We start from the raw sequence: 47,210 nt of genomic DNA, 5'->3' as shown, positions 1-47,210 counted from the left end.
CGGTCTTGGGGGACTTCAATCCGAACGCTCCCATAGCTGCTGTTTAATGTCTTGGATTTGTACCCATTGCGAGCGTTCTCATTGGCGGAGCGTTGGGATTTTTCGTAGCCTAAATGGCTGTCCATTTCCGCCTCCATCATTTCCTTGATGGTTCCGCCCAGCAGGTCTTTTAGTGCGTCTTGGATGTCGGATGTGCTCTCAATGTCATACTCTTGAAAGAGTTGCTGAATGATCGCTCTTTTCCCATCGGTCATTTTGACTTTGTGAACTTCTTTTTGTTGTTTTGCCATAATCAAAGGCCTCCTGTGATTAGATTTTATCATAGAAGACCTGTTTCTTCGAGTGTGAAGTTTTTTACAGAGTTTCTTTCACACACTCGGGAAATCTTATGCCTCGACCCTACAATATTTAATCGTTGATTTTCCAGTGTCCGAATCGTTTGCTGCCAACGCGCTCTACGCGACCAGTCTCACGAAGCTGTTTTACTTCACGTTCAATTGTCCTTTTTGCTACGTTCAGTCTTTCTGCCATTTTAGCCATTGTTATTTTGGGATTATCTATGAGCAACTCCAGAATCCTACCCGCTATACCGACATCCAAACCGACATCTAAACCGACATCATGTCGGTTTTGAGATTTTGGATGAGCAATAAGTGCACCTTGGAGTGCCTTGAAATGTACTCGAAGTCCATTTCCTCGTAGTTCATAAAACGGAAGGTCTGCCCCCAGCTCTTTACAGGCCTCGCAGATTTTTTCGATACCGCGTCCCCAATGTTCAATGTATCCGGCACGATAGAATACATTTGCAATATCTGGATTATACGGTACGGAGTCATGAGGCTCCATCAATGTCTCTACCGTCCATCCATCTGGAAGAATGCACTGATTGCTTATGATAAATGCCTCATCCTCAATGCGAATCTGAACGGGAGTCCCAAACATATAACAGGTGTGGGCAATCGCGTTATATACTGCCTCACGGATGGCATCTCTTGCATAAGGGTATGTTTCCACCCGACGATCATGTATATATGACACATTAGCTTTCAGATACTTCAGATAAATCAGGTCGATTACTTGATCTGCATTCTTTATCAACGAATTTTCAAGATCATCATGATATTGCAGATCCGCTCCATCTCCGAACTTAGCGATTTTTATATAACTACCATTTTGTACAACGCTGGGATCGTGGTAAAAGAGCAACACTGCTGATCTTTTTAGTTTGCCGTTGGACATCAGATGCAACTTGCTTAAAAGCTCTGTGTTAGAAAGATCAAGATCCTCCTGAACCATTCGTTTGCTTCTTAGGGCTTCTCTACGAAAGATTTTGAAGCTCTCCTCGTCGAGATCATCTACTGTAATGTCCTCGACTGTTACATCCTCCCAACGAACCCCCGTCTTTCGCATAATAAACTGCGATAGCGCAATTCCGGTTAGTTGTTGTTTTGTGGCTCCGCTGCGATAATGGAATTCTCCATGATAGCTGATAGGGAAAGTGCTAGGCTCTACTTTGATTTCGAGATACTCCACACCATCTTTTGTGTGTTTGTTGACATCCGCAACGATTCCAAGACCGGACTGGATTTTATTCGGAATATCCTCCATCAGCTTTTTGATGTTCTTTACACCGACGATGTTTCCGGAATCATTCACACCGATGTACATCGTGCCGCCCTGTGCATTGGCAAACCCACAGAGCCATTTCAGATACTCGTCCCGCCAAGACTCTTTATATTCTACATTTTGACTTTCGGGCATATATCGATTCCTCCAAAGCATATTGTGCTTCTGTATTGTTGGATCCATTCTAACAATTGAGATCACATATCTTCACTATACAAATTGAGGGGGGCATACCATACTCTATTCTTTTATATAACATAATAGAGCTCCATGCTCAAATTTTTCAAAGGTGAATAAGGATTATTGATCTTCCGCATTATACACATCATTCAAAAATCCATACCTACCTTTTTCTTTGTTTCTAGAGAATTGAATAACATGGACAGCATTTTCCTCACTGTCAGTGGGAATGAAGGGCATACGTTTTGTTTGCTCAACAATGATGACCTGTCGTTCGTGGGCATTAGAGATGAGATAATTTATGAAATTCTGTTTTATGGTATCGTTTTGTTCTTTATGTTCCGCTTCAGAGAGCTGCGTCAAGGAGGAATCGACTGCATAGAAGCCGGGAGCACTCCTTCCAAGATCAATGAGGTATGAACTCATCGCCATTGTTGTGATTGTGTTCAGTAGTCCGCAGAAGCCTCCACCCATTGAGACGGATTTTTTAAGCCCCTCAATCTCAATGTCGAAGTTCTCCATATTAAGTCTTGCTGAACTCGCTCCTCCAATATGGGCGGCTTTCAAAATCTGCCGAAGTTTCTTTTCAAAGCCTTTGATGAGATCGTAGTCATAATCCTCGAACACATTATACTTCGAGGGGCGCGATACTTCTTCTGTTTCCTTGTTGAACAACTCACTACTGTACTGTATTTCGTCTTGACGGACAAAATCGAGCTCTCCTGAAAGCCGTATCAGTTTTAGATGTTGTTCAAGTTTTTCTTCAAAAGAACTTAATTGAGGCTGTAATTGCTTAGTAATCAGGGTATCAATAGCATCTTTCTTTTCTTCTAATGCCCTGATTGTGGTAATGATCGTTTTTTGTTGATGATTGACGCCTTGCTGAGCAACATTTAGTTCGGATAGATGATGTTTAATTTTTTCAAGTTCAGCTGCAGATGCTTCAATAAAAGATGTGCTCTGTACACGTTCTGCATATTCACCGCAGATAGGGCACTTAACTTTTTTTCGGATAGGTGAGATACTCGCTGCGCCATCAACAATAAACTCGATTCGCCTGATATCAGCTTGATACTGTTGGTGTAGGACAGAGAGATTATGTTCTACAGTTTTTGATTCGGAGAGTTTACCATTCCATGCATAGATTTCCGACATAATCTGCTGACTTTCTTTTGCAGCAGAATCCATCCGTGTCTGCAGGTCAGAAATCTCTTTTCGAATACGCTCGACGCTCGTACGAGGATCTGTGATATTTGAGGATGAGAGAGCAACTTCTAGTTTTTCTCGTCTGGCAGTGAGTTCCTTTACTTTTTCTTGAATGTATCCAATCACAGCCTTCTTTTTTGCTTCGCTGATTTTAGGATCTTCTGTTGCAATAAGGGAATTGGCATCTTTCCCGGTTAATAAATACAACAACACTGATGCCGATGCTGTGTGACCTATGGTATTGGGCGAAAGTAATGCTGAACTTTCTCTTGCGACATCTCCTTGCCGAATGAAAAACAGATGGAGCATGCTTCTCCATGTTAAATCTTGGGTTTTAGTGCCTGTTTCTGCCGAACGAATAACATGCGGTTCATCAATTCCAAGCAAATGAAGATAGACAGCGTTGATATTCTTCTTGGCGTTATGACTTACGCTGTATGTACCATGCTCAACTGTTGGATCTGTGCCGCTGACGAGAATTTTTGAATCACCTATTTTGCGCTTCAGAATAACGCTTCCTGTGCCTGTTGCCAAATGGAGCGTGACATACTCATAGCCGTATTGGTTATCAACAATTTTTGAAGGTCGGTTTTTCTTCGGGGAGAATCCGAATACATAATCCAAGCATTCCATGATGAGGCTTTTTCCTGTATTGGAAGGTCCCAATATAAAATTCAAACCAGGTTTGAAATCAATGACGGTGTCTTTATGCCATCCACCGGACACGATCAGTTTTTCAATATAAAATCTATTCATGTCCGACCTCCTTTAGTGATTGAACAGTAAGTTTGTTTATTTCTTTCAACATCGCCTTGGCATTTGCTCTATTAAACTTACTAAGTACAGCATGAGTTGCAATAATGTATTCTTTTGCATAGTCATTGTCAAATTGCTTACAGACTGCCATTCCAAGCTCTGTAATAGCGTATCTGTATCCGGTTGGGGTGGGGAATAGGCGAACATATCCATCCAGTACAAGGTTTTTTAAAGCAGAATCCACCATATGCTTTCTTGCTGGATATTCACTAAATCTGTAATCGCCATATCCGTGCAGGTTTTCATCCAGCAGACCAAAGTCCGATGCGTAAACAGAGATGAAATCTAATGCACTGACTTGTGGTTCATCTAATTTTGAAGGAAACAACTCTTTCAGCATGAGAAGAATACGGAGAGAAATTTCAAAGACTGAGCCAAGGGCGGATTCACTCATTACTTCTTTCTTCTCCTTATCCATGTCAGTTTACCGTCGTTCACAAGATGATGGCACACACCTTTTTTGATCCTTCCCCCGATCCAATATGGAGATGCGCTGAGAACATAGTTTGTCATCGGTGTGGTGACTGCCTGCTCCATTACTGCAAGCATACGCTCATAACCATTCGGGTGTGTTCGTTTTGCTGTGTCTGTCACGCCGACAAGAGTTTCGGATTTCAAGATGTCAAATTGATCGGTTAGACTGCCACTGCCCAACTCTAATACTCCGCGCCGTATGCTTTCAGCCGCATAAAAATCGATACGGCGACCATTTAAATCCTCCTCATAATCTGGAAATGATGGGAGGTCATTCGCCGAAAACACATTCATGCCCTCGGCATCGCCGTATGCCAAAAACAACTCATCAATATATGTTTCCTCATTTTGAGTCGCTTCCTTAGGAACCGGTACATTAGCCGGACGGGGGAGCGACTTTATTTTTTCTTGGATGTCATTGATCAGCGTCAGATCTAAATCAGATTTTTGAGAGGGGGGAGATGAGGCAATATTGTTGATGATGTCTAAGATTATAGACTCTAACAGGTCTGCACATGCTGTGGCTGGATCATCACTTGAAATGTTATGGCTACGTAACCAGGCTGAGATCTCATCATAAGAGTCTGAGTCAGATATCCGATCCCATATCCAATTCGAGAATTTTTCCTTATTACGGTGGTCATAGAGATATTGTGCATCCTTTACTTGAATGAGGCGGATTCCTTTGATGTATCGATACTTTGTGTCATTCTGTCTCTTCAGTAGTTTACAGGCGTCCATTGCAGCATCTTGTATGAAATTCCCGATCAGCTCAGTGAAATAGTCATACTCCGATTTTCCATATGAAATATAGGCTGAAAGACCTCCAGCATATTCAGAAAAAGTCATGACTATATTCCTCCTGTTTGAAGATTTCCTTTCTGTCCGAGAGCGTCCGGGAGTGTCCGTCCAGTCCGATTTTTAAATAAGCTATTTTGCTAAACTGCTGTTAGTAAGTTGATTTTGTAGAAGTCCTCATCAAGCACAGCATATGAAATCTCTCTGTGAAGATAGTGCATAGAACTATTATAACACATTTCCAAGACAGTCCTTGCACCTTTGTCGTTTTATCAGGGAGAGCAGAGGAAATCTAGTACATCTGAATTATAACACGAGCAAGAGTTTCTTTTCTCGCTTTTGTGAGAAAAACCAGAAAAAATTCTAATCAACAAGCGGTGACCAAATCGGATGTATGTGTCCGCTTCTATGTAGAGAAAGATTTTTAAGGTGGTGGTAGGAAAAATCAAATTCGGTTTCCCTAGGTAAGTCAATCTGTTGTCCAAGATGGCCATAGGACGGCGGGATGCGAATAGGGATGCTGACAGGTAACGAGCTTGTCAGTATCTCTATGCTCCCACCGTGCTTCTTTATGCCCATTTTCGGATAGAAGCCCGTGCGTAGTTTTGTATCCCGCCGTTCGGCAAGAACGAAAGGAACGCAAAACTATGAAAATCCAGCTCGACGGCATCATCAAAGACTACTCCGCGCAGGAGGTCAAGGTACTCCAACAGCAGGGGCATCGCTTTCAGATCAGCAGAAAGCTCGGCGTGCATGTCCCCGTCCCGATTCAGATCCACGAAAACGGAAGATTCCGCGATACGGGCATGGACGAACTCGTCCGGCGAAAGGCTACCGGAGAAAAGTTCCTCAAGGCGTCGGAGCGGGCAATTTATGCACCTGTCGATGCCGAGCAATACTCTGCTGTCATGCGACCGATCTGGCGGGAGGACAAGCGGGAAAAGCGTGGGCAGCACTGTATCTATGAAGGAAAGCCCTGTTGCGCCAACCGCAGCTGTGACGGATGCTTACATCCCGTGTATCGGACAATCTCCTTGGAGCGTGCGGTAGAACTCAACGATCCCGAACTTCCTGTCCACGAAGATGCCGCCGACACCGTCAGCTGCAGAGAGCGCAATCGTAGACTGTACGAGGTCCTCAGTGAACTCGATCCCATCGACTATGAAATTCTTGTCCGCAAGGCGGCGGGAGAGTCGGAGCGTACCATTGCCGCCGCTGTCGGCTTCAAATCTAAGGAAAGCATTCGTAAGCGCATGAATAAGTTCATGCCCGGGCTTCAGGCACAGCTCAAAGATTTTATGTAAAAATCGGTGACCAAAACATACGGCGGTGTCCTCTTCTTTATAGGAAAGTGAAAATCCCCGCAGTCAATCGAAAGGAAGTGATCTCCATGCGGGAGGAAAATGAAGCAATAGCCGAGCTTATCGGCGTTCTTCACCGACTGGTCGATGTCTTGGAGGAATTCGTGCAGAGTTCCGAAGGAGAGGAATCGTTACCAACGGAGAAGACAGAAGCACCGACCCTTGAGGAGGTACGCGCCGTACTTGCGAAACTCTCTGTCGAAGGACACAGTGCCGCAGTCAAGTCATTGATCGCAAAGTTCGGCGCGGACAAACTCAGCGACATCGCACCGGAGCAGTATGCGGCACTCTTGAAGGAGGCTGAGCGCATTGGCACGTAAGCACGCCGTCCTCTCTGCATCCTCTGCCGCACGATGGATTGCCTGTCCGCCGTCGGCACGGCTCAATGCGGAGAAATCCGACACGCCAAGCGAGTATGCCGCACAAGGAACAGATGCGCATATGCTCTGTGAGTACAAACTTTGCAAGGCTCTGGGTGAGCGGGTACGCGATCCGACCAAGAATCTCGCCTACTATGACACTGAGATGGAAGAGTGCGCTGAGGCATACTGCCAGTTTGTGATGGAACTGGTCGGTCAGTTCCGTGACGAGAGCAAGGACACGATGGTGTCGGTGGAACAGCGTGTGGATTTCTCGGACTTTGTGCCGGATGGCTTCGGTACAGCCGACACGCTCATCATTTCGGGTAAGACCGTCTGCATCGTGGACTACAAACACGGCAAGGGCATCGAGGTCAGTGCCGACCATAATCCACAGATGATGTGCTACGCGCTCGGCTGCGTCCAGATGTTCGATGGCCTGTACGACATAGACGAGGTACGGATGGTGATCTTCCAACCGCGTCTTGCCAACATCTCGGAGTTCAGCATCTCGAAATCCGACCTTCTGGCATGGGCGGCAGATACACTCGTACCTGCGGCAAAGCTGGCACACGCAGGAGAAGGTGAGTTCTGTGCCGGAGCGCACTGCCAGTTTTGCAAAATCAAGGCGACCTGTCGCAAACGGGCAGAGTACAATCTGGAACTCGCTCGTTACGATTTCGAGATGCCGCCGACACTGGAGGACGCAGAGGTGGAGGCGGTGCTTGCAAAAGCCGACACGCTCGCCGCATGGGTCAGCGACATCAAGGAGTACGCCCTGCAGCGGGCAATCCAAGGAAAACAGTGGGCGGACTGGAAACTGGTCGAAGGCCGCTCGAATCGGAAATACACCGACGAGGCGGCTGTCGCCAAAACCGTCAAAGAAGCAGGCTTTGAGCCGTATGAGCAAAAACTGCTTGGGATTACGGCGATGACTGGTCTGCTCGGAAAAAGTAAGTTTGAGGAACTGCTCGGCGCTTTCGTTATCAAACCACAGGGGAAACCAACCCTCGCTCCCATGAGCGACAAGCGGCCGGTAATGAATACCGCAGCAGAAGATTTTAAGGAAAGTTGAGGAAAACACATCATGGCAAAAGTTATCAATCCGACAAAAGTAATCACGGGAGTCAAGACACGTTGGAGCTATGCCAACGTCTGGCAGGCAAAGTCCATCAACGGCGGTGCACCGAAGTTCAGCGTATCACTCATCATTCCGAAGAGTGATACCAAAACGGTGACGGCAGTCAAGAACGCCATTCAGGCGGCGTACGAGGAAGGGCAGTCGAAACTCAAGGGAAACAGCAAGTCCGTGCCCGCGCTCTCTGCAATCAAGAACCCGCTCCGTGACGGCGATGCGGAACGCCCAGACGATGAGGTGTACAAGGATTGCTACTTCATCAACGCAAACTCTGCGACCGCGCCCGGCATCGTGGATGCTGCCCGCAATCCGATCATCGAGCACTCGGAGGTCTACTCCGGCGTTTACGGACGAGCAAGCATCAACTTCTACGCATTCAACTCGAACGGCAACAAGGGCATCGCTTGCGGACTGAACAACCTGCAGAAGATTTCCGACGGTGAGCCGCTCGGGGGCAAGACCCGCGCCGAGGATGACTTCGCAGACGAAGACGAGGATTTTCTCAGCTAAATAAGAGTTGACCGACACGGGCAGCGGGGATTCTTCCTCGCTGCCTTTGTCACGGAAGGAGAAGTGACATGGAATCATTGTCCGTTGATCTTGAAACTCGGAGCAGTGTGGATATTAGCAAGAGCGGCGTTTACCGTTACGTCGAGGCAGAGGATTTTGAGATCCTGCTTTTTGGCTATGCCGTGGATGGAGGTACGGTGCAGGTCGTTGACCTCGCTAATGGGGAGCGGATTCCGAAGGAGATTCTGGATGCTCTGACCGATGAGAGCATCATCAAGTGGGCGTTCAACGCCAATTTTGAGCGGGTGTGCCTGTCGCGATACTTGTCGAACTTGGGGATGACCCTCGATCCGTTCCATGATAATCATCCACTTTCTACGGTGTGTGCCCGCTTTCTGAATCCCCGCAGCTGGCGTTGCACAATGATCTGGTCTGCGTACATGGGACTGCCGCTCTCACTTGCCGCCGTGGGCAGGGTGTTGCGACTGGAAGAGCAGAAAATGGCCGAGGGCAAGTCTCTGATTCGCTATTTTTCTACGCCTCCGTTCCACAAACCCACGGGAGAGAGGTGGGAACTGTTCAAGTCCTATAACCGGCGCGATGTCGAAGTGGAGATAGCAATACAGAAACGTCTGTCCAAATATCCTGTGCCGCAGTCGGTATGGGATGAATATGTGCTCGACCAGGAGATCAATGATCGCGGGATACGTCTGGATATGCCGCTCGTAGATAACGCTGTTAGGATTGACTTGCTCACTAAGGAGCAGCTAACGGACAAGCTGAAAGCCTTGACCGGGCTTGAAAATCCGAACAGCGTGGCGCAGATGAAAGAATGGCTCAGAGACTACGGTGTCGAAACGGAGTCGCTGGATAAGAAGTCTGTGACAGCTTTGCTCAAGACCGTCCAGTCTCCTGTCTCCGATGTACTGGCGCTTCGTCAGCAGCTTGCGAAATCCTCAGTGAAGAAATATCAGGCGATGCAGAATACCGTTTGTGCGGATGGCAGAGCACGAGGAATGTTTCAGTTCTATGGGGCGAACCGTACCGGGCGGTTTTCGGGACGCATCGTGCAGCTGCAAAATCTTCCGCAGAATCATTTCTCCGACATCAAGTGCGCCCGTGATCTCGTGTGGCAGGGGAACTATGCAGCACTCGAAATGCTCTATGACTCCGTGCCGGATGTGCTTTCTCAGCTTATCCGTACAGCCTTTATCCCAAAGGCGGGCAGGAAATTCATCGTTGCGGACTTTGCTGCCATCGAGGCACGGGTGCTGTCATGGCTTGCCAAGGAACGATGGCGCATGGATGTTTTCGAGGGCAACGGCGACATTTACTGCGCTACGGCGGGCAGGATGTTCCAGTGCAACGTAGTGAAACACGGCGAGAACGGGCATCTACGGCAAAAAGGGAAGCAGGCAGAACTGGCGTGTGGCTACGGCGGATCTGTTGGCGCACTCAAGGCATTCGGTGCATTGGAGTCCGGGATGAAGGAAGAGGAACTAAAGCCGCTCGTGGATGCTTGGCGTTCGGCAAGCCCGAACATCGTGGATTTCTGGTGGGCGGTGGATCGTGCGGCAAAGGACTGCATCAAGGAGCGCAGCACAAAAGTCACGCACGGAATCCGGTTCATCTATCAGGGCGGTATGATGTTCATCGAACTTCCGAGCGGCAGACGGCTTTCCTACGTAAAACCGCGCATCGGAGAAAATCAGTTCGGCGGCGAATCCATTACCTACATGGGGCTGGATCTCTCAAAAAAGTGGGCGCGGATCGAATCCTACGGCCCGAAGCTCGTGGAGAATATCACACAGGCCATCAGCCGTGATATTCTCTGCTGCGCCATGCAGACGCTGCGAACGATGGATATTGTCGCGCACGTCCATGATGAACTCATTATCGAATGCGATGAGCGGATCTCCCTTCCTGTCATTTGTGAGCAGATGGCACGAACCCCGCCTTGGGCGGAAGGGCTTCTGCTCCGCGCTGACGGCTTCGAGTGCCAATTCTATCAGAAAGACTAATTTCCATCCTCCCAGAAAATTGGGAGGATTTTTGGTGACCAAAACCTCTCGGTTCGTCCTCTTACTGATGAGAGGAACTAATCTGTTTTCAAAGGGAGGAAATCTTATGTTCTATGTCAAGGAAAACATCAATGACGCTCTGGAGGTCACGGTGGAAATCAATGACGAGAATGTCTTTTGCCATTGTCCGCGCTGCGGAGCAGAAGTGCCTGTCGACCTCAACGAGTTTTTCGGCGATGCGGAGTTTGACCTCTTCGGTACGGCGATTTGCTGCACGGAATGCAGCCGAAAGATGCGGTGTGAGAAATGATCGAGCGCAGGAACCACGAGGGCTATGCCGACCCTACGGCATACGCCGCTCTGACTAAGGTAAGCCGGGAGGGCAGATTTGTTTATATCTGCTCTCCTTATCGGGACAATCCGCGCGTCAACGTCATGCGGGCGCGGCAGTACTGCAAGTTCGCTGTCAGCAGGGGGCGCATTCCGATTGCCCCGCATCTGTATTTCCCGCAGTTTATGTCAGAGACAAACGAGCGTGGGAGAGTGATGTCCATGAACCTCGAACTTTTGCGGTTGTGCGGCGAAGTCTGGGTGTTCGGCGAAAAGATCACCGAGGGCATGGAAACGGAGATTGCTCATGCCAAGAGGCTGCGGAAGAACATCCGCTATTTCACAACCAAATGCGAGGAGGTATCAGGATGAGAGACTTGGCGATTGCCTACGGAAACAGCCGTCAGGCAAAGAATTGGGTGAATAAAACCATTCGGTACGAGGATTTGAAGGAGCGGCTCAAGGTCACCATCCGTACAGCGGAATCTGCGGAAGAATACGCAAAGATGTCAAAGGCACAGAGAGATGTGGCAAAAGACCACGGCGGATTTGTCGGCGGTGCGCTGAAAGGCGGTCGCCGCAAGGTTGATGCCGTGGAACTGCGCTCGATGATCGCTCTGGACGGCGACCGTATTGACAAAGCGTTCCTCGATGACTATGAAACGAATGCGTCGTACACTTCATGCCTTTACACCACGCATTCCAGTACGGAGGCGAATCCTCGCGTAAGACTGGTATTCCCGCTGCTGCGGGATGTCACCTCGGAGGAGTTCGTGGCAGTATCCAGGTATCTGGCGCAGATGCTGGGCATTGACTTTTTCGATGAATGCTCCTATCGGCCGAATCAGCTGATGTACTGGCCGTCGTCTCCGCAGAACGGCGTATTTGTCTTCAAAGAAGTGGAAAAGGAATGGCTCGACCCGGATGCGATCCTGTCGGCGCACTCGGAATGGACGGATCCGATGAGGCTTCCCACATCCTCTCGTGAGAGCAAGGCGAATCAGGTCACGCAGCAGAAGGTGCAGGATCCTCTTGAAAAAGAAGGCACAGTCGGAATCTTCAACCGGGTATTCTTTCCTGTCACCCGTGCTCTTGAAACCTTTCTTGCCGGCGTATACGAGCCGACCGAGAGCGAAAGCCGCTGGCATCTCATCGCTTCCAGCAGCATTGCGGGCGTGGAGATCAAGGATGAAAAGTTTGTCTATTCCCACCATGCGAAAGACCTGGCATATCTGAAACTCTGTAATGCCTTCGATATCGTCCGCGTCCACAAGTTCGGTGATCTGGATGATAAGGCATCCTTCCGCGCCATGTGCGATTTTGCCATGCAGCAGGATGAGGTCAAGATTGTGGCGGCAAACGAGCGACTGAGTGAGGCAGAAAAAGACTTTGCGGAATCTGTCGATGACGAGTGGAAGAAACGTCTGCAGCGCAATAAGAACGGTGTACTGGAAAACAGCCTCCATAATATCCGGCTCATCATGGAGAACGATCCGTACATGAAGAACATCGTGTTCAACCAGCTGGCGGACGGCATGGAGATTCGCGGCGCGGTTCCGTGGAAACATCCTGCGCGGTTCTGGCGGGATGCGGACGATGCACAGCTCATCTGCTATATTGACGCAAGCTACGGATCCTTTTCACAGAGAAATTATGACATTGCCGTGACCAAGGCCGCAGATGACCGCTCCTACCATCCGATCAAGGAGTATTTCGACGGTCTGCCGGTGTGGGACGAGATGCCGAGAGTGGACACCGTCCTGATTGATTATCTGGGGGCGCAGGACAACGCCTACGTCCGCGCTGTGACCAGAAAGGCACTTTGCGCGGCATATATGCGTATCTATCATCCCGGCATCAAATTCGACTACATCACAGTGCTCAACGGAAATCAGGGCATCGGGAAATCCACGCTGATCGCCAAACTCGGCATGGAGTGGTTCGCCGACAGCTTGACGCTTTCCGACATGAACGACAAGACGGCAGCGGAGAAGCTGCAGGGCTACTGGATTCACGAGATCGGTGAGATGGCAGGTATGCGTAAAGCAGAGCTTGAGAAGGTGAAGGCGTTTGTATCGAGGCAGGATGATAAGTACCGCGCCTCTTTCGGCAGACGGGTCACACCTCATCCGAGACAGTGCATCTTTTTCGGCACGACCAACAGCGAGAACGGGTATCTTCGCGACATTACGGGAAACCGCAGGTTCTGGAACGTCAAGGTTACGGGTGACGGCAGAATGAAGCCTTGGGATCTTGGCCAAGAGATGGTGGATCAAATCTGGGCGGAGGTCATCGTTCTTTCCAATGCCGGAGAGGAACTGTTTCTCGACCACACCTTGGAGGACTATGCCAGAAAGGAACAGTCCGAAGCGATGGAGCAGGATGACCGCGAAGGGCTTGTCGCACGTTATCTCGATATGCTTCTGCCGGAGACATGGGACACGATGGACGTGCATCAGAGAAGGGATTATGTGCAAGACCCGGACGGTCTCCTGAATGCCAAAGGAACGATGCACCGGGAGACCGTTTCCAACATCGAGATATGGTGCGAATGCTTCGGCAAAGCGAAGGAGGACATCAAACCTGCGGACAGTTATGCCATATCTGCCATCATGGCAAGGCTTCCCGACTGGTCGCGTCCTGAAACGAGGCGGCGCATTCCAATATACGGTCTTCAGCGGCTTTATAAAAAGATGTGACAAGACGGCGTGACAAGGTGGTTCGTGTGACAACGCAGGTAAAAGTTGTCACACTTCCATCGTCGTATTTCTTGGCATTTATGACGATTTGTGACGGACAAGACAGTAAATTCTATATAAGAGAAAAACAGTAAATGTATACCCATAAGGGGAAACCGCACACATATTCGCGCGTATAGGATTTTTAGTCACTGTCGTCACAGGGGAGAACGATGAGAGAAAAAGACATTGAGCAGGAACTTGCAGCGAGAACCAAGGCGATGGGAGGCATCGCTCCAAAGTTCACCTCACCGGGATTCGATGGAATGCCCGACCGACTAGTGCTTCTGCCGCATGGCAGGATGGGATTTGTGGAACTCAAAGCACCGGAAAGAAAGCCGAGACCACTTCAGATGGCACGGCACAGGCTGCTTCGGCGACTTGGATTCAAGGTGTATGTGATTGACGAGATAAATCAAATTGACAGCGTATTGGAGGAAATCGACCATGAATGAACTTACGGTATTGGAACATAACAGCATCCGTGTCATGACCACGGAGCAGCTTGCCGAGGCGTATGGATGCGCTCCGAAGCAAATTCAGCAGAACTTCAGCAACAACCGTGTGCGGTTTATTGCGGGAAAGCACTTCTTTGTTCTGGAAGGGCAGGATTTACAGACCTTCCGCTTGCAGGTCGAAAATATCGAACTGCAAATTTCCCCGAAAACACGTCATCTGCATCTCTGGACAAAGAGAGGTGCGGCTCGCCATAGCAAGATGCTGGGGACGGAGCGGGCATGGGATGTTTTTGATGAACTGGAAGAAAGCTACTTCAATCCCATGAAGAATATGACGCCTGAGGAATTCCTCCTCTACAGTGCACAACGAATGGTGGAGCAGGCAAAAGCAATCAAGGCCGCAAATGCCCGTATCGACAAGGTGGACGAGCGGCTTCTCGAGGTCGAGTCCAAGCAGATGACTATCGATGAGCACCACTACACCATCATCGGCTATGCAAACCTCAGGGGAATCCGGGGAGTGGGTCGGGATGCCGCCGCAAGGCTTGGACGCAGAGCCTCGGCAATGTCCAGAAAGCAGGGCTATCACATCGGCAAGGAGTACGATGCCAAATATGGCATGGTGAATACCTACCATGTGGATGTGCTGCAGGAAGTGTTTCGGTAATGAATTCCGCTGAGATTGGAGGTGATGCTCTATGAAGTTCATACCGCATGATTACCAGCAGTACGCCATCGACTTTATCGAAAGCCACCCGACTGCTGCTGTACTCCTCGATATGGGACTTGGAAAGACCGTGATTACCCTCACAGCTCTCAACAACCTTCTCTTCGACTGCTTTGAGATTTCCCGTGTCCTCGTTATCGCTCCGCTCCGTGTAGCGCGGAATACATGGCCGCAGGAGATCGGAAAGTGGGAGCATTTGAAGCATCTCCGCTATTCCGTAGTAGTCGGAACGAAGAAAGAACGCCTTCATGCACTTCGGCAGCGAGCCTCCCTCTACATCATCAACCGTGAGAATGTGCCGTGGCTCGTGGAGAAAACCAACTTCAACTACGATGCCATTGTGATAGACGAACTCTCCTCGTTCAAGAATTGGAGCAGCAAGCGATTCAAGGCACTCATGAAGGTTCGCCCCTTGGCAAAGAGAGTCATCGGACTGACGGGAACGCCATCCGGCAACGGATTGATGGATCTCTTTGCAGAGTTCAAGGTACTCGACATGGGACAGCGTTTGGGGCGGTTCATCACGAAGTATCGGCAAGATTACTTCAAACCGGATAAGCGAAACGGACAGGTGGTCTTCTCCTACGTTCCCTTGCCCGGAGCCGAGGAGCGGATCTACGAGAAAATCTCCGATATCACCATCTCTATGAAAGCCGCCGACCATCTGAGGATGCCCGAGCTGATCGAGAGCGAATATAGCGTTCGCATGGATGAGGCCGAGAAGAAGATGTACGACTCAATGTGTGAGCAGTTGGTTTTGCAGATGAAGGGCGATGAGGTGACGGCGGCAAATGCCGGTGTCCTGTCCGGGAAACTCGCGCAGATGGCAAACGGCGCAGTCTACGCCGACGATGGAGCTACGCTGCATATACATGACCGCAAGCTCGATGCCTTGGAGGACATCATCGAGAGCATGAACGGCAAACCGCTCCTCGTGGCGTATTGGTTCCGGCATGACGCAGAGCGCATTGAGGAGCGTCTGGCATGCGTCCGACTGGATACGGATGACGCAATCGCCCGTTGGAATCGCGGAGAAATCTCCGTCGCTCTCATCCATCCTGCAAGTGCAGGACACGGTCTTAACCTTCAGAGCGGCGGTTCGACCATGGTGTGGTTCGGCATTACATGGAGTTTGGAACTCTACCAACAGACCGTGGCACGGCTCTATCGGCAGGGACAGAACGCAAACACCGTGGTGGTGCAGCATATCATCGCCGAGGGCACGATTGACGAGAGAATCCTCCGTGCCTTGAAACGGAAGGACAAGACACAGACGGCACTGATTGAAGCCGTCAAAGCGGAGGTGGCATCATGAACTATGAGATTCTGGCAAACGCCATCGTCGAACAGGCGGCGAAAGACTATCGGTGGGCGAGGGCGGCTCTCGGAAAAGACGTAGAGAACATTGCAGCGGTAGTGATGCGCTCTGAGACAGAGCGGTTCTTCCGTTCTGCATGGTTCGGACAGCTGACTAGTCTGGACGGAGAGTGGCTGCTTGAAAAGTTGGAGGGGGAATTTGCATGACAGCGAAAGAGTATCTCAGTCAGGCATGGAACATTGACCGACGCATCAATGATAAGGTCGCCCATGTGTCGCGGCTGCGTGACATGGCAACAAATGTGAGCACCGTCATCAGCGACATGCCGAAGAGTCCGAGTCCGAACAATCAGCGGATGGAAACCATCATCGCGCGGCTGACCGACACGGAAGATGAGATCAATGCAGACATCGACCGTCTGATCAGTCTGAAACTCGAGATCATGAATACGATCTGGCAAGTTGAGGATGAAAACGCTCAGATGGTGCTTGAGCGTCGTTACCACAGCTTCAAATCGTGGGAAGATATTGCAGCGGATATGAGCGTCAGCGTTCGGTGGATACACAAGATTCATGGCAAGGCACTGGATGAAGTTGAAAAAATTTTAGAAAAAAAACAGCAGAGTTCATCCGAGTTCACATAAGTTCACAAAGGTTCACGTTGCGTTCATAGGGTTGACAGTGATATGATAGACTCAGCAAGAATAGTATATGGAATCAGCCTTCTCGGAGAAGCAATTCTCCGTGAGGGCTTTTTTGATGGAGAAACGTAATGCCGAGAAAGCCGAAACGTCCCTGTCGCATGACGGGATGTCCGAATCTTACAGACCGAAAAAGCTGTTACTGTAAGGCACACGAGAAAGTCATGCAGAAACATTACGAGCATTTTTCCCGTGGCTACGATCAGCACGCGAGATATGGCAGCGTATGGCGTAGGATTCGTGACCGTCACTTGGCAGGGCATCCGATCTGTGAGATGTGCAAAGAGCGGGGGAGATACGTTCGTGCAACGCTTGTGCATCACATCCGACCTCTTGCTGACGGTGGCACACATGATGAGAGCAACTTGATGTCGCTCTGTGTCTCCTGTCATGAACGGATTCACCAGCGCGGCAGTGGTGACCGCTAGACCCCTAGGGGGCGGTCAAATCTCTAAAACCGCGCCGTTACTGGACCGGGGAGGGGGCGTACGCACAAAAACGTCGGTTCAAACGGGGTATTAAAGGAAGGGGGCGAAAAGATGGCGCGGGACGGAACAAATCGCGGTGGACGGCGCATCCGGGCGGGAGATAAACCCGAACCACTCGCAGATAAAATCGCGGGTGGGCGCACGGCGCACATCATGGAGTTCCCCATGACGGAACTGGACGGCACAGATCTTGTGGATGCTGCCGACCTCTACGGCGAGGAGATGCCAACGCCGAGCGAGTTCCTGTCTGCGCGACAGCGGAACGGAAAGCCGCTCGGCGCGGATGAGATTTTCCGTGAAACATGGCTGTGGCTGAAGGAGCGCGGCTGTGAGCGGCTTGTGAATCCACGGCTCATTGAAAGCTACGCACAGGCATTTGCCCGTTTCATCCAGTGTGAGGAGGCAATGAGTCAATACGGGCTCATCGGCAAGCATCCGACCACCGGAGGGGCAATAGCAAGCCCCTTTGTTCAGATGGGGCAGGCATTCCAGAAGCAGTCGAATCTGCTCTGGTATGAGATTTTCGACATCGTAAAGCAGAACTGCACCACCACATTCGTCGGCTCTCCGCAAGAGGAGCGGATGGAACGGCTGCTGCGTTCGAGAAAGTAAGGAGGGAAGTCATTTGAACAAAACAACATCGGAAATGAAGCTCGTTCCGATCAGTAAACTCGTGCCATATGCCAACAACGCACGGACGCATTCGCCCGAGCAGATCAACAAGCTGCGCGGCAGTCTGCGGGAGTTCGGATTCGTCAGTCCCGTCATTATTGACAAGGACTACGGCATCCTCGCAGGACACGGACGTGTTGCGGCGGCGCGGGCGGAGGGGATGGAGAGCGTGCCGTGCGTATTCGTCGATCATCTGACGGAAGCGCAGAAGAAAGCGTACATCCTCGCGGACAACCGTTTCGCACTTGACGCAGGATGGGACGAGGAAATGCTGCGCGTCGAGATGGAAGCCTTGCAGGGTATGGACTTTGACATCTCGCTCACGGGCTTTGACGAATCCGAGATTGCCGATCTGCTCTCACTGGATGATGGTGAAGCGCAGGAAGATGATTTCGACGTGGATGCGGAACTCGCAAAACCCTGTGTTGCTCAATCGGGTGATGTGTGGCATCTCGGCAAGCATCGTGTTATCTGCGGAGATTCCACGTTGCCGGAGACGTATGAACGTCTGCTCGGCAGTGAGAAGGTAAATCTCGTATGCACGGATCCCCCATACATGATCCAGCTTGAAAGCACATCGGGGAAAATAAAGAACGACGATCTGAATGACAAGGACGCCTATGAGTTCCTCAAATCTGCCTTTACCGCCTTCCACTCGGCAATGGCGACAGACGCTTCCATCTATGTATTTTACGCAACAGCAAAAGCCCGCATCTTTCATGACGCTTATGAAGATGCGGGCTTTAAAGTTGGCGCGGGCTTGGTTTGGAAGAAAGACCGACTGGTTCTTACGCGCACGGACTGGAAGTACATCCACGAGCCGATTATCTGGGGATGGAGGAAGGACGGACGGCACAGGTGGTACGGCGATCAGAAGCAGACCACTGTCTTTGCATTTGACCGCATCAAAGACTCGAAGAAGGACGGCTGCGGACATCCGTCCTCGAAGCCCGTGCCGCTTATCGCGTACCTTGTCAAGCAGTGTACGCAGACGAATGGTATCGTTCTTGACGGATTCCTCGGCTCGGCATCAACGCTGATTGCTTGCGACCAGCTGGGGCGTATCTGCTATGGCGTGGAGCTTGAGGCGAAATTCGTGGATGTTGCTGTTGAGAGATACATCCAGAGCAAGGACGGCAATACAGAAGATGTGTTTTTGGAACGTGACGGTGAGCGCATTCCGTATGTGGATGTGCCGAAACCAAAGGAGGAATCGTGATGCGTGTGTTTTTGAATCCGGGTCATGCGCCGGACGGAAATCCCGACCCCGGCGCGTGCGGATACGGGCTGCGGGAATGTGACGTGACAAAGAACGTCGCTGACCTTGTGGCGGGCTATCTCGTTGCCGCAGGTGTAGAGGTAGTTGGCACTTTGCAATCGGACAGTCTGCATGAAGTCGTTACGGCTTCCAACAACAGCGATACGGACGTATTCATCTCCATTCACTGCAACGCCTATAACGGCAGTGCAAACGGAACGGAGGTCTGGCACTTCTATGGAAGCGGCGCAGGGGAGATACTGGCACAGTGCATCCAGAACCAGATTGTGGATGCGCTCGGCACTGTGGATCGCGGCGTGAAGGGTGCAAAGCCCGGTGTCAACGGACTGTATGTTCTGAGCAACACTGATGCGGTCGCAGTGCTTGTGGAGCTTGCGTTTATCGACCATGCGGGCGATGCAGAGCTTCTTGGGACGCAGCAGGATGAATTTGCACGTGCGATTGCGCGTGGGGTAACGGACTATGAAGGAGAGTGTTGAAGATGAAACTGGAACACATTCAAAATGAACTGAAAAATCATGTGGGGGACTTCGTGCGGACGGAAGCGAAGGAAGCGACCGTCCTCTGGATGCACGAGAAGGGGCTTCCCGCAGCGCGTGAGGTGTCGGCGGCGTACACGGCGGCACTGAAGGAGAGCGCGGAGAAGGAGACAGGATGGTGTAGATTCCGCGACCGCATCTTCCTGCCGCTTGTCATCGACGGGGCGATCTGGGTGACAGGCAAGATGCTTGAGCGCATGACGGTATCCTTGGCAGGGAAATGATGGGCATAAGATCTATTTGATGAGATAGAGTTGGTGTATACAACAGAATCCGCTTGCTAATTCTTCCCACGTGAGTGATGAATGTAATGACCAAAGTACATGAAGGAGGTAGTCACCATGAAGGTCAATTACAACATCCAAAAGGAAGAGCGCAAGGCGATGGTCGGGATCATCAGCAAGGTGCTCGGCGAAAAGCCCGTCTACTGCGGCGCACCGACATTTTCCTACAAGATCGGCGCATTCGAGATCACGAAGGACGGATGTCTTTGCTTCGACGATGCCACCGACGAAGCGACCGTTGCGTGTGTGCGCACGGCACTGCGCGAGGAGGGCTTCATGTCCGAGGATGGGGAGGACGAGGCTTCCTGCGCGGATACAGGGGCAGACGAGTCGATCCTGACGGAAGCGGCAGTGGATGATCTGACACCGGCAGAACCTGCTCCGACAGAGGAAGCGATTGCAGAAGCCGATGAGGACAGCCTTTCCATCAGTCTCCCACGCAGCCTTTTCACGGAGACATCACTGCAGAATCTCGATGCACTCCTCCTGAGCAAGGGGCGGCTCATCCGGCACGCCTTTGACATTCGCGAGGCGACCTACACGCTGACCGATGACCGTATCACCTTCGCATGGCTGCACGGCACGATCACTAACGAGACGGCAAAGGCATATGCCGAGTTCATCAGTAAGCTCTGCCTGATGGCGCGGACGCAGAAGCGCGTCACGGCGAAGGAGAAGATTGTGGACAACGAGAGATACGCATTCCGCTGCTTCCTCCTGCGTCTTGGCATGGTCGGCAATGCCTACAAAGAGTCGCGCAAGATTCTCCTGCAGAATCTCACGGGCAGCAGCGCATTCAAGAGCGGACATCGAAAAGGAGATGAGCGCCATGCATTTTCCGAGTAAGGAACAGATCGCCGCACTTCGAGAGCGGTATCCGCACGGGACGAGAGTGGAACTCCTCGGAATGGACGATCCGCAAGCACCACCCAAAGGGTCGATGGGCGAGATTCTAGGCGTTGACGATGCGGGACAGCTTCTCGTCCGATGGGAGACAGGCTCGTCACTCAGCCTGATCCCTAGCGTGGACTCCTTCCGCATCATGCAGAAAGGGGGCAGATCATGAACGAGAAGGTTTTCGCACAGATCATGGACATCCGCGATTCGGGGCGGGTGAATATGTTCGATATTCCCGCTGTTCAGAGGATAGCGTTTAAGATGGAATTCTACGAACTCATCTGCTTCATCGAGGAAGACCGTGCCGCATATATTCGCTTCATCCTCACGGGTGAAAAATAGGCTACGATTTCAGCGATTCCGCACAGCCTTTCGGGGCTGTGTTTCTCTCGAAAAATAAGTGTGATTTATCGAAAATAAGACTTGCTATATTCTGCGTTTAGAGTGATATATACACATGACGAAGGGAACAACCTACACACAGAAAGCGAGGAACACAAAATGAAAAGCGCAGAAGCAAGATGGCCGAAGACCACCACGATGGAGCACCTCAATGAAATGCGGTTCGGGACGAGCGGCGCGATCCTGCGCTACGGCGAGCAGATCCTTGTCGTCGGGATGGAGTGCTGGGGCTTCCACGCAGCCATCTACGAGATGGTCGAAACGCCGGAGGAGACGGGATTTGCAGACATCGAATGCCGCCTGAACCTCGTCGAAGTCGCCACCGAGCTTTTCGAGGACGGCGGGCACGCGATGGCTTGGTGCATGAAGCGCATCTAAGCCGCGCCAAATAAAAAACAGCCCTTCGGGGCTGCTTCTCGTTTCAGATATTGTGAGTCGCTGAGAGCGGCTCTTTTTTGATGGGGGGTGATTGCTTGCGAAAACTGACGGACTATAAGCCGACGGAGTTCATGGCAGAAAACGCGCACTATGACAAAGCCGCTGCGGACTATGCCGTGGGCTTTATCGAGTGCCTGTGCCATACGAAGGGGACGTGGGCAGGAAAGCCCTTTGAACTCATCGACTGGCAGGAGCGGATCATCCGAGACGTCTTCGGTATCCTCAAGCCGAATGGTTATCGGCAGTTCAACACGGCGTATATCGAGATAGGGAAGAAGAACGGGAAGAGCGAGCTGGCCGCCGCCGTTGCACTTCTCCTTTGTTGCGGCGATGGGGAGGAACGTGCCGAGGTGTATGGCTGTGCCGCTGATCGTCAGCAAGCGAGTATCGTGTTCGAGGTCGCAGCAGATATGGTGCGGATGTGTCCTGCGCTCAGTAAGCGGGTGAAGATCCTTGCCTCACAGAAGCGGATGGTCTATCTGCCGACGAACAGCTTCTATCAGGTGCTTTCGGCAGAAGCATATTCAAAGCACGGCTTCAACATTCACGGTGTTGTATTCGACGAACTTCACACACAGCCGAACCGCAAGCTCTTTGACGTTATGACGAAAGGCTCCGGCGATGCGCGTATGCAGCCGCTTTACTTCCTCATCACTACGGCGGGGACGGATACGCAGTCCATCTGCTATGAGACGCATCAGAAAGCGAAGGACATTCTCGAAGGGAGAAAGATCGACCCGACCTTCTATCCCGTGATCTACGGAGCGAAGGAGGATGAGGACTGGACAGACCCCGAGGTCTGGAAGCGGTCGAATCCGTCCCTCGGTATCACGGTCGGCATCGACAAGGTACAGGCGGCTTGCGATTCCGCACGGCAGAATCCCGCCGAGGAGAACAGTTTCCGTCAGTTGCGTCTGAATCAATGGGTGAAACAGTCCGTGCGGTGGATGCCGATGGACAAGTGGGATGCGTGCGCTCTGCCTGTGGATGCGGAATCCTTGGAGGGGTGCGTCTGCTACGGCGGATTAGACCTTTCCTCCACGATGGATATTACGGCATTTGTCCTCGTGTTTCCTCCGACCGAGGAGGATGAGCCGTTTGCCGTGCTTCCGTACTTCTGGATTCCCGAGGAGAACATTGACCTTCGCGTGCGCCGCGATCATGTACCGTATGACGTGTGGGAGAAGCAGGGCTTTCTCATGACCACCGAGGGGAATGTTGTGCATTACGGATTTATCGAGACGTTCATCGAGAAACTGGGCGAGAAGTACAACGTCCGCGAGATTGCCTTTGACCGATGGGGCGCGGTGCAGATGGTGCAGAATCTTGAGGGGATGGGATTCACCGTTGTTCCGTTCGGGCAGGGATTCAAGGATATGAGCCCGCCGACGAAGGAGTTGATGAAGCTGACGCTGGAAAAGAAAATAGCGCACGGCGGGCATCCCGTCATGCGCTGGATGGCAGACAACATCTTCATTCGCACCGATCCTGCGGGCAACATCAAGGCAGACAAGGAGAAGTCCACAGAGAAGATCGACGGCGTGATTGCGCTCATCATGGCTCTGGATCGTGCGATTCGCTGTGGGAATGATACCTCCGCATCTGTCTATGACGAGCGAGGAATCTTGCTGCTGTGATTCGGGGTCTGAATCAGAGTGCGGCAACTTGGAGTTTCAGTCCAAGCGGCTGCATGAGTTTGAGCAAGGTGTCGATTTTTGGTGTCGTTTTGAAAGATTCGATACGTGCAACGGAGGATTGCGGCAGACCGCAACGCTGCGCAAGCGTTCTTTGGCTGATGCCAAGGGCGGTGCGCCGCTCAATCATCGAAGAAACAATAGCTGCAATTTCTTCAATCTCCTCCATACTTCGACGGCTCTCTGCGTCAATGGATTTTACATGATTCTTGTAATCTTCCCATGTTTTCATTTTCCTCGCTCCTTTTGCTGACGAAGGTAATCGGTTCGTGCTTCTTTTGCACGGGCTAGTTCGCGCGGCGGTGTCTTCATACTTTTCTTCCGAAAGTGGTGCAGCAGAACATATTGACCGTCTGCGTAATAGAAGTAGAAGATCCGGTTGTTTCCGGGGCGAAGTTCCCATATATCATCTTCCAGATATTTTGTGATCTTACTCGGTAATCTCGTTCCGTTGCGTGCCAAAAGATCGATGTAAAAGATGATCTGATCATATTGAATCCGCGCATCTTTGTTCGTCTTGCTTTTTTCACGTAACTCCTCGAGAAAATTCCATACGTCGGATGTCCCGTTTCTTTTCTCGTAGAACTCAATTCGATACATATTATACTCCCTCTTAAAGACACTTTGATGATAGCATAAAAGCTATCATTGTGCAAGGAGAATAACATATGAACCTATTCAGCAAACTCTTTCGTTCGCGGGACAAGCCTACGAATCATCTCGGCGGCTTGTCCTTTTTGTTTGGGCAGACGGCGGCGGGCAAGGCGGTCAACGAACGTACTGCAATGCAGATGACGGCAGTCTATGCCTGTGTCCGTATTCTTGCCGAATCCATCGCAGGGCTGCCCCTTCATGTTTACGCATACAAAGGGCAGGGCAAAGAACGTGTACCGGAGCATCCGCTGTATTTCCTGCTCCACGATGCGCCGAATCCTGAGATGATGAGTTTCGTATTCCGCGAGACTCTCATGGCACATCTCCTTCTGTGGGGAAATGCTTATGCCCAGATACTTCGAGATGGCAGAGGGCGTGTCCTTGGTCTCTATCCGCTGCTCCCGGACAAGATGGAGGTCGGTCGTGACAGCCGCACGGGGGAACTCTACTACACCTACACGAGAAGCACGGAGGAGAATCCGAACTTCAAAGATAAGGGGCAGATTCGTTTGCGACGCGAGGATGTCCTCCACATTCCGGGACTCGGCTTCGATGGTCTGGTCGGCTACAGTCCCATCGCTATGGCAAAGAACGCCATCGGCATTGCCCTTGCGACAGAGGAGTACGGAGCAGCCTTCTTCAAGAACGGAGCGCGTCCGGGCGGCGTGCTTGAGCATCCGGGTGTTCTGAAAGACCCGTCAAAGCTCCGTGAGAGTTGGCACGCCGTTTACGGCGGCACGATGAACACGGGCAGGATCGCCGTCCTCGAGGAAGGTGTAAAGTATCAGCAGATTGCCATACCGCCCGAAGAGGCGCAGTTCCTAGAGACGAGGAAGTTCCAGATCGACGAGATTGCACGGCTTTACCGTGTGCCGCCGCATATGGTCGGGGATTTGGAGAAGTCCAGCTTCTCGAATATCGAGCAGCAGTCGCTTGAGTTCGTCAAATACACTTTGAATCCGTGGGTCATGCGATGGGAGCAGTCGCTGCAGAAAGCACTGCTGACGGATAAAGAGCGGAAGGATTACTTCATTCGCTTCAACGTGGACGGTCTTCTGCGCGGGGACTACAAGAGCCGCATGGAGGGATATGCCATCGGGCGGCAGAACGGATGGCTCTCCGCGAACGACATCCGCAGGCTTGAGGACATGAATCCCATCGAAGCGGAGGAGGGCGGCGATCTGTACCTTATCAACGGGAACATGACAAAACTGAGGGACGCAGGTTTATTCGCCAACAAGAAAGGAGAGGGCGATGAAACGTAAATTTTGGAACTGGGTGCGGAACGAGGGAGAGAAGCGTGTCTTGCTTCTGGACGGTGAAATCTCGGACGAAACGTGGTGGGGTGATGAAATTACACCTCAGATGTTTCGATCTGAGCTTCACGCCGCCGAGGGAGATATTGACCTCTGGATCAACTCTCCGGGCGGGGACTGCTATGCGGCGGCGCAGATCTACAATATGCTGATGGAGTATAAGGGGAACGTCAATGTCAAGATTGACGGGATTGCCGCTTCCGCCGCATCCGTCGTCGCAATGGCAGGAACGACCGTTGAGATTTCTCCCTTGGGGATGTTGATGATCCACAATCCCATGACCGTCTCCATCGGGGATACACACGAGATGGAGCGGACGATCACGTTCCTTGCCGAGATCAAGGAGAGCATCATCAACGCTTATGAGATCAAGACGGGGCTGTCCCGTGCGAAGATTTCACGGCTGATGGATGCCGAGACATGGATGAACGCAAAGAAAGCGGTGGAGCTTGGATTTGCGGATTCCGTTCTCTATGAGAATCGGGAACATCTCACAGGCGAGGCGGCAGACGGGCTGATTTTCTCCCGCGCCGCCGTCACAAACTCCCTGCTCTCGAAATTCGGGCAGGGGACACAAACAAATAATGTCGATGCAGAGCCGTTTAAGAAGCGGCTCTTTTCTATTTCACACTAACGGAGGGACAAGAACATGGATAAGATCATGGCAATGCGCGAGAAGCGTGCAGAAATGTGGGAACAGGCAAAGCAGTTCCTCGACGAACACGAGAAGGACGGCCGCCTTACGGCAGAAGAGGCAAAGGCATACGAGCAGATGGAGAACGAGGTGCTTGCACTCGGCAAGGACATCGAGCGCATGGAGCGACAGGCAATTCTTGACGCGCAGCTTGCAAAGCCTGTAACGTCGGCAATCACCAATACACCGGGCGCAGGATTCGCTTCCGAAAAGACAGGTCGTGCAAGCGAGGCATACCGTGCGGCGATGCTGAAGGCACTGCGTACGAACTTCCGGCAGGTGGAGAACGTCCTGCAGGAAGGTGTGGATGCAAACGGCGGCTATCTCGTACCCGAAGAGTACGATCAGCGTCTGATCGACGTTCTGGATGAAGAGAACGTCCTGCGTCCGCTTGCGACGGTCATCACAACGAGCGGGGAGCACAAGATCAACATCGCCGCCACAAAACCTGCGGCTGCGTGGATTGAGGAGGGCGCGCCGCTCACCTTCGGGGACGCGACCTTCGACCAGATCGTTCTCGACGCGCACAAGCTCCATGTCGCAGTCAAGGTAACGGAAGAGCTTCTCTACGACAACGCCTTCAAGCTTGAGAACTACCTCATTGAGCAGTTCGGCAAGGCACTCGGCAATGCAGAGGAGGATGCGTTCCTGAATGGCGACGGGACGCACAAGCCGAAGGGGCTTCTCACCTCGGCAAAGACATCCGTCACCACGGCGGCGGCAGACATCAAGGCGGACGAACTCGTGACGCTCGTCTACAGTCTCAAGCGTCCCTACCGCAAGAATGCGGCATTCATCGTCAACGATCAGACCCTTGCAAGCATCCGAAAGCTCAAGGATGCGAACGGTGCGTATTTCTGGCAGCCGTCGTACCAGATGGGCGAACCCGACCGTCTGCTCGGCTACCCCGTGTACTCCTCGGCATATATGCCGGCTATTGCAGCAGGCAAGACCGTCATCGCGTTCGGCGATTACTCCTACTACAACATCGGGGATCGCGGCACTCGCGCACTCCAGGAACTCAAGGAGCTGTTTGCGGGCAACGGCATGGTCGGCTACGTCATGAAGGAGCGTGTGGACGGTAAGCTCGTTCTTGAGGAAGCCGTGCAGACACTCAAGATGAAGGGCTGATGTATGTTTTGCGGCAAAGAGGGGAGGTGGTTCTATGCTTGTGCCGCTTGCAGCAGTCAAGCAGTATCTGCGAATTGACGGAGATGAGGAGGACGATCTCCTCACGCACTTTACGGAAACGGCAGAACAGATTTGTACTGCATTACTGAGCGTGAAGAAGCTGTCCAAGGTTGAAGATCAGGCCATTGTGCGCGTTGCAATCCTCTATGCTGTCTCCTATCTCTATGAACATCGGGAGGAAGCGGATCACAGAGGGCTTGCCTTGACACTGCGGTCGCTTCTCTTCGGCGTTCGGAAGGAGGTCTTTTAGATGCAGGTGTCTATGAGCGAACTGCGTCACCGAATTTCCATCCTGCGCCCTGTGACAGATACGGATGATGAGGGAAATATCCTCGCGCAAACAACACAGGAAGTCGGGAAAGCATGGGCGCTCGTTCTGCCCTTTGCCGCGAAAATCTCCGACGGGTATGCGGAGAAGGTGCAGGAGGTGGATTACCGCATCGTCATTCGTTACCGTACGGATGTGCGCGTGACGGATCGTATCCGTTGGGGAGATAAAATGCTCACACCGATTGCGCCACCGTATCCGCTCGGCGGGAAGAAACGGTGGCTTGTTCTGGAATGCGGGGAGTTGGTGGAAGATGGCTAGATACCGAGGTTTCGTCTCTGCCGAGAAGATATTGTCCGAACTCGGCGCAGAGGCGACGGCTGCGGCAAAGGCAGCACTCGCGCACGGAGCGGACGATGTGGTCGCGGAGGCAAAGAACCGCTGTCCCGTCTATACGGGAACAGATAAGCGCGTGGTCAAAGGTGCGCTGCGGGATTCCATCCACAAACGTCTGCGCCGGAAGGACGGCTCTGTTTGGAGGATTGCGGCGGATGCGGAGTCTCAAGATGGCGTATTCTACGGCGTTCTTGTCGAGTTCAGCCCACGCATCAACAAGCCGTTTCTCTATCCCGCGCTCGATGCCAAGAAGGACGGAATCCGTTCTGCCATCGTCGATGCCGTAAGGTCTGCTATTCGGAGGAGAGGGAAATGAGTACGGCACGGATGGTGTATCAGGCACTTGTGCGTTCCAAAACACTGTCTCAACTTCTTGCACATGGGAAGAAGGGCATCTATCACGGACGCAGTCCCGACGCGGGGACATATCCGATTCTCGTCTACTCTGTCATTTCCGACGTTCCTGCGCTCTCGGCAGACGGTGCGGAACTGGAACGCCGAATCACGGTGCGTATCCATATTCTGACGAAGGACGGACGGTTTCGGGAAATCCATAAAGCCGTAAAAAGTGTACTCCTGCCGCTCGGCTTTGTAAGGGCGCAGACGCAGGAGTTCGTTCAGAAAGATATATTCGTGGAAATCACAGATTACAGAACAGTAGTGGAGGGAGAATAAAATGCCGGGACCAACACCAACGGGAAAGCCCGCAGGGAATCTTACGAGCGGGCAGTTCATCAACATCCAGAAACTTCACATCGCAAAAATGCTCACCGATGAGGCGGGCGGCAGTGCGACCTACGAGAAACCCATTCCGCTCGGGAAATTGCTCCGCAAGGTGGACATCAAGCCGCAGACGAATCAGGCGGAGCTTTTTGCCGACGGTCAGTCCGTGGATACGGCGTCGAATACCGCATCCTACGATCTGACGTTTGATACCGCCGCGCTTCCTTTGGAATACACGGCGTATCTTCTGGGACACAGTATCGAGAACGGCGTAATGAAGGCGGGCAAGGACGATGTCGCGCCATACTTCGCCGTCCTCTTTCAGTCGGATAAGCGCAACGGGAAGAAGAGATACACCAAATTCTACAAAGTCCAATTCACGGAACCCTCTGAGAGCGGCAACTCGAAGCAGGAGAGCATTCAGTTCGATACGCCGACGCTCACGGCAAAGGCGATCTACCGCCTCTCGGACGGGCTGTCCTACGCCAAGGCTGACGAGGAGGCAGCGGGCTTTGCCGCAGAGACAGGCTCGAAGTGGTACGAGCAGGTCTGAGGGAGGACATGATGGATACACCGAAACTGCATATTGCGGGCAGGGAGATTACGCCGAACCCTCCGAAGATGAAGGTCTGGCGTGCGTTTCTTGCCTTTTTTGATGCCGACAAGGAAGGTCTGAGCCTTGAAGATTTTCTGAACGAGCATGTCCGACTGATCATTCTCGGCTTCGGACGCGAGGAAGTGACGAAGGAATCCGTGGAGGAGAATGTAGACGTTGCGGACATTGTTCCACTGACACGCGCACTCTTTCGATGGGTTCAGTCATTGACGTTTTCCAAACTGGTGAACCTCCCAAACGGGGAGACGGAGAAAGAGGCGTAGTTCTTTCTCCGTACCAGAATTTACTGCGCTATTACGAGCGGCTGCAGTCCGCATATGGATGGACGATGCGCGAGGTTGATTCACATGAGATTACGTTTTTGCTTGATCAGCTTGTCGTGACGGCACTGTGCGAACAGCAGCAATCCGAGCGATATATTGACGACGTGATGTAGGGAGGGGATAGGGTGGCAAAGCGCGGACAAAAGATTGATGAACTCTATCTCGACATCGGTCTCAACATCGCACAGCTGCAGCTGGACTTTGACACAGCGGGCAAGACCGTCTCGGATTCCATTGCGCGACTCAACAGTAAGGCGAATAATATCCATCTGAAACTGGATGCTGACCTCGCGAAACTCGACGGTGTGGGGACGGAACTCGACAAGATCAGGGTACGCCATCAGGCGATCAACCGCGAGTTGGATATTCAGCGGCAGAAAGAACAGATTCTTGCCGCTGTCCTCCAATCCGCAAAGAAAAACGATGGCGTGGACAGCGCATCTTACCGTAGAGCAGAGAGCAATCTCCTGCGTCAGCAACGAACCGTCGCGCAGACCGAAGCCGAGGTGCGAAAACTGAATAACCGCCTAAAAGAAAGTGCGGTTCTCTCCGGCACACTTGGCGGGCGCATCTCCGCAGGGATGACGGCAGCACAGGCAGGTGTCAAGAATCTCACGAGCGGATTCAATATCCTCTCCGCGAAGATGGCTGCCGTTATGGCAGTCGCGGCAACCGGCGCAGGGCTGTTCAACATCACCAAGGACGCGATGCTTGCGGGTGAGAACGTCTATAAGCTGACGCAACGACTTCACGTCTCTGCGGGGGAAGCCGCTGAACTGGGGCGTATGTTTCAGCTTGCGGATACGGACATCAAGAGCGTCATTCCGCTCATTGCACGTCTCGACAAGCAGGTGTCCGTTGCGGGAGAGAGCGGCAACGATACCGTCCGCGCACTTTCGCGCTTTGGCATTGCGCTCAAAGACCAGCAAGGGAATCTCCTGCCGCTGAACGAGCAGCTGGCACAGCTTGCCAAGGGATACAAGACCGCAAGCGAAGCAGGCATGGAGGAAGCATATACCGCAGAAGTCCTCGGAGCACGCGGGGCGGCACTCATCCCTATTCTTGAACAGTATGACGATCTGATGACGATTTCATCTCGCGTCAAGACCACGGGACTGCTTGACCCGGAGCAGGCGCATGAGACCTATCTCAAGTGGCGTGCGATGGAGATGGAAGCGGGGCAGCTGAAACTCGCGCTTGGTGCAGCTCTCCTTCCTGTCGCCGAGGAACTCATGCCGGAGATCAATGATGGGTTTGAATCTCTGGTTGAAATGATTCGGGACAACAAGGATGAGATCAAGGACGCCGTTCTAGGATGGGGCGAAGCACTCAAGACCGTTGCGGAGCTTGCGGGCTTTGTCGGAGAACAGATTCACAAGGTCAATGAACACGCAGAAGCGAATGCGTGGCTCATGAAGAATCATCCTGTGGCATCTCCGCTGATTGCTGTTCCGTTCCTCGGCGGCACCGTTCTAGACGCACTCTATGGTGATGAATACAAGCAGTACCAAGAACAGCAGAAACTTGCCAAAGAGAAAGCGGCGGCAGAGGAGAAGGCGCGTGCCGAGGCGGAGAAGAATGCCAAGGCGCAGGAGCAGAATGCCAAAGCTGCGGCAATCCGTGCGGCGGCAGAGAAAGATGCCGCAAAGACGGTCAGTGAGTCTGCAAAGGCGACCACACAACTGACGGACAGCTTATATACACTGACGCACACAGACATCCAGAACAGCCTTCATGCACTGGATCGTGAGGCCTTCGATTTCTTCCAGAAGGGTGCAGACCCGCATCTCATCGACGAATACCGTCTGGCGAAGGAAGCGAAAATCTACGCCGACTTTCAGCGGGACGTTGTGGACAAGGCGAATGCGCTCTATAAGACCGACCTGCAGAACAAGCTGGACTCCATCGCCCGCGAAGCCGATGCCTTCCGGCAGAAGGGCTTGGACGAGGTGCAGACGCAGGCGTGGCTCAGTGAGAGCAAAGCGCGTGTCATGGAGCAGTGGGAGAAGGATGTAGCGGGGAGTATCCGCTCCATTTGGAAAACGGAACTTGAGAACCGCCTTGCTGAGATTGAACGCGAGAAGGATGCGTGGGTACAGAAGGGACTGGACGAGGTCGAAGCGACACGCTGGGCGGAGAAGCAGAAGCTCGATGCCAAACGCAACGCCGCTCTGGAAGTCCTCCGCTCCCAGAAGGAGGAACTGCAGGTATTCAAGAAATCCGGGCAAGTCGGGCTGATGGAGTATCTTCGGAAAAAGAACAAGCTGACCGCAGAGGATCTGGGGCTGACACCGGAACTTTTGCAGCAGTTCCAGTCCGGGCGTAAATGGGCGATGGAGAATCTCCTGCCGAATTTCGCTCCCGAGAAGCGTGAGGACAGTTCCCGCATTCGCGTCAACGGGCAGGAGTTCTCGTATGCACAGATGATGGCAGGATTGGGGACACAAGCGCAGAGCATTCAAACTGCGGGGCAGGGTGCGAGTGTTCCACAACAAGGGAATCAGTCCGCGCCATCCATGACGGACAATCGACAGATCCACATACAGGTGCAAATCGAGAACGCCGTTACGGAGGACAATGAGGGAATGCGGATGCTCGCCGATCATGTTGCCGACCGCATCCGTCCTGCCGTTGAAAATGCCCTTGGAGGTGATTCCAATTCATATTCACATTGGTGAGGTACGGACATTATCCGTTGAAAACTGGCAGGCCATTCCAGACGACCGTCAACAGCTTTTAGAAATTGTTGGCGGCGTGGTGGTTCAGGATTTCGGTCATGTGACAGAGGGCGATCGTATTTCCTGTTCGGTCACGGTCACTTCTGCCGCATGGGAGAAGATCAAGGGCTACTGGGACAGCCGCGCGATGGTGTCCGTGACCGATGAGGGCGGGAACATCCTGCCCTCCATGCGCGTCGTGGTAAAGTCCTACGAGTATATGGCACATTTTCCGAAGGTATACAAACTGTCTCTGGAATTTTGGAGGGTATGACAATGGCAGAACTCTTGCATATCTATATGAACAATCCAACCGAGGGCGGCAAGGACGGAACAGAGGTCAGCTCCGGTACGGAACTCTCTCCGATCTCCGTTATGCTCGATGCGGGTAAGGGTGAGCAGAAAGCCGTCAAATGTGCCGTGCGGTGCGAGAGCGGCTTCCATATCGACGGAGTCTTGACGATCAAGTTTGTCGGTGATCATGCGGATAAGTGGAAAGCGGCAATCAATAACGGATACACCGTCGATACAGCGTTGGAGTCCGCCGAGTGGAAAGACAGTATCTCATTATCCAATGTTGCTGATAAGAATACGATTTTCTGGGTCAAGGCACTCAGCAGTGCAGATGAGCCGCCGCAACAGGATACGAGTGTGGACATTCAGGCAGAGGGACTCCTAGTCTCGAATTGAGGAGGTTCGTATGGCATTCAAATACATCAATCCGGGCTATGCGGAGCTACTTTCGGTTCGTGGCGGCACGACGGTGACGGGCGAGCAGTACAGTAAGACGGGCATATCCTTCTGGCAGCCGACCAGTGACAAAGGGCTGACGATTTCAGAATTCCCCACAGAGCTTTACGGGAAACTGGATCTGTACTTCAAAGCACCCGAGAATGCAGACCGTGCCAAACTTACCCTTGCAATTGGAGGCTACATCATCGTTAGTGCGGAAACGTCCTGGAGCAGGTGGCGCATGAAGGGAAACAACAATAACGATACCATTGCCACCTCCGACAGCATTCGCGCAAATGCAGTCAATACTTTGTGGTTTCATGTCAAACCGGGGCAAAACAATGACGGCATCTTTCGGGCACTCCTGAACGAACACGAGGTTTATAACAAGCAGGACTGCTCTTTTTGGTACGCCTACAGTTCCAGTGAAAAGACCATAACAGTTTGCAGCAGAACCGAAGACATTCTTATCTCGAACCTCATCCTATCGGATGAAGAGATCAGCCCACGGGAACAGGTTATCATGCTGCCCGCCCAAGCGACGCAGACGAATATGACCGACTGCGGCGATGGAAGCTATCAGGCGACGGCTGCGAATCAGGAGATTCTGCAAACGGTGGATGTTGCCGCCTTGTCCGCGCAGTATAGTGCGGACTCTCGTGTGACGGGGATTTCTCTTCTCGGTAATCCCGCCTACCGCACGGCAGAGGGGCTGTGCGCTCTGACAGCAATTGAAAAGAGCGGCGGGAATATCACGGAATACGGCAGACATATCGCCGAACAGAATCCAACATCAGTTGTGATGGACACGCGCACTGTCTCCATGTCGATTGCAGAACTCACGGGACGGCAGTTCGGATGGAGAGCGGGGACATGAGCATCAAGCTGAAACCTGCCGTCTGCATCGCGTGGCTGCCGTTCGGGCGCATTCACATCAAGTCTGTTATATATGCCACGGTGATTCCCGTATTTCGTCAATCGGTCAAGGTCAGTGGAGATACGTCGCGTAAAGTCACGTCATCTTGCTCTGTTCATGCAGATACTCTGCGCGATATTCGGATCGTAAAGCAAATCACGGTAACGGGTGACACAGAGCGGCGCATTGGCCGCTGTGGTACGGTTCTCGTAGATACGAAACGGACTCTTGTCAAACAGTCGCGTATTCTTGCAGATACGAGGATAGAGATTCCTCATACACTGACCTATGCAGAGTTCAGGGAGCGGGGGATTCGCTCGTTTTCCGTGACGCTCGGTGAACTCAGTCTCTCCGACAATATCCAGCTTGAAACCGTGAATCCTCTTTCTATCGGCGCGTGTGTAGAAGGGCGGGTGATGGATTATGCCTTCCGATTTCTCGTCGAGGAAACGAGTCAGCGCGGCATCGTGCAGTCTGTCAAGGGGACGTACAGTAAAGACACACTCCTCTACACGCCCATCCATATCTATGTCGAGCGGGCGAAGGTCTCGCGCTATGCGGCGGAGATTGCGGCGGCGCTTGGGCTTCGGCTTCATCGTCTGACCGATGATTTCATACCGTCGCAGAACTTTGAGGGCAGCGGTATGACCTACCATGACTTTATCTCCGCACTCTTCGGATGGACGGCAAAACTCCCGCAGCGTCAGATCAACGTCTTTATTCGCGGCGATACGCTCCACATCATTCAGCGCGGCATGGAGGAGTCTGTCATTGACATTACGAACTGGCCGCACGCACAGCCGACGGTTGAACGGAAACTCCTGCGTTCCGTCTGGCACAGTTCACATAAGGATTCCACAGGGGCGCACAACGAGGAGGACACCGTGCCTGTTCCTTTCACCGGCACGATTTCATTCAGAGAAATCAGCAGAACGTATTCCAACGGCTTTCTCGTGCGCGAGACGAATGAAAACGGCTACAGCACCTATACCTACGATGGGGAATACCTCGCGGAGAAGCGCACGCATAATGTGGACGGCTCCACAAGCCGCACGGATTACGCATACGCCTCCACGGGGCGCGACGTGTATCTCTTTAAGGAGTGGGAGCGTACAACAGAACCCGTCAATGACGGAAAGAAGCACACGGAATATGACTGGGAGGATTGGAGCAACGAGAAGGGGACAGAGCGCATCACCTACCACGCCCCGCTCGGCTACGGATGGTATGCGACCACAGTCTATGTGGACGGCGTGCTCGAAGGAAGCTCCCTCTCACAGGGAAAGCCCGGCGGCAAGGCGAGTCAGTTCACCGTCGAGCAGTCGAATCTCAGCCTTGGTGCAAGTTACGCCAGTGACGATACGCTGCCGTATTCCTCGCTCATCGATACGGAATTTCCCGTTGTGGGGGCAGAATATTTACAGACGCTGACAAAGGAGATCGAGTGGCTCAACCGCAAGACGCAGGAAACAGTTACGGTGGAGATTCGCGCACGGATTCGTAGCGGCGTTCCCGATATTGACCACATCGTCGATTTTACCGAACGCATCCGTTTTGAGGGATACGAGTATTTCCTTCAGTCCAATACGGTGGAACTCACGCCGCGTCTTTTGCGGCAGACAATCAAGATGGTGAGGTGGTACGGATGAACGGTGTTCTGGGGCTTGCAGCGGCGATACGGGCAGGAATAAAGAACTCGAAGGTGGCTGAGTCACAGGCACAGCGCGGCAGGATTCAGAATGGGCGCGTCCATATCGGCGAGCGATCATATCCTTTCCGCGCGGCAGTGGACTGTAACACCAGTGACGGCAGTCTTGTGTGGGTGCAGATTTCAAAGGGTGGTACCGCTGTAATCGTGGGAGCGTGATGTATATGCACAGGGCGAGGGTGAAAGCTGTGAGCGGGAATCGGGTGCTTGCGGATGGCGTATGGCTTACCTGCATTGGGAACCGCTCCGTTCAGGAAGGAGAATGGATCTGGACGGACGGGCGCTGCGTCTACGGGCATGAAGCTGAGGGTGGCAGCAGCTACATTCCAACGAATGCACTTTCCGGCATACCGCTCCTCCAAATAAAGTGGAAGGATCAAAAAAACCAGATGCTCCATTCGTACTATGCAAAAGGAAAGATTCATCCGCTCGGCTTTTCCAAAGAGGATATATGGATGGTCAACAGCAGCCGCCACTTCGCGTATGTCTCAGGCTATGGAATGCTCGATGCCGAAATGGATGAGCGGGGAAATCTCTATACCCTCGAAGCTGTGAATGCTCTCGTGTTCCCGCTCATCGGGGCAGATCAGCGTGACAGTATTCTCTCTGTCAAACGCAACGGAGAGATCATCGCCGCATACGATCTTGTGCAGATGTTTGGTGCTCCCGCCGTATCCGGTCCCACTAACCTCTATAGCTGTCAAACAGAAGGCGGGCGGGTGGATAAAGCTGGGAACTTCAAAGTGATGATATGGCACTCTGTATCAGAGCATGGGGGAGACGGAAGTCATGTCAGCACAGACCGTTATGTGTTCTTCGATGGCAGCAATCTTGAGCCTTGGATGGAGAAAACCAAAACAACGTCAAGAGACTCTGTTACAGGGGAATCCCATACTTCGGAAAGCAAATGGAGCGCACCGGATTATAGTGTCCGCTATCCAATCCATGACGGAATGTATATGCGCTTTCCCGCAAATCTGGATTACCTTATCTCCGGGAAAAAATATATTTCAAAGATTTACAGTGCAAAGGATGAGCTGCTTATGGAACTGGAAACAAATCCGACTGCCCGTACAAGTCTCTGCCCTCTGGGACAGGGGAAATATCTGGTCAGCACGGGATCGCCCTTATATTTATGGAAGGACGGTCAGCTTACAGAGCTTATGCGCGGATGCTATAACTACCGTCTGCGCAGGATGAGCAATCTCAATAAATGGAAGAAAGCAGGGGGTGTCTGATATGGATCAGATTTTGACAATACGCCTGTATGCGGCGGGCATCGGCATCGTAGTCGGGGAGTTCCTTGGCAGCTTCGATGATCTGCTCTATGCGCTCGTTGTGTTTGTGGCGACGGATTACATCACGGGAGTCCTCCGTGCGATTGTGGAGAAGAAACTGTCGAGCGCCATCGGCTTTAAGGGCATCTGCAAAAAAGTCTGCATCTTCACCCTTGTGGGCGTGGCGAATGTGTTAGATGTTCACATCATCGGAAGCGGATGCGTCCTGCGCTCTGCCGTGATCTTCTTCTACATCTCGAATGAGGGAATCTCGATCATCGAGAACGCAGCGCGGATGGGGCTTCCCGTTCCGCAGAAATTGCAGGACATGATGCACAGCCTCAAAGATAAATAACTGCTTTAACCTCAACGCCCGGCGAATGATCGTCGGGTTATTTTTTTACTTTTTGGGTGACCACAAGAGCCGTTTTTGTCTGCTGCTTCATGAAGGGAGATGTTGAAATGAGCAAGGAAGAAGGAATACGGGAAATGACGTATCAGATGGTGATGCGTGCTTCATGGAAAATGCTGCAGAGCGGACTTTTGTCAGAGGACGAGTATCTTGCGTTTGAAGCGAAAATGCGCGAGAAATATCGTCCCGTCATCGGGCTTCTATTTTCAGATATTGACTTGCTATCGTGCGGATAGTACGGGAATATGGGAGTGGAAAGGAGGGAGCACCATGAAGATACGAAGAGTTCAACCAAGCCCTATATTGCAGAAAAAGCTGCGTGTTGCGGCATACGCCCGCGTCTCTGTGGATACGCTTCACCACTCTCTTGCAGTGCAGGTCAGTTACTACAGCAATCTCATCCAGAACAATCCTGCGTGGGAATATGCCGGCGTGTACGCAGACGAAGGAATCACAGGGACAAGTACCGCGCATCGGACGGAGTTCAAGCGGCTGATCGCGGACTGCAACGCCGGGAAGATTGATCTGGTACTCGTCAAAAGCATCAGCCGTTTTGCCCGTGACACCGTGGATTGCCTCAATACCATTCGACAGCTGAAAGAGAAGGGGATCGCCGTTCGTTTCGAGAGGGAGAACATTGATTCCACATCCGAGGACGGAGAGCTGCTCTTGACGCTGCTCGCATCCTTTGCCCAAGAAGAGAGCAGAAGCATCGGCGACAACATCCGATGGGGCGTACGGAGACGATTCGCCGAGGGGATTCCGAATGGGCATAAAGCACCGTACGGCTACACTTGGGATGGCGAGATGTTCCGCATTGTTCCTGCTGAGGGCAAGATCGTCAAGGAGATATTCCGGAGATACCTTGCCGGAGAATCTGCCTACGCCATCGCAAAGACACTTGCGGGGCGCGGAATCACAGGACGGCAGGGGAGACCGATCGAGCAGACCACGGTAAAGGACATCCTCTCCAACATCTCCTACACGGGCACAATGGCGCTGCAGAAGAACTACATCACGGAAGGTCATATCCGCAAGCGGAATAAAGGGGAACTTCCCATGTATCTGGTGGAGGGGATGTTCGAGCAACTCGTGTCAAAGGTAGATTTCGACAAGGCGCAGGAGATACGGAAACGGAGAGCCGAAGGGGCGGCCAATCGGAATCCTGTGCTGATGCCATTCTCGGGAATGGTGAAATGCGGATGCTGCGGCGGCGGCTTCAGCAGAAGAACCGCCGGGAAGTACAGGCGATGGGGATGCAACACAAGGGAGCGGAAGGGCAGAGAATCCTGTGACAGCCGTCCAATCAAGGAAGAGGAGCTTGTTGCTGCGGTCAGAACCGTCATGGAGAAGGATGATTTCGATACCGCTGAACTCAGGCGTAAGGTGTCCAAGATCGTCATTTACGGCGATCGGATCGACTTCCATCTTGTCAACGGACGCATAAAAAAGACTGCCCGCATCTATAACGGGCAGCGCGGCAGCAATCCCTTCACCAACAAAGTGTACTGCGCTTCCTGCGGCAGCAAGTGTGAGCGCGATACATGGACGAAGGGGACTAAGGTGTGGGCTTGCAGTCAGCCGCGCACGAAATGCCGATTGAGGAGATTACCAGAGTCAGAACTGAAGGAAGCTGTGGCATCCTTTTTTGGCAACTCCTGTGAAGGGCAGATTGTGCAGAACGTCGAGCGGATTGTCATATCCGACGATGAGGTCATATTTCAACTCAAAGAAGGAGGCGCATACCGATGGCAAAGACAGTGCGGGTGATTCCTGCAACTCCCAGAGTGTTTCGGTCAGAAGTTGCGGCAGAACCAAGGCGGCGCAGAACGGCAGGATATGCCAGAGTTTCGACCGATCATGAAGAACAGGCTTCCAGTTACGAAATGCAGATGGCGCATTACAAGAACTACATCGAGAGTCGTGCAGACTGGGATTTCGTCGGCATGTATTCGGACGAGGGAATCAGCGGCACGAACACCAAGAAACGCGATGGCTTCAATCAAATGATCGAGGATGCCCTTGCCGGCAAGATTGATCTTATCATTACAAAGTCGGTCAGCCGCTTTGCGCGGAATACCGTGGATTCTCTGCAGAACGTCCGCAAGCTCAAGGAAAACGGCGTAGAGATTTACTTCGAGAAGGAGAACATATGGACGTTCGACACGCGCGGAGAACTCCTTATCACGATTATGTCCAGCCTAGCGCAGGAGGAAAGCCGCAGCATCTCGGAGAACACCACATGGGGCAAGCGGAAGCAGTTCGCCGAGGGCAAGACCAGTGTGGGCTACAGTGCCTTTCTCGGGTATGACAAGGATTTCAAAATCAACGAGGAACAGGCGAAAGTGGTGAAGCTCATCTACAAACTCTTCCTCGGCGGGCGATCCTTCTATGCCATTACCAAGGAACTGGAGAAGCGCGGCATCAAATCCCCGTCGGGAAAGGATAAGTGGTACATTTCCACGGTGCGCTCCATCCTCACGAATGAGAAGTATCGCGGTGATGCACTGATTCAGAAAGAGTATACGGCGGACTTTCTCGATAAGACGCGACGCAGAAACATGGGAGAGATTCCGCAGTACTATGTGGAGGAACATCACGAGGCGATTATCCCGCCAGATTTGTTCGACTTTGTGCAAGCGGAGATAAAGCATAGAGAACAGAACGGTAAGCACAGTGGCGTAAGCATCTTCGCGAACAAGATAAAATGCGGCTGCTGCGGCGGTTACTACGGTGCGAAGGTCTGGCACTCGACCGACAAATACCGCAGAGTCATCTATCGCTGCAACAAGAAATATGCCCACAAGGGCAAGCCGTGCAGTACAAGGCATCTGACAGAGGAGGAGATCAAGCGAATTTTCGTCAAGGCGCTGAACTCTTTGGTGGAAGTCAAAGAGAACGTGATCGCAGAACTGCGATCTCTGATTGACAGCGTTTGTCAGATGGAGGAGCTGATAGAGGAGCGCAGTATGGTAGAGCAGGAACTTCGCAGTTTGGCAGAACGGCTCGAAATGCTGATTCACGAGAATGCACGGGTGGCACAGAATCAGACAGCGTATCTGAAACAGGAAAATGAGATTCGTAGACTCTATGTGGAAAAGCAGGGGCATCTGGCGAGGTTGGACGAGCGAATTGCCGAGAGGGAGAGTAAGAGAAATATCCTAGAGGGCATGATTCAAGTGGTATGTGGTATCAACGGGGAGCAGGTTGCGTTTGATGAGGAGTTATGGGGCGGACTGCTTGATTACATTGTGGTCAAGGAAGATGGGCAGGTGATCGTCGTTTTCAAGGGTGGGATTGAGATTGGTGTTTGGAAATGAGGCCCTAGAACTTCCATCCGACAGAGAACCCGCCCGTCACCTTAGCCGTGTGGAACCCGTCAGGCTTTCGTACCGGCATCGCCGCAAAGACATCATAGGACAGAGCATCAATCATCCCGCGCACGCCGAACGCCGCCCCTGCGATCGTGTGCCCGTTGTAGAGATCCGCACCGGCGCCGTACACCGCACCGACATCAAGGCCGAGATAGAGCTCCAGCTTCTGCTTCGGGAACCGCGTCGCAAACTCATTGCGGAGATACCAGCCGTCCGTCCCCATCAGCGTAACCTCGCCGTCGAAGCCCCGTACCGTATACCGATTCCCCATGCTGATCATATCCGTTCCGTAGAGCTCCATCCCGTCCATCGTCCACTGCCCGTGAAAGGATGTCGTAAACGTCGCAGGACGGTGGCTGAACTCAAACGGATGCACATAGTCCGCATCCAGGAGCCACATCCGATACCGCGTCCGCGGCATATCCTCATAGGGACTCTCCTCCTGCGCGCCCATCCACCCGAGACCAAATCTATGGGCCAAACGGAAATAGAGCGTATCTCTTTTTAGATACAGACGCTCTGCAAGCCCGACCTCCACCGATGTCTGATGCATCGCCTGGATCGGAAGCTCGACATCGTTGAGGAAGCGATGCGAGTTCCGCTTGCGCAGACGAATGTCCATACTCGTCTTTCGATTTGACGAACGGCTCAGCACATAATCCCATGAAAGTACAGAGATATTCGTATCGCCTGCACTGATGAAATCATAGGGCATGCTTGCTACTGTCTGATGATATTTCGACCGCTGGTAGGAGAGGGAAAAGGTGTGGCGTCCGTAGGGATAGGTATAGCTGATATTATGCCCGCGCGTTCCCTTCTCATAGCCGTCGCGAGCACCATCGAGATTCATGCCGATGCGGAGCATATCGTTCTTATGAAAGAGCTGGTCGATGCCGAGCGATGTGTACCACTGGAGCCTGCCCGTATCCTTGAGTCCGGAGTCGTCGAATGAGATCGTTCCGTAGACATTCCTGCCGCGCTTCACATTCAGTACGATATCCGTCATCTGGGGCTCATCGGCAGGCAGGAGCCGAACGGAGATATCCTGTGAGGGAAGACGCTTTGCCTGCTCGATGCCCTGCTCGATGTCCCGTACATTGAGGACATCTCCCTCGCGGAAGGGGAAGAGATTCTTCCAGTAGACCGTATCACTGCCGTCAGCAAAACGGACGACATGAATATACCCCACGAGGAGGACAAGGCGCAGCTCGCCGGAGGAGAGATTCTGTTCGGGAACGGCAACGCGGCTTGTCGAAAAACCGCGGGACATGAGCGCGCGGTTCATCGCGGTGACGAGATCGTTGATCTCGCGCAGAGAGAGCTCTTTTCCCTCATAGGGGCGGGAAAGACGTTCGAGGAAGCGAAAACGTTCCGTTTGATTTTGGATCGTAATATGGGAGATATGAAAGCGTACACTTTCATCGGCGGAGAGATCAGAGGAGGGAGGGGGAGGCGCAACGACCTTCGCACGCTCCTCACTGAGCCGCTCCTGCCGCTCCGCCTCCTGCGCCCGTGACTGATCGAGCTGCTCTTGCTGTGCAGGGGTAGCGATAGCTGGGACGGCAGAGAGGGAGAGGATGGGGATGAGGAGGAAGGTCGTGGGGCGGTTGAGTTGCATCAAGTAGAATCGCCTACTTTCCAAAGAATATTTTGCTTATTTAATGCAAGCAAATAGTGCGAGCGTTCCCATTATAAAAAATAGATTGTGATAGCGAAATATAATATCTTATGATCTTTTATTTCGTTGAAAACTTGTAACTGATATTCTGAACGAGGATAGTTTGGCATTTTATCTAATTCTTGTAAAAAAACCAAAACATATTTTCTTAGTAAAATTGCTGTAATTCCAGTGCAATAAAGGACAGCTACCAACAATTCTTCTGTATAAGCACTTGTATAAGCACTGCCTAGTAGAAATAGGCAACACATTATAATCCATGGTAATTTTCCTATTAAGAAAAAACGAAAGTAAGCTTGCTTCACACGGGGGGACCAAAAAGACCCTGTTGATTTATAGTTCCATAATGCTCCTCCTATGATAATAATACTTCCAATTATGTATATATATAATCCAAGATTTGTAGATGCATTTATTTTTTCCAACACTTGCATTGCCCTTCCTAAAATGATATATGGCATTGATAGAACTATTTTGCCTGTCCATCTTTTAGAAGGATTTTTCTCAATTCATACTTTGCAATATCTCCTGCGACGCTACCTGTAATAGCAGCTGTTGAAGCAGTGAATATCGAGGCTGGTCCCGATTCAGTGGCGGCAAATCCGCCAATTGCAGAAAATAATGTTGGCAGTACATCCGTTCCTAGCGCTATAGCCAAGTTTGTTCCAGAATAAATGTACCAATCTTTCCGCATATCTCTATATGTCCACCCCATTCCTACGACGCCGCCTAATTTAAGATAGACTGAAAGCGATCTTACAAAATGTCCCTCCCTTTTGACTCCATCAGGGAGTCGATTAGAGACATCTGTAGCACTATTGATTCCGATTGAACCAAGTATGCTAAATTCTGTTTCTTTTTCAGGCAATACGAGATTTGTGCCATCAAAATTCTTTGGTGTGTGTATTTCTGTAACACGTTCGTATTGTTGAATATTAGAGGTTGAGTGTCGGATAGATTGCGCCTTTTTGGAAACTAATACGTCTCGATTCCAATAACCATCCTCTACTGCGACAGTTTCGGGAGAAGACCAACCAGAAGAACGAAGTGTTTCGTTATATTTTTTGAAGAATTCAATAGCACTTTCCTTTGTAATTCCGGCATCCATAAGATATCTAATAGCCTTGGGGTAGTTGTCGGTATTTTCTGCGTGCTTCCAAGCAGAGTTTGCAAGAGCAGGCTCTTGTTCTGATAGAGTCTTATGCATACCATCAATATATTGATCTATCTCTTCTTGTGATGGCGTTGTACCATCGTTTTTCTTTAGAGTTTCTTTTGCTATGGTTTCAACGGGATAGATATCTGGAAATTCCATTAAGAAATAGTTCCACTTCGTCCCACTTGCAGCCGCAGATGCTCCTGCGAGAGCATTCCCACCCGCGACTTTTGCAGCAGCGGCGCCAATGATGGCGCTGACGATTTGCGCTGTGCCGGGATCTTTGCCCTTTAGGTTCTTGATGAGCGCTTCGTTGAGTCCTGCGCCAACGGCACCCAAAGCAAAGCCGGCACCTGTGATCTGGCTCATGATGCCGCCGATGATCGCATGCACGGCAATCTTTCGTCCGCTTCCGTCGTCCTTCATGTTGTAGGCGAGACGGAATGCCTCCTCGCCGAAGACCGCGGCAAGCTCCTGCTGTTCCTCGATCTTCTTTTTGTCGAAGATTCTGCCGAGCGCGCATTCTCTGTATCACGGCTGAGCGCCGAGACGTCCTGTGTCGGATTTTCCCTTATGTCGATCGTACCGGGCGCGATGGCAGACGTTGTCGTGCTGCTTGCATCGTCCTTGACGGACATGGAGATGATCGGCAATCTTTGTACGCAATTTTATTTACTATAATCCTTTCCGTGCCATATTGTGCTCTCCATAAAATATGTATTATTTTCTTCATCTGCCAATTTGCTCTCCAAACAAAACTCCCGAACACTTTCTATATCTCCCTCAGAAAGCATGTTTCCGACAATCTCAAGCTCATAATCCCATCCCAGCGCTACTAGATATTTATGATAAGCTTTTGCCAAAGTTTCATTCCAAATCCCATGACGGATCAAACATTGAAAGGAAGAAAAAACCACAATATAGAGCCAGCAGACAAGATATCTCCCCGAGTTTATAAACTCTAAAATATCCTGTATGTCTTCGTCGTTGATATCCCCGTGAATATAATCAAGGAATTGCTTTATCTTCTTAGTTTTTATCTCATTTGGCTCAAACGCAATGTAGGTTGTATCTGAAAAAAACTTTGCTAGATTCATTTTATCCTCCTAGTAATAAATACGTAAATACAACATCATTTGCAACAACTTATTTTGATATTATTGCGGTTGGATAAAAATCCGAAATATAAAATATGTTTCCGATTTTTATCATTGTGATTCGTAAGTTTACTGGTACACGTTTACCGTAGCCATTACTCAGCAAAACATGCTCATTGCCATTGACGAGCTCTCCTTTATCTAGATTTCCTTGTGCATAATGCGTTAATGCGCAATTTATAACGGTTGTTAAAAGTTCCTTTTTATTGGTATATCTAAAGCTTGGAATTGTGCCTCCTTCTTGTGATTTATGATCCCTATAATAGGCATGACCTGTATTGATATGCAGTTCATCACCATCTCCCATGTATAAACGCATCCTTTCTTCTGTTGTGTCTGGATTGGTTATTATCGCATTATTGAGTGCGTATTCTACATTATTTGCGTTTATCCAAACGAATTTCCATAACTTAAAATAGTAGAAGTCAGAGAATTTATTCCACTTCGTCCCGCTCGCCGCCGAAATCGCTCCCGCTGTAGCATCCCCATGAATCGCTTTCGCTGCGGCTGCTCCAATCACGCCACTGATGACCTGGGCAATCGCAGGGTTAAGACCTTTCAGATTGTTAATCAGTGCTTCGTTGAGACCTGCACCTGCTGCACCAGAAGCAAAGCCCGCCCCTGAAAGCTGGCTGATGAGTCCACCGATGATGGTGTGAATCAGAACTTTACGTCCACTGCCATCGTCGGTGAGTGATGTTGTATAAATAAAGTTGACAACTTCTCTGCAAGGATTTTAGATAAAGTCAAAGAGGAGAAGGAGAGATCAAAATGGCAACAAACAGACAATACGATCACGAATTTAAGGTGCAGGCAATCAAGCTGGCGCAGGAAATCGGTCAGGCGAAAGCCGCCAAAGAGCTGGGAATTTCCAAGAACACAATGTATACATGGATGCGTGCTCATCGGCTTGGATATTTGGATCTTGGGTGTGGCACGCAAACACCGCAGAGTGCCCTAAGTCTGCACGAGGAACTCGTACAGCTTCGTGCACAACTCAAAGCACAGGAGAAGGAAATTCGACGGCTAAAGAAAGAGAATGACTTTCTGGAGGAAGCAAGCGCTTTTTTCGCCGCGAGCCGTCTGAAGTCAACAAAAACGAACGCATGAAGTTGATTGCGTTCAAGACCTCAGATGGCGCCCTCAAAGGAAATATCAGCTTCTGCTGCAAGATGCTCCATGTCACGAGACAGGGATTTTATCAGTATTTGACGAGCAAAGACCGCCCATGGAAATATCAGGAACTTGCCGACGCCATGATGCAGATTCATGCAGAGGACGAATGCAACGACACCTACGGAAGAATCCGCATGTATCAGGCACTCAAGATCAAACAGCCGGAAGGCGTCCGTATTCCGAGTGAACGAACTGTTTACCGTGTTATGGAAGAGATTGGCTTAAGTCATCGCCCCAATCATAGACCGAACGGTATCACCAAAACAGATCATAAGGCACAGATGTCAGAGGATCTCATGGGGCGCGATTTTACTGCCGACACACCTCTTTCCAAGTGTGTCACTGACATGACAAAGATTCCGGCGTATGACGGAAAACTCTACATTTCAGCACTCTTTGACTGTTATGATGCCAGCGTGCTCGGACTGTCTATGGACACGAACATGAAGGCTTCTCTATGCGTAAGGATGCTGGATAACGCTATGCTCTCCTACCCAAAGCTCAGGGGAGCAATCCTGCACTCGGATCGCGGCAGCCAGTATACGAGTCAGCTGTATCGGGAGGCAATTCATACCTATGGGATTCGTCAAAGCATGAACAGTGCCGGTGGACGCTGTCATGACAATGCGCGCTGTGAGAGTATGTGGGCGCGCATGAAGTCCGAGCTGCTCTATGGACGCTATGACACAAAGAAGATGACAATCGAAGAGTTGAAGGTACTGGTTTGGCGATACTTCATGAGCTATTGGAACAACCGTCGGATTTGTTCAACAAACGGGGGGCTTCCTCCGATGGTGAAGCGGCGTCAGTTCTATGACTCTATTGCCGCAGCTACTTAAGCGTTCATTCCCTTGTGAGAAATTTGTCAACTGTTCTTGACAATATCATCCGTTGTGGTAGAATGGGGGTAATCCATAGTGCTCCTTTGCTGATGTTTTGTAGCAGAACCATTATAGCACGGGATGTCACTATGGATTTTGTTTTTGTTTAGCTGTTCAACTTCATTTTACAACGAACCGAATTATAATAACATGGAATATTTCAACCAATGATTGTACGAGAGGAGAAAACGTGATGAGCAAGGCGATTACAAACGATTTCGAGACACGCCGTTATCGTCTCGCCGAAGTGGCGAAATCGGGCGATGTCGCGACGCGCACACCGATCTACGCGACGGAGTCGACGAGCGGGGTTGTTTGGGTGCTAAAGCCGGGGCAAACAATCAAGCCGCACGGACACGCCAAAGCGGACGATATCTGGATCTGCATTCAAG

The 47,210-nt window shown here is 51.5% G+C and carries 59 protein-coding genes; 47 read left to right on the top strand and 12 right to left on the bottom strand.

Annotated features, from left to right (window positions below):
• The 5 genes from K341_RS11820 to K341_RS0109620 form a co-directional block, all read right to left on the bottom strand.
• A partial coding sequence (locus K341_RS11820; RefSeq protein WP_428829700.1) for a transposase occupies positions 1–254 on the bottom strand: 254 nt, incomplete at its 3' end.
• 154 nt (positions 255–408) lie between these two features.
• On the bottom strand, positions 409–1,761 hold the full coding sequence (locus K341_RS0109635; RefSeq protein ID WP_026762657.1) for an RNA-binding domain-containing protein: 1,353 nt from the start codon (positions 1,759–1,761) through the stop codon (positions 409–411).
• Between the two features lie 165 nt (positions 1,762–1,926).
• The gene (locus tag K341_RS0109630) at positions 1,927–3,768 is read right to left on the bottom strand and encodes a coiled-coil domain-containing protein (protein WP_026762656.1); all 1,842 of its coding nucleotides are present in this window, start codon (positions 3,766–3,768) and stop codon (positions 1,927–1,929) included.
• A complete protein-coding gene (locus K341_RS0109625) occupies positions 3,761–4,246 on the bottom strand; it encodes an ABC-three component system middle component 2 (RefSeq protein ID WP_071604421.1) in 486 nt (161 codons plus the stop codon). The genes K341_RS0109630 and K341_RS0109625 overlap by 8 nt, the downstream gene beginning before the upstream one ends.
• Complete coding sequence (locus tag K341_RS0109620; protein ID WP_026762654.1) at positions 4,222–5,151, bottom strand: ABC-three component system protein; 930 nt, start codon at positions 5,149–5,151, stop codon at positions 4,222–4,224. The genes K341_RS0109625 and K341_RS0109620 overlap by 25 nt, the downstream gene beginning before the upstream one ends.
• A 596-nt stretch (positions 5,152–5,747) precedes the next feature.
• Here K341_RS0109620 and K341_RS0109615 point away from each other — a divergent pair.
• The 23 genes from K341_RS0109615 to K341_RS0109505 all read left to right on the top strand — a co-directional run bounded on the left by K341_RS0109615 (position 5,748) and on the right by K341_RS0109505 (position 23,396).
• On the top strand, positions 5,748–6,404 hold the full coding sequence (locus tag K341_RS0109615) for a hypothetical protein (protein WP_026762653.1): 657 nt from the start codon (positions 5,748–5,750) through the stop codon (positions 6,402–6,404).
• 86 nt (positions 6,405–6,490) lie between these two features.
• Positions 6,491–6,781, top strand: a complete 291-nt coding sequence (locus K341_RS0109610; RefSeq protein WP_026762652.1) for a hypothetical protein — start codon at positions 6,491–6,493, stop codon at positions 6,779–6,781.
• Positions 6,771–7,895: a DUF2800 domain-containing protein gene (locus K341_RS0109605; protein WP_026762651.1), complete on the top strand. Its 1,125-nt coding sequence runs from the start codon at positions 6,771–6,773 to the stop codon at positions 7,893–7,895. Before K341_RS0109610 ends, K341_RS0109605 begins: the two co-directional genes overlap by 11 nt.
• Positions 7,896–7,907: 12 nt before the next feature.
• Complete coding sequence (locus K341_RS0109600; RefSeq protein WP_026762650.1) at positions 7,908–8,468, top strand: DUF2815 family protein; 561 nt, start codon at positions 7,908–7,910, stop codon at positions 8,466–8,468.
• Positions 8,469–8,536: 68 nt separating this feature from the next.
• Positions 8,537–10,489, top strand: a complete 1,953-nt coding sequence (locus K341_RS0109595; protein WP_026762649.1) for a DNA polymerase — start codon at positions 8,537–8,539, stop codon at positions 10,487–10,489.
• Between the two features lie 106 nt (positions 10,490–10,595).
• Complete coding sequence (locus K341_RS0109590) at positions 10,596–10,799, top strand: hypothetical protein (RefSeq protein WP_009442047.1); 204 nt, start codon at positions 10,596–10,598, stop codon at positions 10,797–10,799.
• On the top strand, positions 10,796–11,191 hold the full coding sequence (locus K341_RS0109585) for a DUF7768 domain-containing protein (RefSeq protein WP_026762648.1): 396 nt from the start codon (positions 10,796–10,798) through the stop codon (positions 11,189–11,191). Before K341_RS0109590 ends, K341_RS0109585 begins: the two co-directional genes overlap by 4 nt.
• Positions 11,188–13,518: a virulence-associated E family protein gene (locus K341_RS0109580; protein ID WP_026762647.1), complete on the top strand. Its 2,331-nt coding sequence runs from the start codon at positions 11,188–11,190 to the stop codon at positions 13,516–13,518. The genes K341_RS0109585 and K341_RS0109580 overlap by 4 nt, the downstream gene beginning before the upstream one ends.
• Positions 13,519–13,730: 212 nt before the next feature.
• Positions 13,731–14,012 (top strand): PDDEXK family nuclease, encoded by a 282-nt coding sequence (locus tag K341_RS0109575; RefSeq protein WP_026762646.1) that lies wholly within the window; start codon positions 13,731–13,733, stop codon positions 14,010–14,012.
• On the top strand, positions 14,005–14,682 hold the full coding sequence (locus tag K341_RS0109570; protein ID WP_026762645.1) for an ORF6N domain-containing protein: 678 nt from the start codon (positions 14,005–14,007) through the stop codon (positions 14,680–14,682). The genes K341_RS0109575 and K341_RS0109570 overlap by 8 nt, the downstream gene beginning before the upstream one ends.
• A 31-nt stretch (positions 14,683–14,713) precedes the next feature.
• The gene (locus K341_RS0109565) at positions 14,714–16,057 is read left to right on the top strand and encodes a DEAD/DEAH box helicase (protein ID WP_026762644.1); all 1,344 of its coding nucleotides are present in this window, start codon (positions 14,714–14,716) and stop codon (positions 16,055–16,057) included.
• Entirely contained in the window at positions 16,054–16,266 is a 213-nt protein-coding gene (locus tag K341_RS0109560) for a hypothetical protein (RefSeq protein WP_026762643.1), read from the top strand. The genes K341_RS0109565 and K341_RS0109560 overlap by 4 nt, the downstream gene beginning before the upstream one ends.
• Positions 16,263–16,703: a hypothetical protein gene (locus K341_RS0109555; RefSeq protein ID WP_026762642.1), complete on the top strand. Its 441-nt coding sequence runs from the start codon at positions 16,263–16,265 to the stop codon at positions 16,701–16,703. The genes K341_RS0109560 and K341_RS0109555 overlap by 4 nt, the downstream gene beginning before the upstream one ends.
• Positions 16,704–16,831: 128 nt before the next feature.
• Positions 16,832–17,188, top strand: coding sequence for an HNH endonuclease signature motif containing protein (locus K341_RS12410; RefSeq protein ID WP_026762641.1), 357 nt, complete (start codon positions 16,832–16,834; stop codon positions 17,186–17,188).
• A gap of 111 nt (positions 17,189–17,299) precedes the next feature.
• A complete protein-coding gene (locus K341_RS0109545; RefSeq protein WP_026762640.1) occupies positions 17,300–17,860 on the top strand; it encodes a P27 family phage terminase small subunit in 561 nt (186 codons plus the stop codon).
• A 13-nt stretch (positions 17,861–17,873) separates the two neighbouring features.
• Entirely contained in the window at positions 17,874–19,139 is a 1,266-nt protein-coding gene (locus K341_RS0109540; RefSeq protein ID WP_026762639.1) for a site-specific DNA-methyltransferase, read from the top strand.
• Positions 19,139–19,678 carry an N-acetylmuramoyl-L-alanine amidase family protein gene (locus K341_RS0109535; protein ID WP_026762638.1) on the top strand — a complete coding sequence of 180 codons (540 nt, stop codon included), beginning with the start codon at positions 19,139–19,141 and terminating at the stop codon, positions 19,676–19,678. The genes K341_RS0109540 and K341_RS0109535 overlap by 1 nt, the downstream gene beginning before the upstream one ends.
• Positions 19,679–19,680: 2 nt before the next feature.
• On the top strand, positions 19,681–19,962 hold the full coding sequence (locus tag K341_RS0109530) for a hypothetical protein (protein WP_026762637.1): 282 nt from the start codon (positions 19,681–19,683) through the stop codon (positions 19,960–19,962).
• 117 nt (positions 19,963–20,079) lie between these two features.
• Positions 20,080–20,868 (top strand): hypothetical protein, encoded by a 789-nt coding sequence (locus K341_RS0109525; RefSeq protein WP_026762636.1) that lies wholly within the window; start codon positions 20,080–20,082, stop codon positions 20,866–20,868.
• The gene (locus K341_RS0109520; protein ID WP_026762635.1) at positions 20,852–21,088 is read left to right on the top strand and encodes a DUF4314 domain-containing protein; all 237 of its coding nucleotides are present in this window, start codon (positions 20,852–20,854) and stop codon (positions 21,086–21,088) included. The genes K341_RS0109525 and K341_RS0109520 overlap by 17 nt, the downstream gene beginning before the upstream one ends.
• On the top strand, positions 21,085–21,261 hold the full coding sequence (locus tag K341_RS0109515) for a DUF5049 domain-containing protein (RefSeq protein WP_026762634.1): 177 nt from the start codon (positions 21,085–21,087) through the stop codon (positions 21,259–21,261). The genes K341_RS0109520 and K341_RS0109515 overlap by 4 nt, the downstream gene beginning before the upstream one ends.
• 159 nt (positions 21,262–21,420) lie before the next feature.
• On the top strand, positions 21,421–21,699 hold the full coding sequence (locus tag K341_RS0109510) for an Nmad4 family putative nucleotide modification protein (protein ID WP_026762633.1): 279 nt from the start codon (positions 21,421–21,423) through the stop codon (positions 21,697–21,699).
• Between the two features lie 95 nt (positions 21,700–21,794).
• Entirely contained in the window at positions 21,795–23,396 is a 1,602-nt protein-coding gene (locus tag K341_RS0109505; protein ID WP_009658143.1) for a terminase large subunit, read from the top strand.
• Between the two features lie 13 nt (positions 23,397–23,409).
• On the opposite strand, the gene K341_RS0109500 is transcribed toward K341_RS0109505, so the two are convergent.
• Positions 23,410–23,685 (bottom strand): helix-turn-helix domain-containing protein, encoded by a 276-nt coding sequence (locus K341_RS0109500; protein WP_009439101.1) that lies wholly within the window; start codon positions 23,683–23,685, stop codon positions 23,410–23,412.
• The gene (locus tag K341_RS0109495; protein WP_009658190.1) at positions 23,682–24,053 is read right to left on the bottom strand and encodes a type II toxin-antitoxin system RelE/ParE family toxin; all 372 of its coding nucleotides are present in this window, start codon (positions 24,051–24,053) and stop codon (positions 23,682–23,684) included. Before K341_RS0109495 ends, K341_RS0109500 begins: the two co-directional genes overlap by 4 nt.
• A 68-nt stretch (positions 24,054–24,121) precedes the next feature.
• Between K341_RS0109495 and K341_RS0109490 the strand changes: the two genes are divergently transcribed.
• The 20 genes from K341_RS0109490 to K341_RS0109390 all read left to right on the top strand — a co-directional run bounded on the left by K341_RS0109490 (position 24,122) and on the right by K341_RS0109390 (position 40,716).
• Positions 24,122–25,372 carry a phage portal protein gene (locus K341_RS0109490; RefSeq protein ID WP_026762632.1) on the top strand — a complete coding sequence of 417 codons (1,251 nt, stop codon included), beginning with the start codon at positions 24,122–24,124 and terminating at the stop codon, positions 25,370–25,372.
• A complete protein-coding gene (locus tag K341_RS0109485; RefSeq protein WP_026762631.1) occupies positions 25,362–26,057 on the top strand; it encodes a head maturation protease, ClpP-related in 696 nt (231 codons plus the stop codon). The genes K341_RS0109490 and K341_RS0109485 overlap by 11 nt, the downstream gene beginning before the upstream one ends.
• Before the next feature lie 15 nt (positions 26,058–26,072).
• Positions 26,073–27,248, top strand: a complete 1,176-nt coding sequence (locus tag K341_RS0109480; protein WP_026762630.1) for a phage major capsid protein — start codon at positions 26,073–26,075, stop codon at positions 27,246–27,248.
• A gap of 34 nt (positions 27,249–27,282) precedes the next feature.
• Positions 27,283–27,558 (top strand): head-tail connector protein, encoded by a 276-nt coding sequence (locus K341_RS0109475; RefSeq protein ID WP_026762629.1) that lies wholly within the window; start codon positions 27,283–27,285, stop codon positions 27,556–27,558.
• Complete coding sequence (locus K341_RS0109470; protein ID WP_026762628.1) at positions 27,559–27,897, top strand: phage head closure protein; 339 nt, start codon at positions 27,559–27,561, stop codon at positions 27,895–27,897. It abuts the gene before it with no gap.
• A complete protein-coding gene (locus K341_RS0109465; RefSeq protein WP_026762627.1) occupies positions 27,890–28,288 on the top strand; it encodes an HK97 gp10 family phage protein in 399 nt (132 codons plus the stop codon). Before K341_RS0109470 ends, K341_RS0109465 begins: the two co-directional genes overlap by 8 nt.
• Complete coding sequence (gene gp17 / locus K341_RS0109460) at positions 28,285–28,647, top strand: tail completion protein gp17 (protein WP_026762626.1); 363 nt, start codon at positions 28,285–28,287, stop codon at positions 28,645–28,647. Before K341_RS0109465 ends, gp17 begins: the two co-directional genes overlap by 4 nt.
• A gap of 1 nt (position 28,648) precedes the next feature.
• A complete protein-coding gene (locus K341_RS0109455) occupies positions 28,649–29,248 on the top strand; it encodes a major tail protein (RefSeq protein WP_026762625.1) in 600 nt (199 codons plus the stop codon).
• 11 nt (positions 29,249–29,259) lie between these two features.
• Entirely contained in the window at positions 29,260–29,574 is a 315-nt protein-coding gene (locus tag K341_RS0109450; protein WP_026762624.1) for a hypothetical protein, read from the top strand.
• 185 nt (positions 29,575–29,759) lie between these two features.
• Positions 29,760–32,312 carry a hypothetical protein gene (locus tag K341_RS0109440; RefSeq protein ID WP_026762623.1) on the top strand — a complete coding sequence of 851 codons (2,553 nt, stop codon included), beginning with the start codon at positions 29,760–29,762 and terminating at the stop codon, positions 32,310–32,312.
• On the top strand, positions 32,284–32,625 hold the full coding sequence (locus K341_RS0109435; RefSeq protein WP_026762622.1) for a hypothetical protein: 342 nt from the start codon (positions 32,284–32,286) through the stop codon (positions 32,623–32,625). The genes K341_RS0109440 and K341_RS0109435 overlap by 29 nt, the downstream gene beginning before the upstream one ends.
• Before the next feature lie 2 nt (positions 32,626–32,627).
• Entirely contained in the window at positions 32,628–33,041 is a 414-nt protein-coding gene (locus K341_RS0109430; protein WP_026762621.1) for a hypothetical protein, read from the top strand.
• 10 nt (positions 33,042–33,051) lie between these two features.
• On the top strand, positions 33,052–33,960 hold the full coding sequence (locus K341_RS0109425) for a hypothetical protein (RefSeq protein ID WP_026762620.1): 909 nt from the start codon (positions 33,052–33,054) through the stop codon (positions 33,958–33,960).
• Complete coding sequence (locus K341_RS0109420) at positions 33,957–35,648, top strand: hypothetical protein (protein WP_026762619.1); 1,692 nt, start codon at positions 33,957–33,959, stop codon at positions 35,646–35,648. The genes K341_RS0109425 and K341_RS0109420 overlap by 4 nt, the downstream gene beginning before the upstream one ends.
• Positions 35,645–35,866 (top strand): hypothetical protein, encoded by a 222-nt coding sequence (locus K341_RS0109415; protein WP_026762618.1) that lies wholly within the window; start codon positions 35,645–35,647, stop codon positions 35,864–35,866. Before K341_RS0109420 ends, K341_RS0109415 begins: the two co-directional genes overlap by 4 nt.
• Positions 35,867–35,871: 5 nt before the next feature.
• On the top strand, positions 35,872–36,945 hold the full coding sequence (locus K341_RS0109410) for a hypothetical protein (protein WP_026762617.1): 1,074 nt from the start codon (positions 35,872–35,874) through the stop codon (positions 36,943–36,945).
• Position 36,946: 1 nt separating this feature from the next.
• A complete protein-coding gene (locus K341_RS0109405; RefSeq protein ID WP_009655090.1) occupies positions 36,947–37,339 on the top strand; it encodes a phage holin family protein in 393 nt (130 codons plus the stop codon).
• Positions 37,340–37,446: 107 nt separating this feature from the next.
• The gene (locus K341_RS0109400; RefSeq protein WP_026762616.1) at positions 37,447–37,632 is read left to right on the top strand and encodes an SHOCT domain-containing protein; all 186 of its coding nucleotides are present in this window, start codon (positions 37,447–37,449) and stop codon (positions 37,630–37,632) included.
• Positions 37,633–37,666: 34 nt separating this feature from the next.
• Positions 37,667–39,166 (top strand): recombinase family protein, encoded by a 1,500-nt coding sequence (locus K341_RS0109395; protein ID WP_006696250.1) that lies wholly within the window; start codon positions 37,667–37,669, stop codon positions 39,164–39,166.
• On the top strand, positions 39,145–40,716 hold the full coding sequence (locus K341_RS0109390) for a recombinase family protein (protein ID WP_006696249.1): 1,572 nt from the start codon (positions 39,145–39,147) through the stop codon (positions 40,714–40,716). Before K341_RS0109395 ends, K341_RS0109390 begins: the two co-directional genes overlap by 22 nt.
• 4 nt (positions 40,717–40,720) lie before the next feature.
• On the opposite strand, the gene K341_RS0109385 is transcribed toward K341_RS0109390, so the two are convergent.
• The 3 genes from K341_RS0109385 to K341_RS0109380 form a co-directional block, all read right to left on the bottom strand.
• Positions 40,721–42,388: a ShlB/FhaC/HecB family hemolysin secretion/activation protein gene (locus tag K341_RS0109385; protein WP_156024934.1), complete on the bottom strand. Its 1,668-nt coding sequence runs from the start codon at positions 42,386–42,388 to the stop codon at positions 40,721–40,723.
• Between the two features lie 71 nt (positions 42,389–42,459).
• Complete coding sequence (locus K341_RS12645) at positions 42,460–42,882, bottom strand: hypothetical protein (RefSeq protein ID WP_156024933.1); 423 nt, start codon at positions 42,880–42,882, stop codon at positions 42,460–42,462.
• 35 nt (positions 42,883–42,917) lie between these two features.
• A complete protein-coding gene (locus K341_RS0109380) occupies positions 42,918–44,030 on the bottom strand; it encodes a hypothetical protein (protein ID WP_248676904.1) in 1,113 nt (370 codons plus the stop codon).
• Between K341_RS0109380 and K341_RS12945 the strand changes: the two genes are divergently transcribed.
• Positions 43,992–44,285: a hypothetical protein gene (locus K341_RS12945; RefSeq protein WP_006696245.1), complete on the top strand. Its 294-nt coding sequence runs from the start codon at positions 43,992–43,994 to the stop codon at positions 44,283–44,285. The two genes, K341_RS0109380 and K341_RS12945, sit on opposite strands and share 39 nt — an antisense overlap.
• Here the strand turns inward: K341_RS12945 and K341_RS0109370 are convergent.
• Both K341_RS0109370 and K341_RS12405 read right to left on the bottom strand, forming a co-directional pair.
• A complete protein-coding gene (locus K341_RS0109370; RefSeq protein WP_006696244.1) occupies positions 44,273–44,701 on the bottom strand; it encodes a hypothetical protein in 429 nt (142 codons plus the stop codon). The genes K341_RS12945 and K341_RS0109370 overlap by 13 nt on opposite strands.
• Positions 44,702–44,750: 49 nt before the next feature.
• The gene (locus K341_RS12405) at positions 44,751–45,281 is read right to left on the bottom strand and encodes a hypothetical protein (RefSeq protein ID WP_248676903.1); all 531 of its coding nucleotides are present in this window, start codon (positions 45,279–45,281) and stop codon (positions 44,751–44,753) included.
• A gap of 251 nt (positions 45,282–45,532) precedes the next feature.
• Here K341_RS12405 and K341_RS0109360 point away from each other — a divergent pair, with 251 nt between their 5' ends.
• The 3 genes from K341_RS0109360 to K341_RS11815 form a co-directional block, all read left to right on the top strand.
• Positions 45,533–45,871, top strand: coding sequence for a transposase (locus K341_RS0109360; RefSeq protein ID WP_006696190.1), 339 nt, complete (start codon positions 45,533–45,535; stop codon positions 45,869–45,871).
• Positions 45,868–46,776 carry an IS3 family transposase gene (locus K341_RS0109355; protein WP_006696189.1) on the top strand — a complete coding sequence of 303 codons (909 nt, stop codon included), beginning with the start codon at positions 45,868–45,870 and terminating at the stop codon, positions 46,774–46,776. Before K341_RS0109360 ends, K341_RS0109355 begins: the two co-directional genes overlap by 4 nt.
• A 235-nt stretch (positions 46,777–47,011) precedes the next feature.
• The coding region (locus K341_RS11815; RefSeq protein WP_037349609.1) for a cupin at positions 47,012–47,210 on the top strand (199 nt) is incomplete at its 3' end.

The sequence above is a fragment of the Centipeda artemidis DSM 19719 genome (assembly GCF_000426665.1).
In the GTDB taxonomy this organism is placed as follows: Bacteria; Bacillota; Negativicutes; order Selenomonadales; family Selenomonadaceae; genus Centipeda; species Centipeda artemidis.
Note: the sequence above shows the minus strand (reverse complement) of the source record. Positions and strands in the feature narration are given on the sequence as shown.

Bases quoted from the DNA above. Each gene is read 5' to 3' on its own strand.
- K341_RS0109635 (WP_026762657.1), bottom strand. From the start codon at position 1,761: ATGCCCGAAAGTCAAAATGTAGAATATAAAGAGTCTTGGCGGGACGAG.
- K341_RS0109630 (WP_026762656.1), bottom strand. From the start codon at position 3,768: ATGAATAGATTTTATATTGAAAAACTGATCGTGTCCGGTGGATGGCAT.
- K341_RS0109625 (WP_071604421.1), bottom strand. From the start codon at position 4,246: ATGGATAAGGAGAAGAAAGAAGTAATGAGTGAATCCGCCCTTGGCTCA.
- K341_RS0109620 (WP_026762654.1), bottom strand. From the start codon at position 5,151: ATGACTTTTTCTGAATATGCTGGAGGTCTTTCAGCCTATATTTCATAT.
- K341_RS0109615 (WP_026762653.1), top strand. From the start codon at position 5,748: ATGAAAATCCAGCTCGACGGCATCATCAAAGACTACTCCGCGCAGGAG.
- K341_RS0109610 (WP_026762652.1), top strand. From the start codon at position 6,491: ATGCGGGAGGAAAATGAAGCAATAGCCGAGCTTATCGGCGTTCTTCAC.
- K341_RS0109600 (WP_026762650.1), top strand. From the start codon at position 7,908: ATGGCAAAAGTTATCAATCCGACAAAAGTAATCACGGGAGTCAAGACA.
- K341_RS0109595 (WP_026762649.1), top strand. From the start codon at position 8,537: ATGGAATCATTGTCCGTTGATCTTGAAACTCGGAGCAGTGTGGATATT.
- K341_RS0109590 (WP_009442047.1), top strand. From the start codon at position 10,596: ATGTTCTATGTCAAGGAAAACATCAATGACGCTCTGGAGGTCACGGTG.
- K341_RS0109585 (WP_026762648.1), top strand. From the start codon at position 10,796: ATGATCGAGCGCAGGAACCACGAGGGCTATGCCGACCCTACGGCATAC.
- K341_RS0109580 (WP_026762647.1), top strand. From the start codon at position 11,188: ATGAGAGACTTGGCGATTGCCTACGGAAACAGCCGTCAGGCAAAGAAT.
- K341_RS0109575 (WP_026762646.1), top strand. From the start codon at position 13,731: ATGAGAGAAAAAGACATTGAGCAGGAACTTGCAGCGAGAACCAAGGCG.
- K341_RS0109570 (WP_026762645.1), top strand. From the start codon at position 14,005: ATGAATGAACTTACGGTATTGGAACATAACAGCATCCGTGTCATGACC.
- K341_RS0109565 (WP_026762644.1), top strand. From the start codon at position 14,714: ATGAAGTTCATACCGCATGATTACCAGCAGTACGCCATCGACTTTATC.
- K341_RS0109560 (WP_026762643.1), top strand. From the start codon at position 16,054: ATGAACTATGAGATTCTGGCAAACGCCATCGTCGAACAGGCGGCGAAA.
- K341_RS0109555 (WP_026762642.1), top strand. From the start codon at position 16,263: ATGACAGCGAAAGAGTATCTCAGTCAGGCATGGAACATTGACCGACGC.
- K341_RS12410 (WP_026762641.1), top strand. From the start codon at position 16,832: ATGCCGAGAAAGCCGAAACGTCCCTGTCGCATGACGGGATGTCCGAAT.
- K341_RS0109545 (WP_026762640.1), top strand. From the start codon at position 17,300: ATGGCGCGGGACGGAACAAATCGCGGTGGACGGCGCATCCGGGCGGGA.
- K341_RS0109535 (WP_026762638.1), top strand. From the start codon at position 19,139: ATGCGTGTGTTTTTGAATCCGGGTCATGCGCCGGACGGAAATCCCGAC.
- K341_RS0109530 (WP_026762637.1), top strand. From the start codon at position 19,681: ATGAAACTGGAACACATTCAAAATGAACTGAAAAATCATGTGGGGGAC.
- K341_RS0109525 (WP_026762636.1), top strand. From the start codon at position 20,080: ATGAAGGTCAATTACAACATCCAAAAGGAAGAGCGCAAGGCGATGGTC.
- K341_RS0109520 (WP_026762635.1), top strand. From the start codon at position 20,852: ATGCATTTTCCGAGTAAGGAACAGATCGCCGCACTTCGAGAGCGGTAT.
- K341_RS0109515 (WP_026762634.1), top strand. From the start codon at position 21,085: ATGAACGAGAAGGTTTTCGCACAGATCATGGACATCCGCGATTCGGGG.
- K341_RS0109510 (WP_026762633.1), top strand. From the start codon at position 21,421: ATGAAAAGCGCAGAAGCAAGATGGCCGAAGACCACCACGATGGAGCAC.
- K341_RS0109500 (WP_009439101.1), bottom strand. From the start codon at position 23,685: ATGAAAACATGGGAAGATTACAAGAATCATGTAAAATCCATTGACGCA.
- K341_RS0109495 (WP_009658190.1), bottom strand. From the start codon at position 24,053: ATGTATCGAATTGAGTTCTACGAGAAAAGAAACGGGACATCCGACGTA.
- K341_RS0109490 (WP_026762632.1), top strand. From the start codon at position 24,122: ATGAACCTATTCAGCAAACTCTTTCGTTCGCGGGACAAGCCTACGAAT.
- K341_RS0109485 (WP_026762631.1), top strand. From the start codon at position 25,362: ATGAAACGTAAATTTTGGAACTGGGTGCGGAACGAGGGAGAGAAGCGT.
- K341_RS0109480 (WP_026762630.1), top strand. From the start codon at position 26,073: ATGGATAAGATCATGGCAATGCGCGAGAAGCGTGCAGAAATGTGGGAA.
- K341_RS0109475 (WP_026762629.1), top strand. From the start codon at position 27,283: ATGCTTGTGCCGCTTGCAGCAGTCAAGCAGTATCTGCGAATTGACGGA.
- K341_RS0109470 (WP_026762628.1), top strand. From the start codon at position 27,559: ATGCAGGTGTCTATGAGCGAACTGCGTCACCGAATTTCCATCCTGCGC.
- K341_RS0109465 (WP_026762627.1), top strand. From the start codon at position 27,890: ATGGCTAGATACCGAGGTTTCGTCTCTGCCGAGAAGATATTGTCCGAA.
- gp17 (WP_026762626.1), top strand. From the start codon at position 28,285: ATGAGTACGGCACGGATGGTGTATCAGGCACTTGTGCGTTCCAAAACA.
- K341_RS0109455 (WP_026762625.1), top strand. From the start codon at position 28,649: ATGCCGGGACCAACACCAACGGGAAAGCCCGCAGGGAATCTTACGAGC.
- K341_RS0109450 (WP_026762624.1), top strand. From the start codon at position 29,260: ATGGATACACCGAAACTGCATATTGCGGGCAGGGAGATTACGCCGAAC.
- K341_RS0109430 (WP_026762621.1), top strand. From the start codon at position 32,628: ATGGCAGAACTCTTGCATATCTATATGAACAATCCAACCGAGGGCGGC.
- K341_RS0109425 (WP_026762620.1), top strand. From the start codon at position 33,052: ATGGCATTCAAATACATCAATCCGGGCTATGCGGAGCTACTTTCGGTT.
- K341_RS0109420 (WP_026762619.1), top strand. From the start codon at position 33,957: ATGAGCATCAAGCTGAAACCTGCCGTCTGCATCGCGTGGCTGCCGTTC.
- K341_RS0109415 (WP_026762618.1), top strand. From the start codon at position 35,645: ATGAACGGTGTTCTGGGGCTTGCAGCGGCGATACGGGCAGGAATAAAG.
- K341_RS0109410 (WP_026762617.1), top strand. From the start codon at position 35,872: ATGCACAGGGCGAGGGTGAAAGCTGTGAGCGGGAATCGGGTGCTTGCG.
- K341_RS0109405 (WP_009655090.1), top strand. From the start codon at position 36,947: ATGGATCAGATTTTGACAATACGCCTGTATGCGGCGGGCATCGGCATC.
- K341_RS0109400 (WP_026762616.1), top strand. From the start codon at position 37,447: ATGAGCAAGGAAGAAGGAATACGGGAAATGACGTATCAGATGGTGATG.
- K341_RS0109395 (WP_006696250.1), top strand. From the start codon at position 37,667: ATGAAGATACGAAGAGTTCAACCAAGCCCTATATTGCAGAAAAAGCTG.
- K341_RS0109390 (WP_006696249.1), top strand. From the start codon at position 39,145: ATGGCAAAGACAGTGCGGGTGATTCCTGCAACTCCCAGAGTGTTTCGG.
- K341_RS0109385 (WP_156024934.1), bottom strand. From the start codon at position 42,388: ATGCAACTCAACCGCCCCACGACCTTCCTCCTCATCCCCATCCTCTCC.
- K341_RS12645 (WP_156024933.1), bottom strand. From the start codon at position 42,882: ATGCAAGTGTTGGAAAAAATAAATGCATCTACAAATCTTGGATTATAT.
- K341_RS12945 (WP_006696245.1), top strand. From the start codon at position 43,992: ATGCACGGCAATCTTTCGTCCGCTTCCGTCGTCCTTCATGTTGTAGGC.
- K341_RS0109380 (WP_248676904.1), bottom strand. From the start codon at position 44,030: ATGAAGGACGACGGAAGCGGACGAAAGATTGCCGTGCATGCGATCATC.
- K341_RS0109370 (WP_006696244.1), bottom strand. From the start codon at position 44,701: ATGAATCTAGCAAAGTTTTTTTCAGATACAACCTACATTGCGTTTGAG.
- K341_RS0109360 (WP_006696190.1), top strand. From the start codon at position 45,533: ATGGCAACAAACAGACAATACGATCACGAATTTAAGGTGCAGGCAATC.
- K341_RS0109355 (WP_006696189.1), top strand. From the start codon at position 45,868: ATGAAGTTGATTGCGTTCAAGACCTCAGATGGCGCCCTCAAAGGAAAT.